Consider the following 57,671-nt stretch of genomic DNA (forward strand, 5'->3'; position numbering starts at 1 on the left):
AGTACAGCTCGATGTCGCGCACCATCACCATGTGCTCGTGCGCCTCGGCGAAGACCCCCGCGCCCACCACGTCCGCCACCTGCAGCCCGTAGCCGTGCGTGAGGAACGCCATTGCCCGCGCCACCCGCTGCGGCGTGCGCTGCAGCCCCGCGCGCGCCGGATCCTCCCCCAGCAGCTCGAGCTGGCGCCGCACCAGCGGCGCATAGCCGGCGATCCCCGGCCCCTCTCCGTCGTCTGCGGGATCGGGGAACGGCGCGGCACCGATGGCGAGCGATGAGTCGATGTCGTTCAACGTGGTTGCCCCCGCAGGACGCCCGTTGCGCGTGATGGGAGATTGGGAGAAGATGCGCCGGTGCGGCGCCGTCGGACAGTCTGGTACACCGCGACTCGCAACGCCCTCCGGTTTCACGTCACCCGTCCTCCCTTCGATGCTCGTCGCCGCCCTCACGGGGAACATTGCCAGTGGAAAGTCGACCGTCGCCGCCGAACTCGTTCGACTCGGCGCCTGGCTCGTCGACGCCGATCGCCTGGCGCGGGATGTCGTCGCGCCCGGGACGCCGGGCCTGGCGGCGATCGTCGAGCGATGGGGGGACACCACGCTCACCGCCGACGGCGCGCTGGACCGCGCCTCGCTGCGACGGATCGTCTTTGCCGACGAGGCGGAACGCACAGCGCTGAATGCAATCGTTCATCCGCGCGTCGAGGCGCTGCGGCGTGAGCGCGTGGCGGAGGCGCAGGCGGCCGGCGCGGACGTGGTCGTGTGCGACATTCCGCTCCTCTTCGAGACCGGGCGTTACCAGGACGGGACTTTCGACGCGATCATCCTCGTCATGGCGCCACACCACGTGCGCCTCGCGCGACTGCTCGATCGACGCGGACTCGCGCGCGACGAGGCCGAGCGCATCATGGCCGCGCAGTGGCCAGAGGAGGCGAAGCGCGCGCACGCCGACATCGTGATCGACAACGGTGGGTCGCTCGACGCGCTGCGCGCACAGGTGGAGACGTGCTGGCACGCACTGGTCGCGCGCGCGGCGGCGAAGTCGGCGTGAACGCGGTCGCGTACTTTTCTTGACAACGACTTTCGGCGCCCGGTAGACTTCGCGCGCACCCCTTCCCCACCTGCACCCTCCGGGCTCACGTGTCAAATATCCCGAGCGATCTCCTCTATACGTCGGATCACGAGTACCTCAAGGCGACCGGCGACGCCAACGTCTACGCCGTTGGCATCACCCACTACGCGCAGGACCAGCTCGGCGACATCGTCTTCGTCGAACTCCCGCGCGTGGGCTCGAGCTACGGCGCCCACGACACCTTTGGCACCATCGAGGCGGTCAAGGCGGTCTCCGAACTCTTCTCGCCGGTGTCGGGCGAGGTGACCGAGGTGAACAGCGCCCTCGACGGCGACCCGGGCGCCATCAATCGCGATCCGTACGGCGACGGCTGGATGATCAAGATCAAGCTCTCCGATCCGTCGCAGGCCAAGTCGCTCCTCGACGCCGCCGCCTACGCCAAGCACATCGGGGAGTAGCGCGAACCGCGTGGTAGAAGGAGCAGACGAGCGAAGGGCGGCGACCCGCGAGGGTTCGCCGCCCTTCCCTTTGTGCGCCTCGCGCGCCGCCTAACGTCGCAAGTCGATTCTACTCCCCAGCCTTCGCCGGGGCAGGCCTATCGTCCCCAGCCGTCGCTGGGGCAGGCCTCTCGTCCTCTCGTCTTCTCGTCCCCAGCCTTCGCTGGGGCAGGCTTCTCGTCTTCTCGTCCTCAGACGTAGTCCTCCATCGGTGGGCACGCGCACACGATATGTCGATCGCCGTACGCGTTGTCCACACGGCTTACCGCCGGCCAGAACTTGCGCTCGCGCGTCCATGGCGCCGGGAAGGCCGCCCGCTCGCGCGAGTAGCCGCGGTTCCACGCATCGCTGATCACCACGTCCTGCGTGTGCGGCGCGTGCTTGAGCGGATTGTCGGCGCGATCGAGGATCCCCTTCTCGACCTCGGCGATCTCCTCGCGAATCGCGATCATCGCGTCGCAGAAGCGATCAAGCTCGCTCTTCGACTCCGACTCCGTGGGCTCGATCATCATCGTCCCGGCCACGGGGAACGACATCGTGGGCGCATGGAAGCCGTAGTCCATCAGCCGCTTGGCAATGTCCTCGACCTCGATCCCGCTTGCCCCCTTCACCACGCGGGTGTCGATGATGCACTCGTGCGCCACGCGCCCGTTCTGCCCCTTGTAGAGCACCGGGTACGCCTCCTCGAGGCGGTGTGCCATGTAGTTGGCGCTGAGGATCGCGATCTTGGTCGAGAGCGCGAGCCCCTCGCCGCCCATCATCTTGATGTAGACCCAGGAGATGGGGAGGATGGACGCCGAGCCCCACGGCGCCGCCGAGACCGCGCCTAACGAGGTGCGCCCCGCCTGCGGAACCACCGGGTGCCCCGGAAGGTGCGGCGCGAGGTGCGCGGCCACGCCGATGGGACCCATCCCCGGGCCACCGCCACCGTGCGGGATGCAAAACGTCTTGTGCAGGTTGAGGTGGCAGACGTCGGCGCCGATGTCGCCGGGGCGCGCCACGCCGACCATCGCGTTCATGTTGGCGCCGTCCATGTAGACCTGACCGCCGTGCGCATGCACGATCTCGCACACGGTCTTGATCCCCGCCTCGAAGACGCCGTGCGTCGACGGATAGGTGACCATGAGCGCCGCCAGCTTCGCCGCGTGTTCCTGCGCCTTGGCGCGCAGGTCGTCGAGGTCGATGTCGCCGTTGGGCGTGCTCTTCACCACCACGACGCGCATCCCCGCCATGGCCGCGCTGGCCGGGTTGGTCCCATGCGCCGACTGCGGGATGAGGCACACGTCGCGATGCGCGTCACCGCGCGACTCGTGATACGAGCGGATGGTGAGCAACCCGGCATATTCGCCCTGCGACCCGGCGTTCGGCTGCAACGACACCGCCGCGAAGCCGGTGATCTCCGCCAGGTCGGCCTCGAGCGTGGAGAAGAGCGCGTCGTAGCCGGTGCGCTGGTTGGCCGGCGCGAACGGGTGCAGGCGCCCGAACTCGCTCCACGTGATCGGGAGCATCTCCGCGGTCGCGTTCAGCTTCATGGTGCACGAGCCCAGCGCGATCATGGAGTGGCACAGCGAGAGGTCGCGCGACTCCAGCTTTCGGATGTAGCGCAGCATCTCGTGCTCGGCGTGGTAGCGCGAGAAGATGGGATGCGTGAGAAACGGCGAGGTCCGCGCGAAGCGCTCGTCGTAGCGCGGGTCCACCTCGGCGTCGAGCGCATCGACCGTCGGCGGGACGCGCCCACCCGCCAGGACGGCGAGGAGTTCCTGCACGTCGGCGGCCCCCACCGTCTCGTCGAGGGCGATGGTGATCGACGACGCGCCCTCCTTCCGCACGTTGATCCCGCGTTCGACTGCCGCCGCCACGACGGCGTCGGCGGTCATCCCCGACAGCTGCACGGTGACGGTGTCGAAGAAGCGCTCATGGGCCAGCGTGTGCCCCAGCCGCTCCGCGCCTAACGCCAGCGTCGCGGCGTGGCGATGCACGCGACGGGCAATGCGGGTCAGCCCATCGGGGCCGTGCCACACCGCGTACATCCCGGCAATGACGGCCAGCAGCACCTGCGCCGTGCAGATGTTGCTCGTGGCCTTCTCGCGACGGATGTGCTGCTCGCGCGTGCCGAGCGCCATGCGCAGCGCCGGCTTCCCCTGGGCGTCGCGCGAGACGCCGATGATGCGCCCGGGCATGAGGCGCTTGAAGTCGTCGCGCGTGCTGAAGAAGGCGGCGTGTGGCCCGCCGAAGCCCATCGGCACGCCAAGGCGCTGCGAGTTGCCCACGCAGACGTCGGCGCCCCACTCGCCGGGCGGCGTGAGCAGCGTCAGCGCGAGCAGGTCGCTCGCCGCGATGAGGAGCGCATCGGCCGCATGGGCACGATCGGCAACGGCGCGGTAGTCCTCCACCGAACCCGTCGTCGTCGGGTACTGCACCAAAACGGCAAAGACCTCCGGGCCAAACTGCGCCGTGCGGGCGTCGCCCGTCACCACCTGCCAGTCGCGCACCTTGGCGCGCGTGCGCACGATGTCGATGGTCTGCGGGTGGCACCCCTCGTCCACGAAGACGGCCGTCTTGGCGCCCGAGTTCTTGGCCGCGTGCGCCAGCGCCACCGCCTCCGCCGCCGCCGTCCCCTCATCCAGCAGCGAAGCGTTGGAGATGGGGAGGCCGGTGAGGTCGATGACCATGGTCTGGTAGTTCAGCAACGCCTCGAGCCGCCCCTGCGCGATCTCCGCCTGGTACGGCGTGTAGGCGGTGTACCATCCCGGATTCTCCAGGATGTTGCGCAGGATCACCGGCGGGACCAGCGTGTCGTGGTAGCCGAGCCCGAGGTACGAGCGATAGACGCGATTCTGCTGCGCCATGCCGCGCAGTTCGGCCAGCACATCGTGTTCGGTGCGCGCGGGCCCGATGTCGAGCGAGCGGCGAAGACGAATCTGCTCGGGAACGGTGGCGTCGATGAAGGCGTCGAGCGAGTCGTAGCCCACGGCGTCGAGCATCGCGTCGATATCGTGTGCCGAGGGCCCGATGTGGCGCCGAATGAAGGAGTCCGCGTCGAAGGAAAACGTCGGCTTGCTGGTCGTGGTCATGAACACCCCAGGGGCGAGGTCAGGGGCCCGCGCTGCGTTGCGGCGCACCGCACAGTGGCGGTCGCGTCGCCGTGCGATGGGAACGTCGGGCGTGCGCGCGGGAAAGCTAGTCGCCATGCGGACGAGGGCGAATAGCCTGTAGATTCGTCGCCATGATCGCCCTCCCCGAAGGCTCGCGCTGGACGCTCCTCCTCTCGCCGCCGCTGGAAGGCGTGGAGAACATGGCGCTGGATGAAGCGCTGATGGCGCACGCCCGCACCACCGGCCACGGCACCGTGCGCGTCTATAGCTGGGCCTCGCCGACTCTATCGCTCGGGCGAAACCAGCGCGCGATCGATGCCTTTCCCGCGGTGCGGGCGAGTGCCCGCGGAATCGCGGTGGTGCGGCGCGCCACCGGCGGGCGCGCCCTCCTGCACCACCGCGAAATCACCTACTCGGTCACCGCCCCCGCGCCGGCGCACGACTCGCTCACCCGCTCGTACCGCGCCATCAACGCGGTCCTGCTGGAAGCGCTGCGCACGCTCGGCGTGCAGGCGCAGGTCGCGCACGGCGCGTCGCGGCTCCCACCGCCGGGGAGTGCCCCCTGCTTCGAGATGCCGGCGGCGGGCGAACTGACCGTCGGGGGGCGCAAGCTCGTCGGGAGTGCGCAGTATCGCGAGCAAGGCGCGATGCTCCAGCACGGCTCCATCCTCGTCGACGACGACCAACCGCTGGTGACCGAGTTGGCCGCGCTCCCCGTCCCCGCCACCAGCCCCGCCGCCACGTTGCGGGAAGCGCTGGGACGCGCCCCCACCCCCGAGGAGTTTGCAGCCGCGCTGTTCGGCGCCGTGCGAGCGGCGTGGGGACCCGAGGCGCGGCAAACAGACGTGGCGCCGGTTGCCGCAGCCGACTTGCTCGCGGCGCGCGCGCGCTACGCGAGCGATGTCTGGACCTGGCGTCGCTGAGTGCACCGGTCTACCCTGGCACGGCGTCCGAATGGTGCTCGCTCGTCAGGCAGCGAGGTCGTAGACTAGGGCGCGCATGGTCACCTTCCTCTGCCGCCGGCTGCTGCAAGGCGTCGCGATCCTCTTCGTGGTCGCGACGGTGACCTTTGCGCTCATCCACGCCGCGCCGGGTGAGCCGTTCGCCGCCACCATGGAAGACTCGCGCGTCACGCCGGAAATGCGCGCCGAGTTGCGGCGGCAATACGGGCTCGACCAGCCCATCGCCACGCAGTACGCCCGTTTCGTCGCGCAGGTCGTGCGCGCCGACCTCGGTCGCTCGATCACGCAGCGTCGCCCGGTCCGGACCATCCTCGGCGAGGCAATTCCGCGCACGCTCCTCCTCATGACGGTGGCGCTCATCGCCGCCTTCGCGTTAGGCGTGGTGACCGGCGCCGTGCAGGCCGCTCGCGCCGGTTCGCGCCTGGACCGCGTCGCCGGGCGCGTCAGCGTCGCGTTCTCTGCACTCCCCGAGTTCTGGCTCGCGCTCGCCCTCCTCTTCCTGTTTGGCTGGCGGTTGCGATGGCTCCCCATCTCGGGGATGGTGGACGCGACGCTGCACGAGTACCTGTCGCCGGCGGGAAAGCTGCGCGACATCGCCGCGCACCTCGCCCTCCCCGCCGCATCCATCGCGCTCATCTTCGCCGCTGTCGTTGCGCGCTACCAGCGCCAGGCGATGGTCGACATCCTCCCCGACGACTTCGTGCGGACGGCGCGCGCCAAGGGAGTGCGCGAGCGCTCGATCGTCCTGCGCCACGCGTTGCGCAACGCCCTCCTCCCCACCATCACGCTGATGGGGCTCGCCCTCCCAGCGCTGGTGGGCGGGTCGGTCTTCGTCGAGAACATCTTCTCCTGGCCGGGGATGGGACGCGTGATCGTCGAGGCGCTCGGCGCGCGCGACTATCCGGTCGTCCTTGGTGCCACGCTGGTCGGGAGCCTCTTCGTGGTCCTCGGCGCCATCCTCGCCGATCTCCTCTCGGCGGCGGTCGATCCGCGGCTGCGCCGTGGCTGATACCCCGGTCGTCGCGACGATCGCGATTCCCGCCACGCCGGACACCGGCGCGTCGGACTGGTCGACGCCGTTCCGCCGCGCGTTGCAGCTGCTGTGGGGCGACCGCTCCGCGCGCGCGGCGCTCTGCTTCCTCGGCGCCCTGGCGGCCGCTGCGCTCCTGGCGCCGTGGATCGTCCCCTACGATCCCGCGCGCGTCCTCGACGCCATCGCCCTGCGCTCTGTCCCCCCGTCGGCCGCACACTGGTTCGGCACCGACGAGACGAGCCGCGACGTCTTTTCGCGCATGCTGTACGGGGCGCGCATCTCGCTGGCGGTCGCGGCGCTCTCCGCGCTCCTGGCATCGGTCGTCGGGCTGCTGTACGGCGGCATCGCGGGATTCGTGGGCGGTCGCATCGACGGAGCAATGATGCGCTTCGTGGACGCGATGCTGGCGATACCGCGCATCCTCTTCGTGATGACGATCCTCTCGCTCTGGGGGGAGATCGAGCCGCCGGCGCTCGTCCTCGTCCTCGGCGCGACGGGGTGGTTCGCGGTGGCGCGCCTGGCGAGAGCCGAGGCGGCGGCGCTCCGCCATCGCGATTTCGTGGTCGCCGTGCAGGCGCTGGGGGCCGCGCCTGGGCGCGTATTCGTTAGGCACATCCTCCCGCACACCCTGGGACCCGTGCTGGTGGCCGCCACCATCGCCGTAGGGCAGGTGGTCGTGCTCGAGGCCGGGCTCTCCTACCTGGGCTACGGCGTCCGCGCCCCCACGCCCACGTGGGGCAACATCATCAGCGACGGGAGATCGACCATCGCCACGACGTGGTGGTTGACCCTGTTCCCCGGGCTGGCGCTCGTCCTGACGGCGCTGGCGGTGAATACCGTTGCAGACCGCTTGCGCGCTGCGCTCAACCCGCGCCAGCTTCCCGCGCGATGACCCAGGCCAGCACCCCGCTCCTCCGCGTGGAGAACCTGCGCACCTTCTTCCATACACCCGCCGGCATTGCCCGGGCGGTGGATGGAGTCTCGTTCGCCATCGACAAGGGGGAGACGGTCAGCGTAGTTGGCGAGTCGGGGTGCGGCAAGTCGGTCACCGCGCTCTCGCTGTTGCGGCTCATCCAGGCACCGGGACGCATCGAGGCCGGAAGCCACATCTGGTTCGAGGGGCGCGACCTGCTCACGCTCGACGCCGAGGCGATCCGTCAGGTGCGCGGCAACCGCATCGCGATGGTCTTCCAGGAGCCGATGACGGCGCTCAACCCCGTCTTCACCGTCGGCGACCAGATCGCGGAGGTCGCGCGCGTCCACGCGGGCGCCTCGCGCAAGGCATCGTGGGAGCGCGCCGTCGAGATGCTGTCGCTCGTTGGGATTCCGTCGCCGCGCGAACGCGCCGGCAACTACCCGCACCAGATGTCGGGCGGGATGCGGCAACGCGTCCTCATCGCGATGGCGTTGGTCATGAACCCGGCGCTCCTCATTGCCGACGAGCCGACGACCGCGCTCGACGTCACCATCCAGGCGCAGATCCTCGAGCTGCTGGCCAGGGTGCAGCAGGAGTTCGGGACGGCGATCCTCCTCATCACGCACGACCTGGGCGTGGTGGCCGAGTCGGCGCAGCGCGTGGTGGTGATGTACGGCGGACAGGTCGTGGAGGAAGCGCCGGTGCGAACGCTCTTTGCCAACCCGGCGCACCCGTACACGCGTGGACTCATGCAGGCGATGCCGCGCGTGGGGATGCAGCGCGATCGCCTGGTGACGATTCCCGGTAGCGTCCCGCCACCCACGGCCTGGCCCTCGGGCTGTCGCTTCCGCGATCGCTGCGCGCACGCGTGGGACAAGTGCGAGCGCGAGGCGCCGGCGATGCTCCCCGCAGGTGAGGGGCACGCGGCCCGCTGTCATCTCGTGTCGGAGCGGTTGCTTGCAGCCGCGCACGCGCCGTTCCCGCCCGCGAGGCCGTTGTGAGCGCCGCCGCGACCAACGGGGCGGGCGCTTCCCCGCTCCTCGAGGTGCGCGACCTGCGCACGCACTTCGCGCAGAAGACTGGCCTGTTCGGGGGTTCCGGCGGCGTGGTGCGCGCGGTGGACGGCGTCTCGTTCGATGTCTTCCCCGGTGAGACGTTAGGCATCGTGGGCGAGTCGGGTTGCGGCAAGACGACGTTGGGGCGCACCATCCTCCGCCTGGTCGACCCCACCAGCGGGTCGGTGCGCTTTGACGGAACCGACCTGCTCGCGCTCAAGGGCGCGGCGCTGCGCGCGATGCGCCGCCACATCCAGATCATCTTCCAGGATCCCTTCTCCTCGCTCAACCCGCGCCTCACCATCGGCGCAACCATCCGCGAAGGGATCACGGTGCACCGCCTGGCCGAGGGCGCCGAGGCCGACAAGCGCGTGCGCCAACTGCTGGAAGAGGTGGGGCTCCGCGCCGAGTACGCCACGCGCTATCCGCACGAGTTCTCCGGCGGGCAGCGGCAACGCGTGGGCATCGCACGTGCCCTCGCCGTGCAACCCAAGCTCATCGTCTGCGACGAGCCGGTCTCCGCGCTCGACGTGTCGGTGCAGGCGCAAGTCATCAACCTGCTGCAGGACCTGCAGCGCGATCGCGGGCTCACCTACGTCTTCATTGCGCACGACCTGTCGGTGGTGGAACACATGGCCACGCGCGTCGCCGTGATGTACCTGGGGCGCATCGTGGAGTTGGCGTCGGCCGACACGCTGTATCGCGTACCGGTCATGCCGTACACGCAGGCGCTGCTCTCCGCGGTCCCTGTCCCCGACCCGACACGCGCCCGCCAGCGCATCGTCCTCACCGGCGACGTCCCCTCCCCCGCGGCCCCTCCGTCGGGGTGCGTCTTTCATCCGCGCTGCCATCACCCGGCGCGCGACGCGGCCTGCGAGCGCCTCGTCCCCCCGCTCGAAGCGAAGGGGACTGAGCACGTGGCGGCGTGCATCAAGCAGCTACCCACCGCGGTGGAGTGGAGTGCGCAACTGCAGGCCGGCGGCACGCAGCCCCCGCAGCGCTATCTCCCCCTTGCCGCCATCGGCACGCGATTCGACTCCTGACCGCCCTTCCTCACACGCCCTCCCATGGCCACCGCCCCCGCGTCTCCCGCCTCGTCCGCACCTAACGCCGCCGACGAGGCCGCCCGACGCCCGTACACGAGCGACACGAGCTTCTTCGGGCATCCGCGCGGGCTCGCCACGCTCTTCGCCACCGAGATGTGGGAGCGCTTCTCGTACTACGGGATCCGCCCGCTGCTCGTCCTCTTCATGACCGCCGCCCTCGTCGACGGCGGTTTCGGCTTCGAGCGCGCTCAGGCCTCGTCGATCGTCGGGATCTACGCCGCCAGCGTCTATCTCGCGTCGCTCCCCGGCGGATGGGTGGCCGACCGATGGCTCGGGCTGCAACGCTCGATTTGGTACGGCGGGCTCTTCATCGCGGCGGGACACCTCAGCATCGCCCTCTCGGCGGTCTTCGCGCAGAGCGCCTTCTTCCTCGGGCTCGTCCTCATCGTCGTCGGGACGGGGCTCCTCAAGCCCAACATCTCGGCGCTCGTTGGCGACCTCTATCCCGAGGGCGGTGCGCGGCGCGACGCCGGCTTCTCGATCTTCTACATGGGGATCAACACCGGCGCCTTCATCGCCCCGCTCATCACCGGTTACCTGGGCGAACGCGTGGGCTGGCACCTCGGCTTTGGCGCCGCCGGTATCGGGATGCTCGCCGGCGTCATCACCTATCGCGCTCGCATCGCCAGCACCCTTGGCCCGTTAGGCGTCCTCCCGTCGGGGGGCCCGGCGGAACAGCAGCGCGTGAAGCGCTGGGCCATCGGGCTCCTCGCCGCCGTCTTCGCGATCGTCCTCCTCACCATGGCGGGGGTGATCCACATCGACCCCGTGGCCGTCGCCGAGAAGATGAGCATCGTCATGGCGACCATGGGGCTCGGCTACTTCGCCTATCTCTTCCTCCTCGCCGGGCTCACCGGCGACGAGAAGAAGCGGATGGCCGTCATCCTCGTCCTCTGCCTCGCGTCGGTTGTCTTCTGGGCCGCGTTCGAGCAGGCGCCCACCTCGCTCAACCTCTTCGCGCGCGACTTCACCGACCGCAACTTCTTCGGTTGGGAAGTGCCGACGCTCTGGATGCAGGCCACCAACTCGCTGTTCGTGATCTCCCTCGCCCCGGTCTTCGGCGCGCTCTGGGTCTGGCTCGCCAAGCGCGGGATGGAGATCTCGCCCATCGCCAAGTTCGCGGTGTCGCTCGCCATCACCGCCCTCGGCTTCCTCGTGATGGTCAAGGCGTCGGACGTCGTGATCGACTCCAACGGCGCCGTGAAGGTGTCGATGTGGTGGCTCACGGTGAGCTACCTGTTCCAGACCTTTGGGGAACTCTCGCTTTCGCCGGTTGGTCTCTCGTCGATGACCAAGCTCGCCCCGCGCAAGTTCGTGGGTCAGATGATGGGGCTCTGGTTCCTCGCGACGGCCATGGGGAACCTGATCGCGGGGCTCGTCGGCGGCGAAGTCGACCCCGAAAAGCTCCAGCAGATGCCCGTGCTCTTCCAGCGCACCGCCCTCTCGCTCCTCATCGCCTCTCTCGTGATGGCCGCACTCATCGTCCCCATCCGGAAGATGCTCGCCCGGAAGAGCGACGCCTAGGCTGTTAGGACGAGAAGACGAGAAGACGAGAAGACGAGAGGGCGCACTCGTCTTCTCGTCCTCTCGTCCTCTCGTCTTCCGCCCCTCTATGGCCAGTTGAAGATCGACTGCGGCAACACGCGCTCGCGAATGCGTCGCACGTCGCCGGTCGTGGTGTGAAAGGCACGCGTCCGATCCTCGCTCGACAGGCGCATCCCCCAGCGTGAGCCATCGCGCCGGTCGAGCGGGAAGGCGACGTCGAGGCGCCACATCCGTTGCGACCGTGGCGGGACGGCGGCCATGAGCGAGAAGCCAGCCGACTGACGGAAGCCGCTGTTGAGGCCTAACGGGACGTCGCCCGCCCACACGCGTCCCGCGTCGGTGAAGATCCCGACGCCAGCGTCGGCGGTGCCGCGAAAGCTCCCGATGCGCCAGCGCTCCTCCAGCCGCCCGACGATGCGACGGGCGCCGCCCAGCTCGACGTCGTCGTAGCCGCGCAGCCCGCCGCGGCGCGCCCCCAGGTCGAGCTGGTACGGGATGCGCGCGCTCCATCCCCCGCCCCACGTCATGTCCGCCGACACGAGGTGACGCGGATGCGGTTTGAGGTACCACGCCACGCGCCCGCTGGTGAGGACGTCGTCCCACCCGTTCGTGTCGCGCGAGCGCCGCCCCTCCACGTCGCCCTGCACCGCCGCATACGAACGCTGCCCACCGACGCCGAAGTAGATGTTGGCGCCGACGTACTTCTCATTGCGCGCAATGCCGCGTGAGGCGGGGAGCGAATGGCCGATGGTGAGGCCGAGCTGCGTCCCCACGCGAAGGTCCTGCGGCCCGCTCAGCGCATCGAAGCCGGTCACGCGCACGAAGCGCACGCGGCGAAGTCCGAGCAGTGTGTTGATGCGCGCGCTGCGCGCCGTGCGATAGCGCCCGAAGAGTGACGACGTGGTGTCGGCCCTGACCCCCGAGTCGGTGACCAGCACCGGCGCGTGCGCCGGATCCGACGACTCGTACGACAGTTGCGCCCCAACGAGGCCCAGCAGCCCGGTGCTCCCGATGCGCAGCATGGCGCCGGCGTCGGCAAAGCGGCGTTGCACCTGCAGCGAGCTCGCCATCCCCTGGGGGCGAAGGAAGCGCGCGTACTCGTCGACCTCGCCACCGCTCACGCGCCACGCCGAGCGTTGCACGTCGGTGAGGAAGGGATAGCTGACCTCGGCCTGCCAGTCGCTCCCCAGCTCGCGCCGCGCAGCCGACAGCTGCAACTGGTAGGGATTCCCCCACAGCTGGTAGTTGTGGTAGCGCCCCGCAAAGCGGTCGCGATAGTAGAAGCCGTCGCGCCACGACGCCGCGGCATGCACGGCGTTCCCCAGCAGGTTCTGGTTGCCGAGGGTGAGCCCCGTGACATACGGCGCATCGTTCTCGAGCCCGATCGACCCCAGCAGCGAGGGCTCGTCGACCGTGACCACCTCCACCCGCACGCGGTCCATCCCGTCCTGGTACGCGGTGACACTCGCATCGGCAATGAACGGCATCGCACGCAGGATGCGCTCGCTTTCCGAGCGCAGCAGCGGGCTGCACCGCTCCCCCTGCTTGAGGAGGACAAAATTGCGGATGACGCTCGGGGCGGTCGTCACGTGCAACGCGGTGACCATGTGCCCGAGGAAGGGCGAGCGCGCAAACAGCCCGCCAAAGCCGGGGGCCTGCGCCACGATGACGACGTCGGTGATCGTCTGTCCGTCGCAGCGCACCTGCGTGCGCCCCGGGCCCTGCGCGACCAACGCTCCCGTGCAGAGCGTCGTCGCGACCATCGCGGCCGTGCAGCAGGCCGCCGGCGAGACCAACGCGCGGATGGTCGCCAGCGCTAGAGCCCCATGCGCTTCTTGAGCTCGGCCAGGCGCGCCTCTGCATCGGCGGCATTGTTCGCCCGGCGACGCTCGCGGTCGAGCGCTCCCAGTTCCTGCGCCAACCCCGCCCCGCGATCGTCGAGCCCGAGTTCCGCATCGCTCGGCGGCGCCGTTCCCGCCCCCCCCGCGCGCAACCCCGATCCCACACCCGCATTCGCCGCCTTGAACTGCGCCTTCATCTCCTCCACCTCGCGCTCCACCAGCACCAGCTCGCCTTCCTCCGCCTCGAGCTTCTTCTGCAGCAGCGCGACGCGCTCCATGTGCAGCGCTTCGTACTTGGCCGCGAGCGCGACCGTCTCCGCGTCGTTGATCCCCTCGGCCAGCGCCTTGCGACGGACCGCCGTCTCCAGCTCGCGCTGTTCTACCGTGAGGCGCTTTCGCGTCGCCTCCGCGCCCTGCCGCAGGTCGTCCACCGCCATGCGGGCCCGCACCAGCGAGTCGCGCATGCTCCCCAGCAGGTCGCGCCGGTCCTCCGGCGCCACGTTGCCGTTCAACAAATCATGGAATGCCTGCCGAATGTCCTCGAACACGACGCCTCGGGGGTGGAGAGTACGGCGGTTGCCGGAACGTTATCCCGTCGCGCCCGGCAAGGGCAACCGCGCACGGCATGACCCGAAGTTCCGCGACCCGTTCCGCCCCCGCAGGCGCCCTCCACTCCGCTGTCGGCGGGGCCAAGGACCGGGGCGGCGCGTTGCCTTCCCGCCCGTCCCATCGCCACCTTTCGGAGGCATGCCACTCCGAATACTCCACGTCGACAGCGGGCGCGAATGGCGCGGTGGCCAGCGACAGGTCCTGCTGCTGACGCGCGGCCAGCGCGACCAGGGACACGAGCCGCTGGTCGTCGCCGCGGCCGACGCCCCGTTGCTGCATCGCCTGCGTAGTGCGGGGCTCGCCGCCAGCGCGCTGCGCATGCGCGCCGACTGGGATCTCGTCGCCGCTCGCCGGCTGCATGCCCTCGTCGCGACATGGCGCCCCCACATCGTGCATGCGCACGACGCGCGCGCCCACGCCCTCGCGCTCGGGGCGCTCATCGGCAAGCGCGACATCCCGCTCGTCGTCACGCGACGCGTCGCCTTCACGCCCCGGGGGCGCCTCAAGTACGGCCCGCGCGTCGCCCGTTTCATCGCCATCTCGCACGCCGTGCGCGACGCACTGGTGCGCGGCGGCGTCCCCGTGGACCACATCGACGTGGTCTATTCGGGCGTCCCCACACCGCGCATCGAGGCACCGCGCGATTGGCGCGTCGAGCGCGGATGGGCCCCCGACACCATCCTCTGCGGCGTGGTCGGCGCGATGACCGCGGAAAAGGGGGTGCGCCTCCTTGCCGGGATCGGCGATCAACTCGCCCCCGCACTCCGCTCCCGCATTCGCCTCGTCCTCCTGGGGGGCAAGGCAACCGGGACCGAGTCGCTTGGCGGGATCGAGGCCTATCGCGCGGGCTTCGTGGATGAGGTGCATCGCGCCATGGCCGGGCTCGACCTCCTCTGGCACCCCTCCAGCGCCGAGGGGCTCGGCACCGCGGTGATCGATGCCATGGCGCTCGGCGTCCCGCCCATAGCCTTCTCCGTCGGCGGCCTCCCCGAGCTCATCGTCGACGGCACCACTGGGCTCCTCGTCCCGCCTGGCGATGTGGGAGCCTTTGCCCAGGCGGCGTCGCGCGCGCTGCAGGACACGGCGCTGCGCCGAGCCATGCACGTGGCCGGTCCTGAGCGCGCCCGCCAGTTCAGCGTCGAACGCATGGTTGCCGGCACTGGGGAGAGCTACGTGCGAGTGCTGTCCGGCACGGGGCACTGAGCGCGACGCCGCCAGCGCATGCGGACGTGCCTGCTGGCCCCTGCGTTGTTCGTGCGTCGTCTGTTGGGGTGCTGTGCGGATGCATGCGCTTTCGTCGTGAACGTGCCGGGCGAGCACGCCGTGGTGAATGCGCCGTGATGCATGCGCTCTCAGGCACGCGCGGTGATGAAAGCGCCGAGCTGAGCGCCCCGACGCGCGAACGCGACCTGCGACGCGGTGTACAATCGACGCTGTCCCCCGCCTAGCTTTCGGCGGACCTCTCACCACGCGCACCCGTGCTCTACATCTGCATCCCGGCCCACGACGAGGCCCAGACCATCGGCGTCCTGCTCTGGAAGATCCGCAAGGTCTTCCAGGAGTACTCGCGCGAGTACGAGATCCTGGTCTACAACGATGCCAGCACCGACGCGACGGCTGAGACGCTCGAGTCATATCGCAAGGTTCTCCCGCTCACCGTCCTTGGCAGCGAGCAGCGGGTGGGGTACGCGGGAGCGCTGACCGCGCTCTGTCGTGACGCGACGCAGCGCACCAGGTACGCTCGGCGCGACGCGGTCATCACGCTGCAGGGCGACTTCACCGACCAGCCGGAACACATCCCGGAGCTCATCAAGCGTTTCGAGGGTGGCGCCGATGTGGTGGTGGGCGAATCGTCCGATGCGACGCTCGGCCCCAAGGCGGTGCGTCGCCTGCGGCGCTTTGCGCCGTGGACGCTGCGCTGGTCGGTGAAGACCCCCGGGGTGAAGGACCCGTTCGGGTCGTTGCGGCTGTACCGCGTCTCCGTGCTGCGCGACGCCCTGCGCGCCGCCGGTGAGGCGCCGCTCATTGCGGCTGACGGATGGGCCGCGAATGTCGACCTCCTCCTCAACACCCTCCCGCACGCGCGCCGTGTCGAGACGGTGACGATGGAGCCGCGCTACGACCTGCGCCCGCGCGACACGCGCGTGAAGCCGCTGGCCGACGCCATGAAGCTGTATCGCTTTGGTCGCATCGCGCGCCGCCGCCCCGCACGCGCCAGCGCCGCCCGCGATGGGCGCGAATTGCGCGACGCGCGAGAGCCGCGCGACGCGCGTGAGCCGCGCGACGCGCGTGAGCCGCGCGACGCGCGTGAGTCCCGCGCGCACGCTGCTCCCACTCCCCCGACCACCTGATGTCGTGGGCCCTGGCGCGAGGCGTCCTCACGGTGGGCGCACTCCTCGCCCTTGCCCAATCGGGCGGGGTCGCGGCGCAGTCGTCGGGGACGCTCGACTCGGTGGCGCCTCCCGCGTCCCCCTACGCCCCGGTCCCCTTCGCTGTCGGTGAACGACTCGTCTACGACGTGAAGTTCGGCGCCATCAAGGTGGGACAGGGGAGCATGGAGGTGCTCGACACCGTCACGCTGCGCGGTCGTCCCGCCTGGCACACGCGCTTTCGCGTGCGCGGCGGCATCCCCTTCTATCGCGTCGACGACGTGCTGGAGAGCTGGATCGATCGCACCGCCTTCAGTTCGCTCCGCTTCGTGCAGGACTTCGACGAAGGGGGGCGCGAGCGCGAGCGTCGCTACGAGATCTTCCCCGAGCGCGCGATGTTCCAGGAGAACGACAAGCCGGAGGAACCCTCGGTGGGGAACCCGCTCGACGACGGCTCGTTCCTCTACTTCATCCGCACTATCCCGCTCGAGGTGGGGAAGACGTACGAGTTCCACCGCTACTTTCGCCCCGACCGCAACCCGGTGGTGGTGAAGGTCGTGGGGCGCGAGCGCATCTCGGTGCCCGCGGGGAGCTACGAGACGATCGTCATCCAACCGATCATCAAGTCGAAGGGGATCTTCTCCGAGAACGGGCAGGCGCGCATCTGGCTCTCCGACGACGCCAACCGCATCATGGTGCAGATGAAGTCGCGCACCAAGATCGGCTCCCTCAACCTGTACCTCCAATCGCACCGTCCGTCCCCCCTCCAGCCCCCGACCGCCCCGGCGAGCGCGCCTCGTTAGGCGACGCCCCGAGCGCGCCGGTCGCGGAAGCCGACCTCTCGCAGGTCCGCACCGTCCCGGTCGCCCGCCGCCCCAACAAGGTCAATTCGAGCGAGTTCTCGCGCCCGCCGGGCGATGACCGCTCGTTCCGCGCCTTCCTCGGCGCCCTCCCCGACATCCTCGTCGCTCGCGACTTCAAGCGCGTCGTGCACGCCCTCGTGCATGCGGCACGAGAGCGCCGCGCCGTGATCGTGATGCTCGGCGGTCACGTCGTGAAGACCGGGCTCACCCCCGTCCTGGTCGACCTCATGCGGCGCGGCGTCATCACGCATCTCGCCATGAACGGTTCGGCCGCCATCCACGACTACGAGATGGCGCGCTTCGGTGCCACCTCCGAGGACGTGGCCGCCGGGCTCCGCGACGGGACGTTCGGGATGGCCGAGGAGACCGGGCGCGCGCTGAATGAGGCCTTTGTCGAGGGACAGCGGGAGGGATGGGGGATGGGTGAGGCCGTCGCGCGCGCGTTGCACGCGACGGCCTCCCTCGCGCACCCGGAACTCTCGGTGCTCCACAACGCCCGCACCCTTGGCGTCACCGCCACGGTGCACGCCGCGTTAGGCGCGGAGATCATCCACCAGCACCCGGCGGCCAACGGCGCCGCCATCGGCGACACCAGCCACCGCGACTTTCGCCGGCTCGCCGCGGCCATCCCCGCGCTGCACGACGGCGGCGTCGTCCTCAACCTGGGGAGCGCGGTGATCATGCCCGAGGTCTTCCTCAAGGCGCTCACCGTCGCGCGCAACCTGCACGCGGGGCGCCCGACCGACTTCACGACGTGCGACCTCGACATGCACCGCCACTACCGCCCGCGGATGAACGTCGTCCAGCGCCCGGTGCTCGCCGGCGGTGAGGGCTTCGAGATCACCGGGCATCACGAGATCATGGTACCGCTCCTGGCATGGGCGGTGGCGGAGGAAATGCGGACGGGCGACGGGGGACGGGGGACGGGCGTGGCGGCGCGCTGACGCGCGCCGCCGGCTCAGCGCTCGCTTCCGGAATCGCGAACGGCGCCTCGCGGCGCCGTTCGCACTCCCGTCTCCCGTCTACCGTCTCCCGTCTGCCCTACTGCGTCGCCGTCGGCTTGGGACGCGTCGAGCGGTTTCCCAGCACCACCCCCGCCTCGTACATCAACGCGCCGATGCGCGCCATCTTTGGATAGTTGATCAGCGCCGCCTCGTCCGTCACCTGGTGGTACTGCGGGTGCAGCCCGGTGGTGAAGAAGACGATCGGGATCCCCTTGCGGGCGTAGTTGAAGTGGTCGCTGCGGTAGTAGATGCGCTCCGGGTGCGTCGTCGTGTCCCACTCGCGGTTGAAGGTGAAGGGGCGCGCCTGCGCCGCGTTCACCGAGTCGATCACCGCACCCAGCACCGAACTCTGCCCGTTCGGTGCCGCCCCGGGCCCAACGATGTACAGCGAGTCGTCGCCATTGCGCCCCACCATGTCGGCGTTGAGCTGGGCGACGATCGAGTCGAGCGGGACGGTGGGGTTGGTCGTGAAGACGTCGGAGCCGAACAGCCCTTTCTCCTCGCCCACGTGCCACACGAAGAGCACGGAACGCTTCGGCTTGGGCCCCTGCGCGAAGGCGCGCGCCACCGACAGCTGCAACATGCTGCCGGAACCATCGTCATCGGCGCCGTTGGCGATGGAGTCGCCGTTCACCGCTGGCTGGATCCCGATGTGATCATAGTGCGCGCCGTAGGCGACGTACGTGTTCCGCAAGGCCGGGTCGGTCCCGCGCACGATCCCTACGACGTTGTAGCCGTTGAACGGCTGCGTGGTCTGCTTCACCGACGCCACCAGGCGCGTCCCTGCCGGCACCGTCGACTGCTCTGCCGACGGCCAGGCGGCGGGCACGAGCGGCGAGCCGGAGGCCAGGCGCGCCACTGCGACCATGGGCAAGGGGCGCGCCGCCCCTGCCGGCGAGGCGCCGCGCGCCAGCTCCACCGGGCTCCCCGAGAACTGCCCCGCCGCCATCTGGAAGATCGAATCGGGAAGAAGCAGGACAATCGCCGCCGGGCCGCGACCAATGGCCGCTCCCAGCCGGCCAAAGAGCGCATCCGCGCCCTGCATCGATTTGCGCCTGGCGGAGTCGACCCCCGCTGGCACGGCCCCCGCAATCACTACCACCTTTCCCTTCACGTCGAGCCCCTTGTAGTCGTCACGCCCCAACCCGGCATCGATGATCCCGTAGGACGCAAAGACGACATCCGCATCCACCGACAGCTTGGGGAGCGGGGCGCCCGGGCCAAGGGACGTCAGGAGCAGGAAGTCGTTGCCCAGGCGCAGCGCGCGCCGGCCACCCGGCGTGACGACGACGATCGAGTCGGCGGCCAGGGTCGACCTGCGCATCGGAACGCGCTGGAAGTAGCCGCTGTCGCCCGCCGGCTCCACGCCCAGCGCCGTCAGGCGCCGCGCAATCCATGCCGCGGCCCGATCGGCATCCGGCGTCCCCGTCTCGCGCCCGCGAAACGAGTCCGCCGAGAAGGCGAAGAGGTCCGCGCGCAATTCGTTCACGTTAGGTTCGAGGCTCGCCGGCGCCGGCGCCGCCACCACCCTGGGCGACGGCGAACACCCCGCCAGCAGCAATCCACCCATCACCGCCACCACCCCAACCGCGCCCCGCCCCGTACGCATCCGTCCCATCCGTCGCATCCTACGCATTCGCCCTCGATCGTTGATGGTGTCCGTCCCCCGCCGCACCGCCCCTCCCACGCCCCCCCGTGCCCCTCCCGCCCCCCCTCCCCCCCCGACAGCGCAACGGGCCGATCCCCAGGACCGGCCCGCAGTTTCTCGGGAATACCCCCACCCCAACCCTCCACCCCCACCTTCGCTGGGGCAGGCTTCTCGTCCCCAGCCTTCGCTGGGGCAGGCTTCTCGTCTTCCCGTCCTCTCGTCTTCTCCCCCTAAACCGACGCCGCCCCCGACCACCGCTCCCGCAGCCGGCGCGCCGTGTCGGGCGAGACCACGCGAATGACGAGGTAGATGATTCCGCCGAAGATGGCGATCTTCACCGCCAGCGCGAGCAGGCCAAGCAGAAGCCCGAAGAACACGCCGAATACGCCAAAGAACAGCTTGAGCAGGAACAGCCCGCCAATGGCGAACAGCCCGATCATGAGAATGGTGCGAAGCATGGTTCCGGACTCCAATTCTAGGACTGCACACTGTACGCGACCGCCGCGGTCACGGTTTCACGGCGCGTGGACCCACTCCTCCATCACAACGGAGCTCCGACGTCGCTCCAATCTCGCGAGCCTCGCCGCATGACGTCCAGTGATTTCCTCGACGTCGTCGTGATTGGCGACGGCCTCGTGGGGCTCGCCAGCGCCCGGGCCTGTGCGGCTCGCGGGCTCTCCACCGCCCTCGTGGGAAAGCGCCGCCCAGGCCTGGGCTCGGCCGCCGCCGCCGGTTTCCTCGCCCCCACGATCGAACCCGCTCGCGGCGCCGCGCTCGCCTTCACCCTCGCCGCCCGCGAGCACTACGCCGGCTACCTGAACGAATTGCAGCAGCTCACGGGACACTTCGTCCCCTTCGCCCTCGACGGCATCCTGCGCCTCCCGGCCACGGAGCGCGATGCCGAAGCCTGGGCCGGCGCCGCCGATCCCTTCTCGACCTGGCTATCGCCCAGCGAGGTGTCGGTGCTCGAACCCGCGCTGCACGCCCCGCTCGGCGCCCGCTTTCACGACGGCGACGGGATGGTCGACAACCAGCGCCTCCTCCACTCGCTCGGCGAGGCGGTCGCGTTAGGCGGGGTGCAGCTCGTTGTCGGCGACGCCCGCCGCATCGAAGTCATCGGCGATCTCGTCGCCATCGAGGTCGCCGGAGGGCCGCGCCTCCGCACGCGCCGCGTCGTCATCGCCAACGGCCCGTGGGCGCCCCTCCTCGACGGAACGCCGCGCGCGATCCCCGTTCGCCCCCTTCGCGGCCAGATGATGGCGCTTGCCGGAACGCCGGTGTCACGCCCTGTATTCGGCGCAGGCGGTTACGTCGTCCCGCGCGCCGCCGACCGACAGGTCTTCGTGGGAAGCACCTCCGAGGCGGTCGGCTACGAGCTTGGGACGACCGATGCCGCGCTGACGGGCTTCCGCGAGTCGGCCGGACGACTCGTCCCCGCCCTGGCCCGCGCCGACGAGGTCCGCATCTGGTCCGGGCTGCGCCCCATGACACTGGATGGGCTCCCCATCGTAGGCCCCGACCCCGACCATTCGTGCGTCATCTACGCCTGCGGACACTCCCGCAACGGGATCCTGCTGGCACCGCTCACCGGTGAGGTGGTGGCGGCCCTGGCCTCGGGCTCTCCCGTCGACTTTGACCTCACCCCGTTCTCCATCGCACGCTTTCCCGCGGGAACGGGCACAATCGCATAACCGCTCAGCGTGCGAATAACGGTTATGGCATCTTTGCCGCCTCGTCGCACGACGGGTAGATTGCCGCACCGATTTGGAGAGCGGCGGCCCCCTCGTTCCGGGGTCCTCCCTGCTCACACCGCTCCATCCAGCCGCGAATGTCGGATACGCTGCACCAGATCATGGGTCGCCACCGCGCGGAACCGCTCCCCGAGCGGAAACCGTCGTGGCTCAAGGTGAAGGCTCCCGGCGGCGAGAACTACGTCCGCCTCAAGGGGCTCATGAAGGAGCTCAACCTCCACACCGTGTGCGAGGAAGCGCACTGCCCCAACGTCGGCGAATGCTGGCAGCACGGGACAGCCACCTTCATGATCCTGGGCGACGTCTGCACCCGTAACTGCGGATACTGCGCGGTTGCCCACGGTCGCCCCCCGAAGTACGACCTCGACGAACCGAACCGCGTGGGCGCCGCGATTGCCGAGATGCGCCTGCAGCACGCCGTCATCACGTCGGTCGACCGCGACGACCTTCCCGACTACGGCGCCTACATCTTTGCCGAGACCATCCGGCAAATCCACCAGCGCCTTCCGGGGTGCTCGGTGGAGGTACTGGTCCCCGACTTCCAGGGGAATGAGGACTCGATCCGCGCCGTCCTCGACGCGGGGCCGGACATCTACAATCACAACACGGAGACCGTCCCGCGCCTGTACAAGCGCGCCCGCCCCGGCGGCCGCTACGAGCGCGTGATGAACATCTTCCGCTACGCCAAGCAGGTTGCCCCGCACATCCCCACCAAGACGGGAATGATGGTGGGCCTTGGCGAGACGATGGAGGAACTGGTCGTCGTGATGCGCGACCTGCGGGCGGTCGACGTCGACATTCTCACGCTCGGCCAGTACCTCCGCCCTTCTGACGGACACCTCCCGCTCGACCGATACTACTCGCCGGAGGAGTTCCGGGAGCTGCGCACCATCGGCATGGAACTCGGCTTCCGGCACGTCGAGGCCGCCCCGCTCGTGCGTTCCAGCTACCACGCCTGGGAGCAGGTACAAGCCGCGGCTGCGGCGGGGAAATGAGAACATGAAAATCGGGGTCAGAGTCACCGAACCAAATTCTCGGGGACTCTGACCCCAAATCGCTCAGAACGCGGGTACGTCGTCCACCGGGACGCGGTTGCCGCTAGGGCTTCCGCGAGCATCCCAGCAGCTCACATCCGAGCGCGCCAGAGCGTGCGCCACGGTGACCGGGTGCCAGCCTCGGCATCCGACTCCTTGACCATGGCGAAGAAGAAAACCGAGACCAAGACCGCCGACGCCTCCGTCGGCCAGACCGACGCGCCAACGCGCGCCGCCCTGCTCCACTCCATGCTCCTGCAGCGCCGCTTCGAGGAGCGCTGCGCCGAGGCCTACGCGTTAGGCAAGATCGGCGGTTTCTGCCACCTCTACATCGGGCAGGAAGCGTGCGGCACCGGCGCCATCTCGGTGCTGCGCCCCGACGACTACGTCATCACGACCTACCGCGACCATGGGCAGGCGCTCGCCCGCGGCATCACCCCACGCGCCGTCATGGCCGAGCTGTTTGGCCGCAGCGACGGCTGCGCGCGCGGCAAGGGCGGCTCGATGCACCTCTTCGACCGCAACACGAACTTCCTGGGCGGTCACGGCATCGTGGGCGGTCACGTCCCCGTGGCAACCGGCGTCGGCTTCGCGATCAAGTATCGCGGCACCGACCAGGTCATCCTCTGCTTCATGGGCGAGTCGGTGGTGAACACCGGGGCCTTCCATGAGGCGCTGAACATGGCGGGGCTGTGGAAGCTCCCGGTGGTCTACATCATCGAGAACAACCGCTACGGGATGGGGACCGCGCTCGAGCGCGCCTCGGCCATCCACGACATCTACCAGCGCGGTGCCGCGTACGACATGCCGCGCGCGCAGGTCGATGGGCAGGATGTGCTCGCCGTCCGTGCCGCGGTCGCCGAGGCGGTGCACCGCGCCCGCACCGAGTCGCTCCCGACGCTCCTCGAGGTGCGCACGTACCGCTTCATGGGACACTCCATGTCCGACGCGGTGAGCGGGACGTACCGGTCCAAGCAGGAGCTGGAAGAGTACATGAAGCGCGACCCGATCCACGTGCTGCGCGCGCACATGGAAGCGTTAGGCGAGATGGACGACGCGGGGATGGAGACACTCGACGCCGAGGTGAAGGCGATTGTCCAGGACAGCTGGGACTTCGCCGACGCCAGCCCCGAGCCGGCGCTGGAGAGCCTGTGGGAGGACGTGCTGGTGGAGACGACGACATGAGCGGATTCGATCGCGCGCTCCCGCGCGCCGTGCCCTCCCCCGTCTTCTCGTCTTCCCGTCTTCACGTCCTCTAGAGGATTCATGCCGATCATCACATACCGCGACGCCTTGAACCAGGCGCTCCGCGAAGAGATGCAGCGCGACGATCGCGTCTTCCTCATGGGTGAGGAAGTGGCGGTCTACCAGGGCGCCTACAAGGTGTCCAAAGGATTGTTGCAGGAGTTCGGCGAGATGCGCGTCGTCGACACGCCCATCACCGAGCTGGGCTTCGCCGGCGTCGGCGTGGGCGCGGCGATGGCGGGGCTGCGCCCGGTCATCGAGTTCATGACCTGGAACTTCGCCCTCCTCGCCCTCGACCAGGTGGTGAACGCCGCCGCCAAGATGCTCTACATGTCGGGGGGCCAGTACCCGATGCCGATGGTCTTCCGCGGCCCCAACGGCGCCGCGTTGCAGCTGTCGGCGCAACACTCCCAGGCTTGGGAATCGTGGCTCGCCCACATCCCGGGACTCAAGGTCGTCACCCCGGGCACCCCCTACGACGCCAAGGGACTCCTCAAGGCCGCCATCCGCGACGACAACCCGGTGGTCGTCCTCGAAGGGGAAATGCTCTACAACACCAAGGGCGAAGTCCCCGAGGACGACTACATCGTCCCCATCGGGAAAGCCGAGGTGAAGCGCGAGGGCGACCACTGCACCGTCGTCACGCACGGCAAGTCGGTCCTCGTGGCGCTGCAGACCGCCGACGCCCTCGCCAAGGAAGGGATCCGCGTCGAGGTCGTCGACCTGCGCACCGTGCGCCCCATGGACGTGGAGACGATCGCCGCATCGGTCCGCAAGACCAACCGCGCCGTGGTCCTCGAGGAAGGGTGGGAAGTCTGCGGCGTCGGGGCCCAGGTGGTGGACTACATCCAGCGCCACTGCTTCGACGACCTGGACGCGCCAATCATCCGCGTGCACCAGGAAGACGTCCCCATGCCCTACGCAAAGAGCCTCGAGCGCGCGGCCAAGCCCGATGTCGCCAAGACGGCCGCCGCCATCAAGCAGGTGATGTATGTGGGGGCTTGAGTCGCACCCGCGCCGCCCCGTCTCTCCCCAGCCGTCGCTGGGCCAGGCTTCCCCGTCTCCCGTCTAGCTCATATGGCAACCAAGGTCTTCATGGAGGCGCTCTCCCCAACGATGGAGGAAGGGCGCCTGGTCAAGTGGCTCCGGAACGAAGGCGACGCCGTCAAGAACGGTGAGACGCTCGCCGAGGTCGAGACGGACAAGGCGATCATGGAACTCGTCGCCCGCGGCGACGGGATCCTGCGCAAGCGCCTCATCGCCGAAGGGGCCACCACGCCCGTCGGCGCGCTGATCGGCATCATTGCAGCTGCCGACGAGAACATCGACGCCCTGCTCGGCGGCGCCCCCGCCGCGCCGGCGAGCACCGCCGCCGTTCCGGCGGCGCCCCCGGCAGCTGCACCGCCGGCCGCCGCGCCAGCCGCTCCGCCAGCCGCTCCGCCAGCTGCACCTTCCGCGGCAGCGTCGCCATCGCCGGCCCCGGCTCCGGCAGCGCCCAGCGCCGCCACTCCCATCCCCGCCGACGACGCCCGCCAGCGCTCCTCCCCCCTCGCCCGCCGCCTCGCCGCCGACCGCGGCATCGCGTTAGGCGCGGTCCACGGCTCCGGCCCCGGCGGCCGCATCATCAAGCGCGACGTCGAGGCCGCGGCAACCGGCACGGCAACCGGCGCGCCCAGTGGCGCGTCGGCGGCGCCGTCCGCCGCTGCCGCCCCCCGCTCCCCGTCGCTCGTCCCGACCGGCGACGCGTTCCGCGACGTCGCGTTGACGCAGATCCGCAAGACGATCGCCCGCCGACTCGCCGAGTCCATCGGCCCGGTGCCGACGTTCTACCTCACCGCCGAGTTCGACATGGAACGCGTCGCCGAGATGCGCGGCGCGATGGCGGAGCTGGGCGATGGCTACAAGGTCTCCTTCAACGACATCGTCCTCAAGGCGGTCGCCACGGCGCTGGCACAACATCCGGAATGCAACGCCCACTGGCTCGGCGACTCCATCCGCTACTGGAATCGCGTCCACATCGGGATGGCCGTCGCCATCGACGACGGACTCATCACCCCGGTGATCTTCGACGCCCACACCAAGGGGCTGGCGCAGATCGCCGCCGAGTCGCGCGACCTCGCCAAGCGCGCCCGCGAACGAAAGCTCAAGCCCGATGAATACAGCGGCTCGACCTTCTCCGTCTCCAACCTCGGGATGTTCGGGATCGACCAGTTCACCGCGATCATCAATCCCCCCGAAGCGGGGATCGTCGCCATCGGCGGGATCGAGTCGAAGCCGGTGGTCGTGGGCGGCGAGATCCAGGTGCGCCGACGCATGCGCGTGACGATGAGCTGCGACCACCGCGTCATCGACGGTGCCTCCGGCGCCAAGTTCCTCCAGACGCTGCGGCGCCTGATCGAGAACCCGCTCCTTCTGGTGTACTGATCCGGAGTGTTCCCCCGTGATCGGTGAGTCCGGCGCGCGCTTCGCCCCGCACATGCGCCGCCACCCGCCGGCGCATGTGCGGCCATGCCTAACTGTGAGCTGGCTCACATTCGTCAGCGGTATAATGGATGAGCACGTTGCACGACGGCACGCGCATGCGTCCTTGAGGGAGACGTTTCCCCCAAGGACGCATGCGCTTTTCGACCGCCCATCCCGTGGCGCCCCCGACGTGCGGAACGCCCTCCGCCGCGCCAACGGCGCCCGTGAGTCCCGACGCACTCCGCCACACCGCACACGTCGCCCGGCGCACGCGCCTGGCTCGTTCGCTTGCAGCTGCCGCCCTCACGCTCGGCGCCCTCGCGGCGACGGCGTGCGGGACGAGTGAAGGGGGAAACGCCACCGGATCGAACGGCCCCGACACGCCGAAGACCGGCGCGCTCACCGTCACCGTCGCCGGCGTTCCCGCCGGCTCGAGCGCGGCCATTCAGCTCACCGGCAGCGCGGGCTACGCGCGCACCATCAGCGCCACCGAGACCGTGAGCGCCCTCGCCCCCGGCGCCTATGAGCTGTCCGCCAGCGACGTCACGGCTGGTGCCGACCGTTACGGCGCCACCCCGCGCACGCAAGGCGTGACGATCACTGCCGGCGCGAGCGCCTCGGCCACCGTGGGATACGGAATCCTCACCGGGTCGTTGGCGATCACCGCCAGCGGACTCCCCACGGGGAGCACGACGAATGTGCAGGTGACGGGGCCCGACAGCTTCGCGCGAACTGTCACGGCCGGGACGACGCTGGGTGGCCTCGCCCCCGGCGCGTATCGCGTCACCGCCGCGTCGGTCACCGTCGAGAGCCACACCTACACGCCGCAAGCAGCCACGCTGGATGTTGCCGTGGCAGCGTCCACGACGCCGGTCCCCGTCGCGGTCGCGTACCAGATCGCCTCGGGGGCGCTGATCGTCGGGGTAACCGGGCTCCCCGGCGGCGCCACCGCGCAGGCCGTGGTCACCGGCCCAGGCGGCTTCCAGAAGACCGTCGCCTCCGGCGAGCTCCTCTCGAATCTCGTTCCGGGACCGTATCTCATCACCGCCGCGCCCGTGACGGTGGGTATCGACGGCTATCGCGTGTCCGCCCCGGTCTCGGTGGCGATCGTCGCCTCCACGACCCCCGTGAGCGTTCCCGTCGCCTACGCGCTCGCCACCGGCCGACTGGCCCTCGCGGTTGGCGGGCTCCCTGCCGGCGCTGCGGCAGCGGTCACCGTCACCGGCCCGGGCGGCTTTTCCACGGGCATCACGGCCACCGACACGCTCGTCGCCCTTGCACCTGGCGACTACACCATCGCCGCCACGCCGGTGGCCACCGCCACGCTCACCTACGGCCCCACGCCGGCCACGCAGGTCATCGCCGTCACCGCGGGGACCACGCCGGTTGCCGGATCGGTCGACTACGCCGTCACGACGGGGAGCCTGCTCGTTACCATCACCGGGTTGCCGCAAGCCCTGGCCGCGAGCGTCACCGTCACCGGACCCGCCAACTACTCGCAGCAGGTCGCCAACACCTCGACGCTCAGCAACCTCGCCCCCGGCACCTACACACTCACGGCAGCCAACGCCACCACCGGGTCGCACACCTACGCGCCGTCGCCTGCCTCTCGCAGCGTCACCGTCGTGGCTGGGCCGTCACCTGCAACAGCGGTCTTTGCCTACGCGCTCTCCACCGGGGGGATCCAGTTCGCCGTCAACGGCCTGGCGGGCAATGTCCCGGCCGACATCACGATCACCGGGCCGGGCGGCTACTCGCGGAACGTCACCGCGTCGCAGTTGCTCCTCGGCCTCACCGCGGGGATGTACACCATCACCGCGCGCAATGTCGCCAGCGGCGCCAACGCCTGGGCCCCCAACCCGGCATCACAGAACGTCGCGGTCCCGGCGTCCACCTTCACCGTCGATGCGGCGGTCACCTACGTGACCGCGATCGGGGCGCTCACCGTCACGGTGAACGGCCTCCCGGGCGGCGTGAACGCCGCCGTCACCGTCACGGGCGCCGGCGGCTACTCGCGCGCCGTGACGGCCACCACGACGATCACCGGCCTCGCCCAGGGGATCTACACCGTCAAGGCGAGCAGCGTGAGCAACGCCGGCACCACCTACACGCCCACTCCCGCCACGGGGAACGTTTCCGTCGGCGGCGGCGTGACGTCGACGGCAACGGTGTCGTACTCCGCATCGGCCCCGCCGCCACCGTCGTCGCTCAACCTGGTCATCGATGGGATGCACGTGCAGCAAGTCGTGCAGACCTACGGCGGCACGGTGCCACTCGTCGCCGGGCGCGACGGACTGCTGCGCGTCTTCGTGAAGGCCAACATGGCCAACACCGCCACACCCACGGTGCGCGTCCGCCTCTACAGCGGCGCAACGCTCGCCAGCACCGTGAGTATTCCCGCGCCGGGCACTTCCGTTCCGCAGACCATCACCGAGGGGACGCTGGCCTCGTCGTGGAACACCACGATCCCCGCCGCCCTCATGCAGAACGGGCTCAAGATCCTGGCCGACGTCGACCCGACCAACACCGTCACCGAGTCGTCCGACAGCGACAACAGCTATCCCGTCTCGGGAACCGCCGGCTCGATGGACGTGCGCAATGTCAGCACGCTCAGCGTGCGCCTGGTCCCCGTGCTGCAGAGCGCCAACGGCTTGCAGGGGAATGTCACGGCGGGCAATGCGACCCAGTTCACCGCCGACATCCTCAAGCTGTACCCGCTCACCCAGGTCGACGCCGAGGTGCGCGCACCCTACACAACGGCAGCGCCCGCGCTCCAGAGCGGCGATAACAACGGGGCCTGGCTCCAGATCCTGAGCGAGGTGAATGCACTCCGCACGGCCGACGCGAGTTCGCGCTACTACTACGGCGTCGTGAAGACGAGCTACGGGAGCGGCATCGCCGGCCTCGGCTACGTGCCTGGACGTGCGGCGATCGGGTGGGACCACCTGCCGTCAGGCGCAAACGTGATGGCGCACGAAGTGGGGCACAACCTCGGGCGCTTCCACGCGCCAGGGTGCGGCGCGGGAGGGCCGGATCCCTCATATCCCAAGGCGACCGGGAGGCTCGAAGGCTACGGCTACAACATCGCCACCAATGCGCTCAAGGACACGGCCGTCACCTACGATCTGATGAGCTACTGCAGTCCGGTATGGATCAGCGCCTACACATACTCGGCGATACTCTCCTATCGCGCCGCAAACCCATTCGTCGCCGCCGCGTCGGCAGTCGCGGGCTCGTACTCGCAGCGCGGGCTCCTGGTCTGGGGACGCATCCAGAACGGGCAGGTGATCCTCGAACCGACGTACGAGGTCGATGCGCCACCCTCGCTCCCGACCAAGGGCGGACGCAATCGCCTGCAGGGCTTCGGGCCGCTGGGCCAGCCCCTCTTCGACTTCACCTTTGATGGCGATCAGGTCGCCGATCACCCCGCGGGGAGCGCCGAACACTTCGCCTTCATCGTCCCGATGGGGATGATGGGGGGAACGTCGCCGACACGCGTGCGCGCCAGCGCCGGCGCACGGCAGGCCGAGTATCTCTCGATCGCGTCCACCCCCGCGTCGGCGGCGGCGCCCGTGGTGCAACGCCTCAACTCGCGAGCCGTCCGCCTGCGGTGGAACGGCGCCGAGGCGAGAGGCGTGCTGGTGCGCCACCCGCGCACCGGGGAGATCCTCGCCTTCGCGCGCGGCGGCGACGCCGTGGTGTACACGGCGGAAGGGTCGCTCGACCTCACGCTTTCCGATGGGGTGCGCAGCGCCCGTCAGCGCGTGACTGTCGGGGCGCCCGGGGCGACGCCGCAACGCTAGGCGGCGCCCTGCGCAGCCCCGCGGCAATGGCGTAGATTAGGGGTCGTCTCGCGCGCGGTTGCCGGAACGCCGGTGCGCGCCCTCACGCCAACACCGACTCGTCATGGCCTCGTACGACGTCATCTTCCTCGGCGGCGGCCCCGCCGGATATGTCGGCGCCATCCGCTGCGCCCAACTCGGACTCTCCACCGCCGTCGTCGAGCGCGAAGGGCTCGGCGGTACCTGCGTGCTCTGGGGATGCATCCCGGCCAAGGCGCTGCTGGAGAGCGCATCGCTCGCCAACAAGGTGCGGCATGCCGACGACTTCGGGGTGAAGATCGGCGGGGAGATCGGGTTCGACTACAACGTGGCGATGAAGCGTTCGCGCGGCGTGTCGAACCAGAACTCGAAGGGGGTCGAGTTCCTCTTCAAGAAGAACAAGGTCACCTGGATCAAGGGGACGGGAAAGATCGTGAAGGCGAGCGCCGGCGCCGCCGCCACGCTCAGCGTGAAGGGTGCCGACGGCAAGGAAGAGAAGCACGACGCGAAGAAGGCGCTGGTCGTCGCGACCGGCTCGCGCGTGCGCGGCCTTCCGCAGATCGGGCTCGAACTCAACAAGTCGACCGTCATCTCCTCCGACGAGGCACTGACGCTGGAGCGCGCGCCGAAGTCGATCGCCATCGTCGGCGCCGGCGCCATTGGCTGCGAGTTTGCCGACGTCTTCAACGCCTTCGGCAGCGACGTGCACCTCCTCGAGGCGCTCCCCGCGATCCTCCCCCTCGAGGACGCCGACTGCAGCGCCGAGCTGCAGCGCGCCTTCAAGAAGCGGAAGATCAACGTCACCACCGGCGCGAAGATCTCCAACGTGAAGGTCGGAAAGTCGAGCGTGTCGTTGTCGGTCGAGGCTAGCGGTGCAAAGCAGGACCTCACCGTCGACCAGGTGCTGGTTGCCGCCGGGCGCGCACCGAATGTGGAGGACATCGGGCTCAAGGAACTCGGTGTGCAGCTGACGGATCGCGGCTTCATCAAGGTCGACACCACGACCTACCAGACGTCGGTGAAGGGGATCTACGCCATCGGCGACGTGATCGGCGCCCCGATGCTCGCCCACAAGGGATCGCGCGAGGGGCACATCCTGGCCGAGCTCCTCGCCGGGCAGCACGCGCACGCGCTCAATTACGGCAACATCCCCAACGCCACCTACTGCCATCCGGAAGTCGCCTCCATCGGACTCACGGAGCAGCAGTGCAAGGACAAGAAGCTCGAGTACAAGGTCGGCAAGTTCCCCTTCTCTGCGAACGGGCGCGCGCGCACGTCCGGCGAGACCGAGGGCTTCGTGAAGATCATCCGCGACGCCAAGTACGGGGAGATCCTCGGCGCGCACATCGTCGGCGCGCATGCCACGGAGATGATCCACGAGCTGGCTGTGGCCCGGGAGAACGAGTTCACCGTCGAGGAGATCGACCTGGCCATCCACGCCCACCCAACGCTGTCGGAGGCGGTGGCCGAGGCCGCGCTCGATTCGTTAGGCAAGATGATACATGCGTAGTGGGACGGGCGACGGGAACGCTCGCCTCAGCGAAAGCAGGGGGGAGACGGGAGAGGGGCGCGCGGAGCGCGCCCCTCTTTCGTTTCCGGAAGCGACGGGCACCACCGCCACCCCCACCCCCACCCCCGCCCCGCCCCCCCGCGAGCCGCAACGCGGCGAGCACTCCCGTCTCCCGTCTCCCGTCCCCCGTCCGCTTTTCCTCGTCGACGCCGGCCACCTGCCCTACGGTCAGGCGCTCGAGCTGCAGCGCGCCGTTGCCCGCGCACGCATCAGCGGCGCGCTGACCAACGACGTCCTCCTCTTCGTGGAGCACCCGAGCGTCATCACGCTCGGGCGCTCGTCGAAGGATGGCCACCTCGTGGCCTCGGATGCGCTGCTGGCCGCGCGCGGTGTGGAGCGATTCGAGGTGGACCGCGGCGGCGACGTCACCTACCACGGACCGGGACAGCTCGTCGGTTATCCCATCCTCGACCTCAAGGAGCACCGGCAGGACCTGCATTGGTACCTGCGGCAGCTCGAGGAGGCGCTCATCGTGGCGCTGCGCACCTTTGGGATCGAGGGGGCGCGGAGCACCGGCTACACCGGCGTATGGGTGGGCGACCGGAAGATCGCGTCGATCGGCGTACACGCACGCGACTGGGTCACCTGGCACGGCTTTGCCCTCAACGTCACCACCGACCTGTCGTACTTCGACCTCATCGTCCCCTGCGGGATCCCCAACGTGGTCATGACCTCGGTGGAGCGCGAACAGGCTGCCGGCACGGGAGCGGTTGGCCCGGCGCCAGGCGCAGCGCCAGGCGCGCTGCTGCCGCGCGTTGCGGACGCTGTCGCCACCAGCATGGGGACGGTCTTCTCGCGCGCGGTCATCCGCCACCCGCTCGAGTCGCTTCTGGGGTCGCTGCAAGCGCTGGAACGCTCCGCGTGAGCGGTGAGGCCCGCGGTGCGCCGTACCCTGTGGAATAGCTGAGGAATGAACTTCGGCGAGGGGTGGGGTATGTGGTTCAGCTCGTGTAGATTTCGCGACCGGCCCAGGCAGCACGCCGATCATAGACCCGCCGCACTCCCTCGACCATCCATGCGCGTTCACCCATCGCGCCGCGTCGCCACCTTCGCGACTGCCGCGCTCCTCGCCCTCCTTGCCTCCGCCTGCACCGATAGCCGCGTGCGGGAGCTTACCCTCGGCATCAGCAAGGACTCCGTCTTCAAGATCATCGGACAGGGAGCCCCCGCTGGCGACTCGCTCCCCAACGTCTACAAGCGCGTCCAGTACTTCGTGGACAGCAAGTTCTTCGACATCTTCCTCTTCGACCCGCAGAACCGAAAGGTCTGGGAGGAGCCAAACGTCCTCGACAAGGAGCTGACGCCAATCGTCGTCATCCAGGACAAGCTCGAGGGAACGGGCTGGGGGTACGCGGATGAACTCGCGGGGAAGTACAAGTTCCAGATCCGCTCCACGAAGGCGGCGACCAAGTAGTCGGTAGTGCGCGGCGCGACCGGCTCCCGGTCGCGCTCGTGGCACCACCAGTCACGCACCACCAGTCACGCACCACCAGTCACGCGCCTCCAACAGCGCGACACCTACCACCCGCCAGCCGCCACGCCCCCCGACTACGGCGTGTAGCCGAGCCGTAGCCAGCGAAGCTCCCACGGCTCTCCCTCGGTGGGGCGATGCACCAGGAGCGAATCGCCGGCGAACAGGAGCACATGCGTGCGCCCGGGAAGGGCGAATCGATGCGACGGACGGCCGCCGTGCTCCGCCACGATGTAGTTCACGCTGTCCTGCGTTGGCGTCGCGTATCCCGCCAGCAGCAAACGCCCCTTCGGCTCGATGACTATCCCCCCGAGCACGGGATGACGCTTCCCCGTGCGCGCCTGCATCGAGTCGAGGTCACCCGGCTTGAGCGATCCAGCCGGTGACAGGCGCGAGATCTCGTCGCGACGATTGGTGATGTCCTGCTCGCTCACCGCCACGCCGGCTCGGTCGCTGGTCAGCGTCCACTCCACCTTGCCATCGAACGTGCGCCGCTGCACGAGGAAGGAGTCGGCCGGTGTCCAGACGATGCTGTGGTCCGCATCGATCGCGTAGCGCGGCATGGCCGGGAAGAGCGGCGTCGCATCCAGGGCATCACGCCCCTTCAGGCGAAGCCAGGGGAGCGGGAGGTCCAGCACCTTTGTCCCCCCAAGCTCCGTCTGGGAACGAAGGATCCGAACCCTGAGATGCGCCACGCCACTGTCGCCGTCGGCGCCAATGGACTGCAGCACCGGCGTCGAGCCGGCAAAGCCTGGCGCGGCGTTCTCTTCCGGGCGGGGGATGTTGTCCTCGCGGTCGAACGTCTGGTCTTCGTTGTAGCGCACCAGCTTCGTGCGCTGCATGTCGACAACGGCGATGCGCCCCTCGAGCATGCCGACGGCGGTGGCGTAGACGTACTGCCCAACCCTGTCGCCAAAGCTCCCCACCACCCTCCCCGTGGGGCTCTCCTTGTCCAGCAGCAAGACCGGATGCCCGGGCTCCCACACCACCACTCGGCTGGGCGTGAGCCAGTTGGCGACGGCGCTGCGCAGCGGGCAGGAATCATTCCCCATCGCCGTGCAGACCACCGGCCCTTCGGAGACGTGCGCCAGCGGTAGCGCGCCAAGCACGGAGTCGCTGACGAAGCGCGCAGGTCCATCGTTGCCCCCACCAGACTCGCGGCAAGCCGCCAGCCACAGGGCGGCAGAAACGGAAAGAAGTGCGTGCGCCGCGGCGCGACGCGCGCGTGCGCGCGGGCGGGCGGAGGCTATGGATGCGAGCCTGTGGTTCATGGAGACCTCGTGGTACGAAGGACGGCGCGACGAACGCGCGATGACCTGCACGCGCCGGCGCGGTCGGAATGCTGATGCATCGGTCGGCTAGGGTCAAGCGCTGCCGGTGACTCGTTAGGGCGCGCGATGGACCGACCGGTGGGAAAACCAAACGGCCCCGCTTTCGCGGGGCCGTTGGTGTTCCTGTTCAACCAATCCCGTCAGCTCTTGCGAGCTTACGGCATCACCTGCACCTGCGTGACGATCGCATCGCCATTCGACAGAACGCCGACCGCGATGAAGGTATCGCCCGTGGCGGCAGCCGTCTGGATGGCCGTCGTGTTCCAGGCGTTGACGAACGAGGCGTTCGGCAGCGCGTAGATCCACGAGCGGTACGTGCCCTGGTCGCTGCCGATAGCCGAGCTGCTGCTGCCGACATAGTTCCACCAGGTGCCGCCCGCGTCGAGACGGTAGAAGTCAACGCGCGTGAACGGCGGGTTCGGTGCATTGGTCGGCGAGGCAACCTGCGCGCGAAGCGGGGTTGTCGAGCCGAACCAATCGGTCGTCGCCAGCGACGGGATCAGGCGGAAATGGTTCACCGCGATCGTCGGGTTGGCAACGTTCCAAGCCTGGACGCCCGCGCCATTCTGGACGTTCAGCGCCGGGATCGGGATGACCGGCGAGGTCGACGGAGCCGGGAAGCCGACGCCGTTGCCCTTGGTGCTACCGACGTTCCACGACCAGACGGTCGCCGAAGTCGGCTTGGCCGTGCCAGCCGCGTAGGCCTGGACGTTGACCGCCGGGAAGACCGACGCATCCGTCGACTCGATGCCGCGAGCGTACACGGCGCCGTGCGTCGGCGAGATGGTCACAGCCAGCGGCGACGAGATGACGTCGTCGAAGGCGGTGCCAACGGACCCACGCGCATAGCGGAGGGCCGTAACCGTCGGAACGGCCGGGTAGGTCAGTTCGAGCGACTGGGCGATGACTTCGGCCGAGTCGGCGTGCGTCGCATTGAAGACGAACGTCGAGCCGGTGAGCGTCGCCGGGACGCCGAGGCCCGTCGAGAACGGCGAGGCAGCGTTCACAAGCGTGCGGCGGAAGATCGTCGACGAAGTGTTACCGGCGGCGTCCATGACCCACGTCTTGTAGCCGTAGTAGCCTTCCGGCTGCGGAACGTCGACGCGCTGACCAGCCTTCCAACCGTCGACACGGACACCCGCGACCGCCAGCGTGATGCGCGTGAAGCCGCACTGCGGGTCGGTGACGAAGGTGGCGCCAGGCGTGGAGCCTGCCGAAGCGACCGAGCAGAGACCGGTCGGGTTCAGGTGACCAGCGGTCGAGAGGTGGTGCGACTGCGCCGCGACGTTGTTGACCGCGTCGTAGTCACCGGCGTTGTAGAAGCCGGCGCGATCGTCGAGGTACTCAGCGCGGAACTCGTTGGTGCCGGCAACCGGCTTCACCGTGTAGACGGTGTCGACCGGATCCGTCGCCGTGCCGCCGTAAGCGACCGGGAGACCGGCGCCCACGATGCCCCAGCGGATGTTCGGGTTGGTGTAGTCCGTGCCGAACGTCTGCGTGGCCGACGAGACGCCACGGTTGTCGAGGCGATCCGACTCCGAGCCCTTCACGGTCCACGGAGCGGTGCCACCGAGGCCAGGCGTGCCGCCGATGAAGTTCGTCGGGCAGGCAACGGCCCCGTTGATGTCGGCGCCCGTGCCGGTCGCCATCGCGACGTCAGTCGCGGTCACGCCCGAGCAGTTCACCGAGGTGTACGAGGTCGCACGGTCGCGGGTGGCGCGGAGGCCAACGCCGTTATCGGCCGAGGCGAAGTTGATGAAGCTGAACGCACCGTTCACCCAGCCCGTCACCGCCGGCAGCGTACGCGTGATCGACGGCGTGTTGACCGACGGCGCGCGGTAGTCGAGGCGGAGCGAGTCCGGCGTCGCGTTGAAGACCACCGTGTTGGCGATCAGCGGCGTCGTGGCGAACGTGTTGTTCGTGTTGTCCTGCGCGGAGGCGACCACGACGTTGTCGCGGGTGCCGCCGTTGTTCTCGTACGAGGTGCAGGCTTCCTGCGCGCCGTTGGCCGTGTAGCCGAACGAGCGCGTGCGGCCCTGCTGCGTGCGACCACCGTTCGACGCCGCGAGGACGCCGGTCGTGTCGAGCGAGCAGCCGCCCAGGGTCCAGATCGCGTTCGAGACGCTACGGCCCGGGGTGTAGATGACCGGGTACACCGTGGCCGACGCGTTGGCGGTCGGGCCACCCCAGTACGTGATGTTCGCAGCCGAAACCGCGTTCACCGACGGCTTCGTGATGTCGGCCGACCACCCGTCGACGTTGTTCAGGACGATCGCGACCGGCGAGGCGCAGGTCGGGTCCGACGGGTTGTTCGTGCAGTTGGCCGCCGTCGAGCCCGTGGCACCCTTCGGGTACACCTGGGCCGACACCGTGCTCGGGCCATTGAGGAGGTCAACCGTCACCGACGGAGCGGCGGCGTCCTTCACGAAGTTCGCGGTGTTGACCGAGAGCGTGAGGATGCCGGCGGCCGGGATGGCGCCACCGAAGTTCTGCTTCGCAACACGACGGAGGCCGTCGGGCTGGTTCATGCGAACGACGACCGAGTCAATCGGCAGGCCGCTCGGCTGGAAGTTCAGGTTGATTTCGATCTGGCCGTTCACGTTGTTGACCGGCACCGGGGTGTTCGTGGCGCCGTACGTGATCGAGTTGATCGAGACCTGCGGGGTGAGGACGTTGACCGCGACCGTCGCCTGGAGCGAGTTGGTCGACAGGCCGGCGCCCGAGCCCGTGGCGGTGATCGTCACGACGCAAGCACCCGAAGCGACGGCGGTGATCGTCGTCGCGCCCGAGGTGGCGTTGGTCGAGGCGGTGGCGATGCCGGGGCAGCCCGAGGCGGCCGTGGCAGCGTTGTTCGAGTAGGCAACCGTGGCGCCCGACGCCGTCGTCACCGTCGTGGTGACCGTCTGCGCGGAGCCCGGGCCGAGGGTGATGACCGTCGGGGTGACCGTCAGCGTGTTGAGGGCCGCCGGCTGCGCCGAGACCGTCACGGCAAGCGCGCCCGACTTCGTCGCGTCAGCCGTCGAGGTCGCGGTGATGACCGCCGTACCCACGGCAACCGCCGTGATCTTGCCCGTGGCGTCGACCGTCGCAATGGCTTCGGCGCTCGACTTCCACGTCACCGTCGAGGCGGCGCCCGCGTCACGGTTGACCGTGGCGACAGCCGTCGCGGACTCACCAACCTTCAGCGCGAGCGCGGTCGGCTGGACCGTCACGCTCGTCACCTGCGGGGCGCGAACCGTCACGGCCGCGGCACCACGCTTGGTGTTGTCAGCCGTCGACGTCGCAACGATCGTCGTCGTGCCAGCCGCAACGCCCGTCACTTCGCCCGCCGCACTGACCGTCGCAATCGTCGACGAGTTCGTCGACCACGTGACCGTCGTCGCCGGCGCGCCGGTGCCCTGGCTGACCGTGACCGAAGCCGACAGGATGACCTTCTCGCCAACGGCGATGGTCACCTGGGCCGGCGTCACGTTCACGCCCGTCACAATCGCCGGCAGCGGCTCCTGCGGCGGCGTGACCGATACGTCGTCTCCGCAAGCGGCGAGTCCGAGGACCGCGCCGACCGCAAATAACGACCGAGTGAATTTCTGCATTCCTTTTCCCCCTTCTGCAGAGTGAGTTGTGTCCTGCTCGGACTGGTCCTGCTACTGCCTTCCTGCACTTACCGCCTTGCTCTCGTCTGGCGGGACACCCGCTCGACGCACAAGCGTCGACCGAAGGCGCAATGCGGCCTCCGTCTCAATGACTGGAGACCCCACGTTGCTTCGGCCGGTCACTTCTTGATGTCAGATCCGAAAAACCCGCGTCCGGATACCCCCGGGACGCAGCCAACCAAGCTACCGGCACCAGAATACCGGGTCAAGGCAAAGTGTTGTCGCTGAACGACACACCTAGCCCGCCCCGATTCTCCTGTCACCGGCAGCTCAGCTTTCCCTCGGTTATCCAACATCGCGCCGCTGGTGCCCCCCGTCGCCCCGCTTCCGGGTGCAGGGACTCCAACGAGCAAAGACCAGCACCACAGGGCATCCAACACTCTCGCACCCCGCGATACCGCCCTCCTCCAGCAAAACGCGGCGCGAATCTACACGCTCTCGCCACCATATCGCCAGAGGAAATCCGGACAACCGCACGACGGGTAATGACGGACACCCCGACCCCACCGTCACAGCCACGCCCCACTTCGTCATGCTCCCCTCCCCCACCATCTTGTCCCCATGTCCGACCCGCGCCTCTACTCCCGCTCCTCCGAGGTCCCCGCCCCCGCGCGTAACCTCGCCGCCGAGCTCAACCCGGAGCAGGGAGCAGCCGCAACGTTCGGCACCGGACCCCTCCTCATCATCGCCGGCGCCGGCACCGGAAAGACCCGCACCCTCGTCTACCGCGTCGCCCATCTTATAGATCAGGGCACGCCACCCGAACGCATCCTCCTCCTCACCTTCACCCGGCGCGCCGCCCAGGAGATGCTCCAGCGCGCCGAACGGCTCGTGGGAAGCGCCTCGCGCCACGTGGCCGGTGGCACCTTCCACGGCACCGGCCATCGCCTGCTCCGCCGCTTTGGTGCCGCCGCCGGCATCCCCGCCGACTTCACCATCATGGACCAGGGGGACGCCGAAGACCTCATGCAGCTGTCGCGCGCCCAACTGGGCTTCGGCGAGAAGAAAAAGCGCTTTCCCAAGAAGGAGACGCTGCACTACCTCTACTCGCGTCACGTCAACACGGAGATCGCGCTCGACCACCTGCTGCGCGACGAGTATCCCCCGTTTGTCGACTATCGCGAGGACATCGCACGCATCTTCGCCGACTACACCGAGCGAAAGGCGGCGCGCAACCTGGTCGACTACGACGACCTCCTCCTCTTCTGGCAGGCGATGCTGGAGAGCGCACCAGCGCTCGCCGATCGCATCGCCGGGCTCTACGACCACATCCTCGTCGACGAATACCAGGACACCAACCTCCTGCAGGCGCGCGTCCTCAAGGGGATGTGCCGCGCGCACCGCAACATCACCGTCGTCGGCGACGACGCGCAGAGCATCTATTCGTTCCGCGGTGCCTCCTTCCGCAACATCCTCGACTTCCCGCGCGAGTTTCCCGGGACGACGATGATCACCCTCGAACAGAACTACCGTTCGACGCAACCGATCCTCGACGTCACCAACACGCTCATTGCGCGTGCCGAGGAGCGCTTCACGAAGAACCTGTGGACGAAGCGCGAAGGCGGGGAGCGCCCGTGGCTCGTGTCGGTGCAGGACGAGGCGCAGCAGACGCGCTTCGTGGTGGAGCGCGTCCTCGAGCTGCACGAGGAAGGGATCGCGTTGCGCGAGATGTCGGTGCTGTTCCGCGCCGGCTACATGTCGGCCGACCTCGAGATCGAGCTCACCAACCGCAAGATCCCGTTCGAGAAGTGGGGAGGACTCAAGTTCCTCGAGGCGGCACACGTGAAGGACGTGCTCGCCTTCCTGCGCATCCTGGAGAACCCGCGCGACGAGGTGAGCTGGTACCGCCTCCTGTTGCTCCTGCCGGGAATCGGCGACGCGACGGCGCGGCAGGCGATTGCCTCGATGGCGGCGCACGCGTGGGACCCGCGCGCCTTCCAGCGGTGGTCGCCGCCGCCGCGCGCGCGCGCGGCGCACGTCACGTTAGGCGTCCTGCTGGAACAACTCGCCGGCCACGACGCCGAGGGACAGGTGGGGCACGACCTGGCGCGCGTGCGCCTGGTGTACGACGACATCCTGCGCGAGCGCTACGACCGCGTGGAGCCACGGCTGGCCGATCTCGACCAGCTGCAAGTGATTGCGGGTGGCTATCCCTCGCGCGGCGCCTTCCTCGCCGCGCTGGCGCTCGAGCCGCCGCAGGCCACGCAGGACCTGGCGGGTGGGACGACCGACGAGGACGACGCGCTCATCCTCAGCACGGTGCACAGCGCGAAGGGAAAGGAATGGGACGCGGTCTTCCTCATCTGGGCGGTGGACGGCTTCTTCCCCATGGCGCGGTCGATGAACGACGCGGACGAGCTGGAAGAAGAGCGCCGCCTGATGTACGTCGCCCTGACGCGGGCGCGGAACCACCTGGCCGTCACCTACCCGCTCAACTCCTACGGCTCGCGCCGCGGCGCCGACTACTCGATCGACCAGATGTCGCGCTTCCTCGATCGCGGCGTGCGCGAGCAGATGGAGAAGGTGGTGCCGCGCTGGGACGATGCGCCGCCGCCTGATGCGCCGCCGGCGCCGGGAACGATCGATGTGCGGGCGTTGATGCGGGCGAGGTTCAAGTAGGGGTTCGGGGGGGCGAGCGGGCGGGAGGGCGGGAGGGCGGGAGGGCGGGAGCGAGCGTATCGGCGGCTGCTGCGTGCGTTTAGGGTAAGGGCGCGTGCTCGGCGAGCCAGGACCGGAGCTGCTCGAAGGGGTCTCCCTTCCCGCCGCGCGTCAGCTGCCTGACGAGTGCCACGGTCTCCTTCACCGAACCGCCGGCACGTGCGTGGACGGCGTCGAAGAGCCAGAGGTCGGCGGCGTAGACGCGGCGGGCGAGGAGGGAGGCGTTGTCGAGCGGGAGGCGCGCGAGCCGCGACGTGTCGATGGTCGTCAGCCGGGGGGCAAGGTCGCGGGTCAGGACGCGGCGCATTCGCGCGAAGACGGAGTCGCGCGCGGCAACCCTGGCGGTGGAGTCGCCTGCATGCGCGGTGTAGGCGGAATCGACGGCGGCGAGCGTGGCGCCCCAGAACGAGCCCAGCAGCTTCTCGTCGCGCCACTCGGCCTCGAGGCGGCGTACCGCCGCCCCCTGCCCACGCGCACGGAAGAACTCCATCGCCCCGCGTGCCCCCACGAACGATGCGAACGACTCGTTGAAGGTGACCTTGCCCTTCACGAACAGCGTGTTGTGCGTGAGTTCGTGGATCACGGTGTTGGCCAGGTCGAGCGTGTCCAGGCGCAACGTGGTCGAGAGGAGCGGATCGTTGAACCAGCCTAACGTGGAGAAGGCCGAGGCGGGGCGCAGCCAGGTGTCGAACCCGCGCCGGCGCATGGACTCGGCGGTGCGCTCGGCTTCGGCGAAGTCGAAGAACCCCTTGTACGGGAAGCGCCCCACCACCGGGAACCACCAGGTGTAGGGGGCCAGCGTGTCGCGGCGCGCCGCCGACAGGACGAGGACGAGGGTGTCGCGTTCCAGCGCCGAGTACGTCGTGAACGACTCGCCGCCGGCGAGGGCGAGCGAGCGCTGGGCGAAGGCCCGCGCATCCACCACCAGCTGCAACCGGCGTTGCAGCTCACGGGAGGCCGGGCTCGCGGGGACCGCGGTACCTACTGCCGCCCCCCCTTCGCCCCCCCCCGCCGCCGCGGCACCCTCGGCAAGGATCGCGGCAATCGGCCGGCGCCGGGCGAGGATCTTCCCCTCCTCCCACGCCGCGCGCGCCACGTAGCGACCAAGCGGCGTCGCCACGACGAGCAGGACCGCCAGCGCCAGCACGCCCCCCGCGATGCGCCTGACGAGTCGCCACCAACGGCGCCCGGACGTGACCGCGGCGCCCCGCGCTCCCGGCGAACTCACGACCACGTGGCAAACGCGGGCCAGGGCGCGCGGGCGCCCGACTCGAGGCTGCGCGGCTGGTCAGTCATGAGAGCGCCAGGGTGGCGAGGCGAGGCGGGATAACACGCATAAGCAGAATGCTGTCAAGGAGATAGCCGGTTCCCGGCGCCGTCGCCCCGGTTTGGCGCCGGCCGTCGTGACCACTAAGTTACGTCGCAATGTCCTTCGTCCATCTGCACTGCCATTCCGAATTCTCGCTCCTCGACGGTGCCAACCGCATCGAGGACCTGATCAAGCGTGCGCAGGAGTTCGAACAGCCGGCGCTGGCCATCACCGATCACGGCAACCTGCACGCCGCCTGGGAGTTCCAGGAGAAGGCGAAGAAGGCCAAGGTCAAGCCGATCATCGGGATGGAGGCGTACGTGGCGCCGGGCGATCGCCGCCTCAAGGCGCGTCCGGCCCCGGGCCTGAAGCCGTACTACCACCTCGTCCTGCTGGCCCGCGACATCGTAGGCTACCGGAACCTGGTGAAGCTCTCCTCGCTGGCCTACACCGAGGGATTCTACACGCGCCCGCGCATGGACCGGGAGCTGCTGGCCCGGTACAGCGAGGGGATCATCGTCTCCTCGGCGTGCATGGCGGGGGAAATCGCCGTCCACCTCGAGAAGAACGACTGGGCGGGCGCCCGCGCCGCGGCCGCCTGGTACGCCGAGACGTTCAAGGACCGCTACTACCTCGAGGTCCAGGCGCACGACTCCGGCGGACAGGCGACGCTCAACGAGCAGGTGTTGCAGCTGGCGAAGGAGGTCGGGCTTCCGGTCATCGCCACCAACGACGCGCACTTCCTCAAGGCCAGCGACCACGACGCGCACGACATCCTGCTCTGCATCGGCCTCGGGAAGGACCGGGACGACAAGGACCGGATGAAGTACGACGAGGGGCTCTACTTCAAGAGCGCCCCGGAGATGGCGCAGCGCTTCCCCGACCACCCGGAAGTGCTCACGAACACGCTGGCCATCGCCGAGCAGTGTGACGTGGTCTTCTCGAAGAAGTACCACGTGCCGTCGTTCCCGCTCCCCGCCACGGTACGGAGCGAGGACGACCTGCTCGTGCAGCTGGCGACCGAGGGGGCACGGGCGCGCTACGGCGAGGCGCTTCCCGCGCACGTGCAGGAACGGCTCGACTACGAACTTGGCGTCATCACCAAGACGGGGTACTCGGGCTACTTCCTCATCACCTACGACTTCATCAAGGCGGCGCGCGATCGCGGGATCCCGGTGGGGCCGGGGCGCGGCTCGGCGGCCGGCTCGATTGTCGCCTACGCGCTCCGCATCACCGACGTCTGTCCCCTCAGGTACGACCTCCTGTTCGAGCGCTTCCTGAACCCGGAGCGCGTCTCGATGCCCGATATCGACGTCGACTTCTGCTTCGAGCGTCGCGGCGAGGTGATCGAGTACGTGCGCGAGAAGTACGGCAAGGACGCGGTAGGGCAGATCGTGACGTTTGGGACGATGAAGTCACGCGCCGCGGTGAAGGACGTGGGGCGCGTGCTGGGCTTCACGCCGGCCGAGACCGACGCGCTGGCCAAGCTCATCCCCAACCAGCCCAACTTCTCGCTCACCGTCGGCGAGGCGATCGAGAAGGTCCCCGAGGTGCGGAAGTTCTACGAGACCGACGAGCGCTACACGACGTTGCTGGACTACGCCGTTGCTCTCGAAGGTTTGTCTCGCCACACCGGGGTGCACGCGGCCGGCGTGGTGATCGCACCCGGCCCGCTGGACGACTACGTCCCCATCTGCACGCAGAGTTCGAAGGGAGCGGGCGCGGGGAGCGAGGAGACGGTCATCGTCACGCAGTACGACATGACGTGCCTCGAGAAGGCGGGGATGCTCAAGATGGACTTCCTCGGCCTGACGACACTGACCGTCATTCACGATGCGCTGCAAAACATCGCGGCGCGCGGGAAGGCCGTCCCCAACCTCGACGAGATCCCCGACAACGACCCCGAGACGTACCGAATGCTGCGCATGGGGCGCACGGTCGGGGTGTTCCAGTTCGAGTCGCCGCTGGCCACCGACATGCTGCGCAGCATGCGGTGCGACCGCTTCGACGACCTCGTCGCCTCCAACGCGCTGATGCGCCCCGGCCCGCTCGACGCGGGGATGCACAAGGTCTACCAGCGGCGCAAGCGCGGCGAGGAACCGGTCGTCTACGCACTCCCCGAGCTGGAGCCGATCCTCGAACCCACCTACGGCGTCATCACCTACCAGGAACAGGTGATGCGCATCGCGCAGGTGCTGGCCGGCATCTCGCTGGCCGAAGCCGACGTGCTGCGCAAGGCGGTGGGGAAGAAGGACGCGGAGCTGATCAAGATCGAGCTCGGCAAGTTCGTCGAGAAGTCGCTCGAGCGCGGGTACGACAAGCGCACCATCGAGGACCTCGCCGCACAGATCGAGACGTTCGGGCGCTACGGCTTCAACAAGTCGCACTCCGTTGCCTACTCGGTGGTCTCGTATCACACCGCCTGGCTCAAGTGCCACTTCCCCGCCGAGTTCATGGCGGCGGTGCTGTCGTCGTCGATTGGCGACACCGACAGCGTGGTGAAGTTCATCAACGAGGCGCGCGAGCTGGGGATCGAGGTGCTGGCTCCCGATGTCAACGAGTCGGGGTACAAGTTCACCGTCGTTGGCGACAAGCGCATCCGCTTTGGCCTGGGGGCGATCCGCAACGTGGGGAAGACGGCGATCGACTCGATCCTCGGCGCGCGCACGGATGGCCCCTTTGCGTCGATCTTCGACCTGTGCGAGCGCATCGACCTGCGGATGTGCAACAAGCGCGTCTTCGAGGCGCTCATCCACTCGGGGGCGCTCGATTCGTTAGGCGGCCACCGCGGGCAGTACCTCGCCATCCTCGATGCCGCGCTGCAGGAGGCGTCGCTCAAGCAGGCGGAGAAGGCAACCGGGCAGGGGTCGCTGTTCGGGGAGCTGTTGGGAGCGACGGGGGACGGGGGACGGGAGACGGGGGGGCACCAGCTCACGTTGCCCAACGTGGCGCCACTGTCCGAGTCGGAGCGACTCACCCAGGAGAAGGGGATCCTCGGCTTCTATATCTCCGGGCATCCGCTGGAGCCATACCGGGCCGAATGCGAACTGTTCACCTCGGCCAGCGTTTCGCAGCTTGGGGTGTGGCAGGAAGGGGGCATGACGCTGGGCGTGGTCGTGACCGCGGTGAAGCGGCAAGTTTCCAAGAAGTCGGGAGCCGAGTTCGCCCGGTTGACAGTGGAGGATTTTTCGGGATCTTCGGAGCTTCTGGTATTTCCGGAAGCCTGGGCCGCACTGTCGGATCGCGTGAAGACCGACATCCCTCTGTTGGTGAAAGGGGGGTATTCCAAGCGGGATCAGGGGGCCGACAACCCGACGTTCATCGTGGAGTCGGTCCAACGCTTCGAGGAGTTGCGCGTGGCGGGGCAGGTCGGGGTGGAACTGGATCTGGGGGATGGGAGACGGGAGACGGGGGACGGGAGTTCATTGTCGCCGGATCTCATGAAGGACGTCCGAATCGTGGCTGAATCCCATCCAGGCTCGGCACCGCTCGAAGTTCGATACACAGACGCCAGGGGAACGCCGTCGCGACTGCGATCGCGCTCCATCAGGATTGCCGCCAACAGTGCGGCACTCGGCGAACTGCGCGCCTTGCTTGGCCAGGACCGCGTGCGCCTCGTGCGCGTCGGAGGGCAATAAATGGCTGGCACACCGACCATGGAGTTCGAGCGCCCCATCTTCGAACTCGAGAAACAGATCGACGAACTGAAGCGGATGGCGGGCGACCAGCAGCTGAGCGTGGACGCCGACCTCAAGCCGCTGGAGCGCAAGCTCACCGACCTCCGGCAGGAGGTGTATCGCAACCTTTCCCCGCTGCAGCGGTTGCAGGTGGCGCGCTCGAGCAAGCGCCCGTTCACGCTCGACTACGTGCGGCTCTGCTTCACGGATTTTGTCGAGCTGCACGGCGACCGTGCCTTTCGCGAGGATGCGGCGATCGTGGGCGGGTGGGCCCGGCTCGACGGCGAGACCGTCATGATCATCGGGCATCAGCGCGGACGCGACACCAAGGAGAACCTGAAGCGCAACTTCGGGATGCCGCACCCCGAGGGGTATCGCAAGGCGCTGCGCCTCATGAAGCTCGCCGAGAAGTTCCACGTCCCGGTCTTCACCTTCATCGACACCCCGGGAGCGTGGGCCGGCCTTGGCGCCGAGGAGCGCGGACAGGCCGAGGCGATTGCACGCAACCTGTTCGAGATGAGCAACCTCGAGGTGCCGATCATCGCCACGGTGATTGGCGAGGGGGGCTCGGGCGGTGCGCTCGCGTTAGGCGTCGCCGACCGCGTCCTGATGCTGGAGAACGCCGTCTACTCGGTGATCACCGTCGAGGGGTGCGCGGCGATCCTCTGGAAGGACGGCAAGTCGCCGGTGATGCGTGAGAAGGCGGCGGGCGCGCTCAAGATCACCGCCCAGGACCTCCTGGAACTCGGCGTCATCGACGAAATCGTCCCCGAGCCGCTGGGCGGCGCGCACGCCAACCACGAGGTGGCGGCCGCGGCGCTGCAGGAATCGCTGATCAAGCATTACGAGGAGCTGCGCCGATTCAAGCCGGAGAAGCTGGTTCGCAAGCGGCGGGAGAAGTTCCTGAAGATGGGGAAGTTCTCTGAGTAGAAGACGAGAGGACGAGTAGCCTGCCCCAGCGAAGGCTGGGGACGGGAAGACGAGAGGGGCGTTCGCCTGTTATAGTTCAACTTATGTCCCGCCCTCTCGCCTTCTCGTCCTCTCGTCTTCTCGTCTTCTCGAGCCATGCCGTTGCTCGTTGAAGTCGCCTTCAAGGGAAACCGAAAGGAGTTCTTCCACTGGAACGGTGACGAACCGCTACCAGTGAAGGCGGCCGTCATTGTCGAGGCCGATCGCGGGGAAGACCTGGGCTTCATCTATGCCACGGGCGACGCGGCGGAGAAGCGCGTGGTCGCGGTGGCGCACAAGCCGACCGAGGAGGAGCCGGTTTCGCGCGAGGTGCGCCGCCTTGCCACCCCGGACGAGCTCAAGCGGGTGAGCGAGCTTCGCGAGCAGGACGAGGTCGCGCGGCGCAAGGCCATCGAGCGGGTCAAGGCCAACAGCCTGGTCATGAAGTTGACGGACGCCGAGTGGCGGTGGGACCGTCGCAAGCTCACGATCTACTTCACCGCCGACAAACGCGTCGACTTCCGCAACCTGGTGCGCGAACTGGCGGCGATGTTCCGCACGCGCATCGAGCTGAAGCAGATCGGGGTGCGCGACGAGGCCAAGCGGCTGGGCGGGATCGGGCGGTGCGGGCGTGAGTACTGTTCGGCGTCGTGGCTTCCGGAGCTGCGTCCCGTCAACCTCGGCGTGGCCAAGGACCAGCGGCTCTCGCTCAACCCGACGCAGATTTCCGGCGCATGCGGGAGGCTCATGTGCTGCCTGCGCTACGAGCACGACTTCTACGTGCAGCAGCGCAAGCGGTTTCCCAAAGAGGGAAAGATCATCGAGACCTCGAAGGGCGAGGAGAAGGTGATCTCGAACGACATCTTCCGGGAGCGGGTGACGCTGCGTGCACCTGACGGCGAGCTGCGGATCGTGCCGCTGGCCGAGCTGCGGCGCGAGTGGAAGAACCCGCCGGCGGGGACGCAGGGGCTGGACGAGGAGGCGACGCCCTTCCCGTACGATTCCGTCCCCGAGGAAGTGCTGCGGCTGCAGGACACGAGCGAGATGCCGGCGTGGCGCCCGGGGGCCGATCGTGCGCCGCCGCGCGGTCTCCCCGTCTTCCCGGGCGAGGGGGCGGCGGGAGACACGTCGCGTCCGGAGGCGGGCAGTTCTCGTCAGGAGCGAGGTGATCGCCCACGGCGCGAGCGTGGCGAGCGTGGCGAGCGTGGCGAGCGTGGCGAGCGAACGGCGAGGGGAGAGCCGCAGGCGCGAGCGAACCGCGAGGCGCGAACGCCGAATCCGCGCGTGGTTCCGCCGCCGGAGTCGGGGAGCGACGAGGGAGCGGAGGGCGACGCGCCGGACGACGAGGCGACTCCGCCAGATGCAACGCCCGGTGACCAGCCCGACGCGCGCGGTGGCGACGATCGCCGCATGCGGCGCCGGCGCGGGCGGCGCGGCGGGCGGCGCTCACGCGGCGGCGGGCGCGACACCACTTCGGATCCAGGACCAGGAGAAGGCGCGTGAGCCGATTCTACATCACGACGGCCATCGACTACGCCAACGGCGACCCGCACCTGGGGCACGCCTTCGAGAAGATCGGCACCGACGTCATTGCCCGGTACATGCGCCTGGCGGGAAGGGACGTCCACTTCCTCACGGGGATGGACGAGCACGGACAGAAGGTGGCGCAGACCGCCGCCGACCGTGGCGTCACCCCGCAGGCGTTCGTTGACGGGATCGCCGCGCGCTTCCAGGCCATGTGGGCGCGCCTCGCCATCTCGTACGACCAGTTCATCCGCACCACCGACCCGGCGCACAAGGCCGGCGTGCGCGCGCTCATCGAGCGCATCCGCGAGGTCTCCCCCGACGACTACTACGAGAAATCGTACGAAGGGTGGTACTGCGTGGGGTGCGAGCTGTTCAAGCGCGAGGCCGAGATCGTGGACGGGAAGTGCATCGTGCACCCCACCCGTGAGCTGCAATGGACGCAGGAGCGGAACTGGTTCTTCCGCCTGTCGCGGTACGAGGAGTTCCTGAAGGGGCTGTTCGCCGAGCGTCCGGACTTCCTGCAGCCCGAGTCGCGGCGCAACGAGATCCTCTCGCTCATCGACCAGGGGCTGGAGGACATCTCGATCACGCGATCGCGCCTGTCGTGGGCCATCCCCTTCCCCATCCCCACCTCCGACGGCGTCCCGCAGGGGACCTGGGTCTGGTTCGACGCCCTCCCCAACTACCTCACCGCGACGGGCTACCCGGGTGCGGGGTGGACGGAGCGCTGGCCCGCCGACTACCACGTGATCGGAAAAGACATCACCCGCCTGCACGCGGTGGTTTGGCCGGCGATGTTGCAGGCGGCGGGACTCCCGCTGCCGCGCCACGTATGGGCACACGGCTTCGTGAACCTGGGAGGCGAGCGCTTTTCCAAGTCGGCCGGCGTCAAGCTCGAACTCGCCGAGGCGATCGATCGCTTTGGCCCAGACGCCTTCCGCTACTTCCTCATGCGCGAGGTCCCGTTCGACGCCGACGGCAACTTCTCGTGGGAACGGTTCGAGGAGCGCTACAACGCCGATCTCGCCAACGCCTGGGGAAACCTCGCCTCGCGCACGATCTCGATGATCGAGAAGTACTGCGACGGCGTGGTCCCGAGCGCCCCGCCCACCACACTGGACGAGGGAGACGCCGCCGACATCGCCAACTACCACGCCGCGATGGACGGGTCCAACGGATTCCTCCTGCACGACGGCCTCAAGGCGGTCTGGCAGTCGGTGGCGCGCGGCAACGAGTTCGTCGACCGGCAGGCGCCGTGGAAGCTGGCCAAGGACCCCGCGCAACGAGCCGAGCTGGAGGCGACGATGGGCGCGCTGGCGCGGCATCTGGCGCGCCACTGCGTCCTCCTGCACCCGTTCATGCCCGGCAAGACGTTGGAGCTGTGGCGGGCCCTTGGCGCCCCGGGAACGCCCGACGAACAGCGCCTGGCCGCCCTCCCCGCGATGGACGCCACCGGCTGGAAGGTGACCAAGCCCGCCCCGCTCTTCCCCAAGGAAGCGCCCGCCAGGTAGCGCTCGTCAGGAGCTGTCGCAGGGCACGGCTCGCTTGGCGGTGCGCGGCGAATTGTCGCGTCCGCCAAGCGCGATCCGTTGGCGATGTAGGTCATGCCCGGCGCGTGACCGCCACACTTGCCCGCTCCCCCGAGGCGCTGTAACTCACGATCACCGCGTGAAGCGAGGGGGCCGCCCCCCTCTGGGAACCAGCGCTCGCTGGCGTCCCCGCTTCGCTTCCCCCATCCGCCCACCAATGCGTCGCTGGACCATCCTCTTCATCCCGCACGATACCGAAGAACCGCGGAGCTTCGCGGTCTCGGATCGTGCGCTGCGATGGATGGCAGGGGGAGCGGCGGCGCTGATCCTCACCGGGGCGGTGGGGCTTGGCGCCATTGCCTGGTGGGCGTCGAGCCAGCGGCTGCAACGCGCCGAGGCGCGGCTTGCCGCCGAAAGCGACGTGCTGGGCCGGACGGCGGCGGAGATGGACTCGCTGCGCGCCACCGTGAGCGCGCTCAATGGCGCGCTGGACACGATTCGTCATGCCGACGCACGCCTGAGCGCCGCGGCCGGCGTGGCGGTGCCCGACTCGGCGACATTGCAGACGCAGGCCGAGCTGCGCGGAAGCCGCGCCGCGGCCGACTCGCTCCTGCGCCGCGCCGCGTTTGTCGCGCAGCGCATCGGGGCCATGGCCGACTCGGCCAGCGCGCGCCGGCCTAACGAGGACCGCCGCCTCCCCCTCCCGTCGAGTTCCCCCCGCTCCTCCCCCCAATAAGGGCAAACGCGCCGCCCACCGCGGCGACGGCGGCCACCGACAATCCCGCGACCACCCACGACTTCCGGCGGTTGAGCGAACGTCGCTCGATCGACGAGACATAGGTCGCCGGCACGCGCACGTCCTCGCCGTTCCACGTGGTCGTGTACCCCACGCGGTTGATCACGCTGCTCACGCGCACGTGCACCACGGAGTCGCCCGGTGTCACCATCTGCCCGTCGAGCGCGGTCACCTGCGGCCCGATGAGTGCCGCCAGTTCCACCGAGCCGCGATCGGTCAGCGTCAGCCGCACCGGCCGCCCGACCGGGGCATTCGCCATCGTGATGGCGTGATACTCGTAGCACGCCAGCTGCAACACCATGGCCGACGCCAGGACCAGCCCGCGGATTCGCTGCATGAGATGAATAGGGGAGCGATGTGGAGTCCCGAAGCCAAACCCGGAAGGGGACGCCGCGCGAGCGACGCCCCCTTCGTGTCGGGCATGTGGCGTGGCGGCCGGTGATACCACCGCCACGCTCGTGATGTTGCCTGTGATGTTGCCTGTGATGTTGCCTGTGGTGTTGCCTGTGGTGTTGCCTTACTGCCTTACTGCCCCTTGCAGGCCGAGCCGTCGGTCGATGTCGTCGTGCGCGGGTCGTTGGTATTCCGCCGCGGCTGCTGCGACGGCGACGGGATGTTCGGGTTGGAGTTCCGCTCGCTGGCGCCGTAGAGGAAGCGCGCCGGGATCGTCGTCCCCGTGACGGGCGTCAGGTTCGGATAGCAGGTGCGCTTGTAGTCGTTCCACACCTCGACGTTCTGGAAGAGCGAGACGTACTTCTCCTCCATGATGGCGGTGAGCAGTGCGCTCCCGCTCACGCTGAGCGCGGGGAGACCCACGGTGGCGCGGAAGGCGTTCAGCGTCTGCAACGCCGCCGCGGTGGCGCCCGTCCTGTACTGCGCTTCGGCGCGAATGAGCTGGTTCTCGGCGAACGTCACGATCGGCTGCCGGAAGTCCGGCGCGCCGCGCACGTCGCTGAGCCAGGCAAAGGTGCCGTCGTCCTCCTCACCGGGATTGGCGCCGATGATCACGTCGCCAGCTGCAGGGCCCGCCGAGAAGTAGTCGGTAAGCCGCGGGTCGTTGCGCGACTTCATGAGGTTGACCAGGAGCGAACTCGCGCCGATGTCGGTGCCTCGCTGGATGCGGAACTGGAACCATTGGTTCTGCTCGCCGGTGGTTCCGCTCTGGTAGGTGGTGAAGTCGTTGGCTGCGGACGAGATGCCGCTGGCCGTCTCGGTGAGCGCCTTGGCATACGCGCTGTTGTCGCCCTCCGCGGTGTGCAGGTAGAGGCGCGCCTTGAGCGTGCGCGCCACCTGCAGCCACGGCGCCTTGGCTCCCCCGAACACCAGGTCGGCCGCGCCCGGGCCCGTGCCGCCGGCATTGAGGTTGGTGATGGCGTTGTCGAGGAGCGTCTGCAGCTTGGCGTAGACATCGCCCTGCTTGTCGAGCGACGGCGTGCTCGAGGTGCCTAACGCATCGGAGTAGGGAATGTCGCCCCACATGTCGGCCAGTTGCCCGACGATGAGCGCTTCCCATACCTGCGCGATCCCGAGGTACAGCTTGTCACCCTTGACCTGGTCCTGGACCTTGCGCAGGTCCACGAGGCCACCGCCGTTGTAGTAGCTGTCCCACTGGAAGTCGTTTTCGGTGATCGAGTACTTGTCGTAGCCGGCCCACTGGCGGCCCGTGCCGGCCATCTGCTGCGTGAACAGCGCGATGACGCGATTGTTGTCACCGGTCATGTTCGCGGTCGAGAAGCTCTGGAAGCCAACGAAGAGCTGGTCGGCGGCGGCCTGCGAGGGCACGTTCGGGTTCTGGTCGATGCCCGGACCCGAGAAGTAGGAGTCGCAGGCACCGAGCACGCCGAGTGTGCCGACGACCGTGAGCGCCGTGATTGTGCGTCTCATCATGTGGTCAGTCCTCGTGCGCATTAGCGGTTGAGCCCCACGCTGATCACCACGGAGCGATTCTGCGGGGAGTTGAAGTAGTCCTGGCCACGCCCGATGCCGAGCGAACCGAGGAGGTTGGTTTCCGGATCGATCCCCTTGTAGTCGGTCCAGAGCGCGAGGTTGCGCCCGGCGATGCGGAGGTCGGCCGAACTGAAGCCGGCGAGGCGGTGGATCCAGCCACCGGTCACGTTGTAGCTGACGCCGATTTCGCGGAGCTTGACGTAGCCGCCGTCCTCGACGCCCTGCCCGGTGGGGCCGTTGAAGTTGTTGCCGAGCCCGGCGCGCCACCAATTCTCGCCGACCGGAACCGCCTTGTTGGCCCCCGGTCCAACGATGCCTGGCGACTTCTCGATGTCCTTGCCGAACACCATGTCATTGCCGGTGCAGACCAGGTCGCCCGAGACCTGCTTGCAGTCCGCGCGCGGGGCGGTGTAGGCCGAGGTGCCAAAGCGCTGCAGCGCGAGGCGCGTGCCGTTCCAGTTCACCCCACCCTGCTTGATGTCGAGCAGGCCGTTCACGGTGACCTTCTTCCAGAACGTGAAGCTCGAGCGAAGGCCGAGCTGGTAGTCGGGGTTCGGGTTGCCCAACACGCGATTGGCGTCGTCCTGGACCGGGAAGCCGTCAGCCGCAACGTACAGCGACTTGTCCGGCGCCTTGGCCGTGCGGCAGAGCGCATTGATGTCCACGCCGCCCACGATGTTCTCGGCGTCGGCGATGTCGTAGCGGCAGCGCGCCCAGTCGGTGCCGTAGAAGGCGCCCACGGGCTGCCCCTTCACCACCGTCGACACGCCGAAGCCGCCGACGATCCCCACGTAGGTCGCCCCGTTGAGCTCCGTGACCTTGTTCTGGTTGCGGGCAAAGGAGGCGCCGAACTCACCGCTCACGTTCTTCATCTCGAAGGCGCGCCAGTTGAGCTGCACTTCCCATCCCTTGTTGGAGATCGCCCCGCCGTTCGACAGCGCCGAGCTGTAGCCGGTAGACGCCGGCGTGGGGAGCGAGAAGATGACGTCGGTGGTCTTGGCGTCGTAGTACGTGACCGTCCCGTCGATCTTCGAGTTCCAGATGCCGAAATCGAAGCCGGCCTCCAACTCCGCGGTGCGCTCCGGCTTGAGCGTCGGGGCGCCGCGCGTGGTCGACGAGGTGAGGCCGCCGATGCCGGCCTGCGTCGGGTTGGTCGAGCCGCCGCCGTAGGCAAACGACGCGGGTGATCCCGTGTAGCTGTCGAGGATCTGGTAGGCGAAGGGTTCGCGCCCCACGGTCCCATACGCGGTGCGCGCCTTGAGGTAGTTGATGAACCCGGAGCCACCGGAGTTCGCGCCGCCGACGAGATTCCAGGCGAGCGAGGCCTTCGGGTAGTAGTTGGTGCGGTCCTTCTTGGGGAAGGTCGACGACTGGTCGGCGCGGAGGGCGACCGTCAGGAAGACCTTGTTCCACAGGTCGGCCTGTCCCTGCACGAAGTAGCCGGCAATGCGTGTCTTGGACTCGAAGTTCTGCGGCTGCAGGTTGCTCGAGACCATGTTGTTGAGCGTGAAGAGCGACGGGTCGATGAACGTCGTTCCCTTCACCTGCACCTGGTTGATGTCGCGCGCATTGAGGTTCTGCCCGACCGTGAGCGACGTATTGAAGTTGGAGTTCCAGGCCTTCGTCGCCGTCGCGATCAGGTTGTGGTCGAGTTCGAGGTAGTTGTACGTCCCCTGCCAGAGCTGCCCGGTGAGCGCGTCACCCGACGACTGCGGGGGGAGTCCCTCGAGGCGCTCGTCCGAGTTGTAGTCGGCGCCTAACGTGTACTTGACCTGGAGCCACGGCAGCGGCTCGTAGTCGACCTGCATGTTGCCGAAGGCGCGCCCCACCTGCGACGTGTTCCGGTCCTCGTTCATTACCCAGAACGGGTTGTCGTACACGCGGTCGTCGGTGGCGTTGGCGGGGTCGGGGTATCGATACGAGCGGTGCAACCCGTCGACCTTGTACGGGAAGTTGTTGAAGTCGGGTGGCGTGCGGGCCAGGCCCAGGAGGAGTCCGTTGAGGTTGTTCCCCTTCTGCACCAGCGCCATGCGGACGTCGCTGTAGGCGAAGTTGCCGCCGATGCGCAGCTTCTCGGTGAGCGACTGCGACGCCTTCAGGCGCAACGTGGAGCGATCGTACCAGGAGTTGGGCGAGTTGATCGTCCCCTGCTGGTCGAGTCGGCCGGCGGAGAGGAAGAACTGGCGACGGTCATCGCCCCCCGAGATCGAGAGCGCATTGTCGAAGACGTGCCCGGTCCGGAAGGCCTCGCCCCAGTGATCGTAGACCGGCGTGGACGACGAGAGCTTCGGCCCCCAGGTGGACGAGGTGGGATAGCACCCCGCCTCCGCACACACCCCAAACGATGCGTCGCCGAACTGCCCACGCCCGTACTGCATCTGCAGCGGGAGGTCGCGGTTGACCTCGTCGAACGAGTAGTTGCTGCGGAGGCTGTAGCGGGTGGCGCCGGCACGACCGCTCTTGGTGGTGATGAGGATGACGCCGTTGGCCGCGCGTGCACCATAGATGGCGGCGGCCGCCGCCCCCTTCAGCACCTCGATCGACTCGATGTCGTTGGGGTTGATGTCGGAGGCGCGGTTCGAGTACGACGTCGAGGCGTCGGCGAACTCCGAGGTCGCGTTGGTCGAGTTGTCGATCGGCGAGCCGTCAACGACGAAGAGCGGCTGCCCATTCCCCTGGATCGTCTTGAGCCCGCGGATGATGATCGTCGAGCCGGCGCCCGGGTCGCCCGCCTGCGCGGTGATGTCGACCCCCGGCGCCTTGGCGGCCAGGGCGTTGACGATGTTGACCTCGTTCGAGCGCATCACCTCGCTCCCTTTCACCGAGTTCACCGTGTTGCCGAGCTTCTCGCTCGTGGTGGTCGTCCCGGCGCCCGTCACGACGACCTCGCCCAGGCGCAGCGGGTTGGATTCGAGGGTGAAGTCCTGCGAGATACTCCCCGCGCGTAGGGTGATCGTGGCCAGGGCCTGCTTGTAGCCGATGGCGCGGACGGCGATGGTGGCGGCCTGGTTGGTGACGCGCGCCGCGGGAACCGTGAGCGTATACCGGCCATCCGAGCCGGTCTGGGTCCCCACACCGAGCGCGCCGATGAAGACACTCGCGTTGGCAATCGGGTTCTGCGCCTCTCCTGTCACTCGCCCGGTGATCGTCGCGCCCTGCTGCGCGCTGGCAACGGTTGGAGTGATGGGGAGGAGTACTGCCAACGCCGCTGCAAACAGACGTTGCGTTTGAGACATGAGGGGGCCTCCTTCCTGGGAAAGCCGTCACGCGGACGGCAGCGAACCACACCGTTACTTTGCCTGCTGCGCGGCACTGACGCGCGCCTCCGACGCGCGCCTCCCGCGCGCCACGGAGAAGAGGGAGCGTTGACGCCACGACCAGGCACAGCGAGCCAGCTGCACGCGCGCCACGCCAGGGTCAGGGAAACAGAAGGCGCAACAGTACGCCTTACCGGGGTTAGGTGTCAACGAAACGTTGCCGGGACGCGTAGACGCATCTTCACTCGATCTTTGTACGCGCGCCAAACAGGAGAGGGGCGCCCCCACCGGGAGCGCCCCTCTCGTCTGTCCGCTCGTGTGCCTGGCGCGCCACGCCAGGCTCGTGCTTCGCTACTTGGTCAGGTCGATCCTGGGCGCCTCGCGCGCCGCCGAGTTCGTCACCTCGAAGTACTCCTTGGGCTTGGCCCCGATGACCTTCGCCGTCACCACCTGCGGGAAGGTCCTGATGTAGCGGTTGTATTGCTCCACCGCGCCGTTGAGGTCGGTGCGGGCGACGGCGATGCGGTTCTCCGTCCCGGTGAGTTCATCCTGCAGGCGAAGGAAGGCCTGGTCGGACTTGATCTGCGGATACGCCTCGACCTGGATCATCAGTCCCTTCATGGCGCCGGTGAGCTGCTCATTGGCCTCGGCCATCTGGCGCGGGTCGCCCTTCTGCACCGCGTCGACCAGCCCCGAGCGCGCGCGCGCCACCTGCGTGAAGACCTCCAGTTCCTGCTTGGCCTGCCCGCGCACCACCTCGACGAGGTTGGGGACGAGGTCGGCGCGGCGTTGCAGCTGGACCTCGATTTGCTGCTTGGCCGCGTTTGCCCGCTCGTCGTACGACTGGATCGTGTTGTAGCCACACGCCGTGAGGACGAGAGGAAGCACCGCAACGAGTCGTCGAGCGCGCATCATGGACTCCTTTTGTAATAGAAGACGAGAAGACAAGAAGACGAGAAGACGAGAGGCCTGCCCCAGCGAAGGCTGGGGACGAGAGGACGAGTGTGGTCAGGCGGGGTAGCCGCCGTCGGCACCGAGGGTCTGCGAGAACGCGTCGAGGTAGCCCACGAGCGACTCGGCGAAGGTGAGATACTGCTCCACCAGCGGCGCAACATCGCGCGGGGTGATGGGGTCATGGCCGCGGTTGTGGCGCACGATGCGCTTGAGGGCGCCCGCGTCGCGCCCGCTCTGCGCGGTGAAGCGGTCGCACACGGCCTCCGAGTCGGTGGGCGGCTCGGCCCCCGTGAGCCGCAACGCGGCGCGCAGCAGGACGAGCATCGCGCTCACGCTCACCTCGAGCAGCTCGAGCAGCGCCTTCTGGTCTCCCGAGGCCTCCATCACCGCATGACGCAGGCGCAACAGCTTGCTCATTGCCTCGTGCTCGAGCTGCAGCCGAAGGTCGGCACGCTCCACCGACACGCCCGTCAGCGGGAGCGTCCCCGCCAGCACCTTGTGGTGCGCCAGGATGTCGGCGTACTCGATGGGGAAGATGTCGGCGCTGCCCAACCACTCGGCGCGCGTCATCGTCAAGGGCGGCGGATTCCCCGCCTCACGCCAGGCACGGGCCGTCGCCCCCTCACGACGCAGCGTCTCCATCGTGATGCGCTGCACCACGACGAGCACGTTGAGGTCGGAGCGCCGGCCGATCGACTCGCCGCGTGCCGCCGAACCGTACAGCGCCACGCCGACGAGATCGTCGCCATAGGCGCCTTGCAACTGTGACACCAGGGTCTCGAGAGTCATCTTTGCTATGTTGGTCCGCCTCACCAGCTCCCGCTGGAGCCGCCACCACTGAAACCGCCGCCTCCACCAAACCCGCCAAAGCCGCCGCCACCGCCGCCACCGCCCCAACTTCCGCCCCCAAACCCGCCGCCCCCCCAATGCGAGTGCCGGCGCCCACGCGACCCGGACAGCGCGTCGGCCACCAGCAGCGCCTGCAGGCACCCACCGCGCCCCCCGCCAGATGCACGCGCCATCGCGCTGAACACGATCAGCAGCACCACCAGTACCACCAGCAAGGCCAGCGGCGAGATCGAGTCGCCGCTCCCCCCCACCCGCTGCACCGTCTGCG

General features: G+C 68.8%; 43 protein-coding genes (1 of these 43 running past the window's edge). 27 read left to right on the plus strand and 16 right to left on the minus strand.

Annotated features, from left to right (window positions below):
- Window positions 1–457, minus strand: a 457-nt coding sequence (locus tag IT359_07475) for a GTP cyclohydrolase I (GenBank protein MCC6928814.1), incomplete at its 3' end; no start/stop codon positions are given.
- On the opposite strand from IT359_07475, the gene IT359_07480 reads away from it, so the two are divergent.
- Together IT359_07480 and gcvH are read left to right on the plus strand one after the other, a co-directional pair.
- Entirely contained in the window at window positions 429–1,049 is a 621-nt protein-coding gene (locus IT359_07480; GenBank protein ID MCC6928815.1) for a dephospho-CoA kinase, read from the plus strand. The genes IT359_07475 and IT359_07480 overlap by 29 nt on opposite strands.
- A gap of 89 nt (window positions 1,050–1,138) precedes the next feature.
- On the plus strand, window positions 1,139–1,528 hold the full coding sequence (gene gcvH / locus IT359_07485; protein ID MCC6928816.1) for a glycine cleavage system protein GcvH: 390 nt from the start codon (window positions 1,139–1,141) through the stop codon (window positions 1,526–1,528).
- Window positions 1,529–1,758: 230 nt separating this feature from the next.
- On the opposite strand, the gene gcvP is transcribed toward gcvH, so the two are convergent.
- Window positions 1,759–4,641 carry an aminomethyl-transferring glycine dehydrogenase gene (gcvP, locus tag IT359_07490; GenBank protein ID MCC6928817.1) on the minus strand — a complete coding sequence of 961 codons (2,883 nt, stop codon included), beginning with the start codon at window positions 4,639–4,641 and terminating at the stop codon, window positions 1,759–1,761.
- A 152-nt stretch (window positions 4,642–4,793) separates the two neighbouring features.
- Between gcvP and IT359_07495 the strand changes: the two genes are divergently transcribed.
- From IT359_07495 to IT359_07520, 6 genes are all read left to right on the plus strand, one after another.
- Entirely contained in the window at window positions 4,794–5,585 is a 792-nt protein-coding gene (locus tag IT359_07495) for a lipoate--protein ligase family protein (protein MCC6928818.1), read from the plus strand.
- 76 nt (window positions 5,586–5,661) lie between these two features.
- The gene (locus IT359_07500; protein MCC6928819.1) at window positions 5,662–6,633 is read left to right on the plus strand and encodes an ABC transporter permease; all 972 of its coding nucleotides are present in this window, start codon (window positions 5,662–5,664) and stop codon (window positions 6,631–6,633) included.
- Entirely contained in the window at window positions 6,626–7,549 is a 924-nt protein-coding gene (locus IT359_07505; protein ID MCC6928820.1) for an ABC transporter permease, read from the plus strand. The genes IT359_07500 and IT359_07505 overlap by 8 nt, the downstream gene beginning before the upstream one ends.
- The gene (locus IT359_07510) at window positions 7,546–8,574 is read left to right on the plus strand and encodes an ABC transporter ATP-binding protein (GenBank protein ID MCC6928821.1); all 1,029 of its coding nucleotides are present in this window, start codon (window positions 7,546–7,548) and stop codon (window positions 8,572–8,574) included. Before IT359_07505 ends, IT359_07510 begins: the two co-directional genes overlap by 4 nt.
- On the plus strand, window positions 8,571–9,671 hold the full coding sequence (locus IT359_07515; GenBank protein MCC6928822.1) for an ATP-binding cassette domain-containing protein: 1,101 nt from the start codon (window positions 8,571–8,573) through the stop codon (window positions 9,669–9,671). Before IT359_07510 ends, IT359_07515 begins: the two co-directional genes overlap by 4 nt.
- Before the next feature lie 24 nt (window positions 9,672–9,695).
- A complete protein-coding gene (locus IT359_07520; GenBank protein ID MCC6928823.1) occupies window positions 9,696–11,258 on the plus strand; it encodes a peptide MFS transporter in 1,563 nt (520 codons plus the stop codon).
- Between the two features lie 86 nt (window positions 11,259–11,344).
- Here the strand turns inward: IT359_07520 and IT359_07525 are convergent, their stop codons facing one another.
- Entirely contained in the window at window positions 11,345–13,042 is a 1,698-nt protein-coding gene (locus IT359_07525) for a hypothetical protein (protein MCC6928824.1), read from the minus strand.
- 53 nt (window positions 13,043–13,095) lie between these two features.
- Window positions 13,096–13,668 (minus strand): hypothetical protein, encoded by a 573-nt coding sequence (locus IT359_07530; GenBank protein ID MCC6928825.1) that lies wholly within the window; start codon window positions 13,666–13,668, stop codon window positions 13,096–13,098.
- A 199-nt stretch (window positions 13,669–13,867) separates the two neighbouring features.
- On the opposite strand from IT359_07530, the gene IT359_07535 reads away from it, so the two are divergent.
- From IT359_07535 to IT359_07545, 3 genes are all read left to right on the plus strand, one after another.
- Window positions 13,868–14,932, plus strand: coding sequence for a glycosyltransferase family 4 protein (locus IT359_07535; protein MCC6928826.1), 1,065 nt, complete (start codon window positions 13,868–13,870; stop codon window positions 14,930–14,932).
- A 275-nt stretch (window positions 14,933–15,207) separates the two neighbouring features.
- A complete protein-coding gene (locus IT359_07540) occupies window positions 15,208–16,080 on the plus strand; it encodes a glycosyltransferase family 2 protein (GenBank protein MCC6928827.1) in 873 nt (290 codons plus the stop codon).
- Entirely contained in the window at window positions 16,080–16,901 is an 822-nt protein-coding gene (locus IT359_07545) for a DUF3108 domain-containing protein (protein ID MCC6928828.1), read from the plus strand. Before IT359_07540 ends, IT359_07545 begins: the two co-directional genes overlap by 1 nt.
- Here IT359_07545 and IT359_07550 read toward each other — a convergent pair.
- A complete protein-coding gene (locus IT359_07550) occupies window positions 16,898–17,149 on the minus strand; it encodes a hypothetical protein (GenBank protein MCC6928829.1) in 252 nt (83 codons plus the stop codon). The genes IT359_07545 and IT359_07550 overlap by 4 nt on opposite strands.
- On the opposite strand from IT359_07550, the gene IT359_07555 reads away from it, so the two are divergent.
- Window positions 17,126–17,905 (plus strand): hypothetical protein, encoded by a 780-nt coding sequence (locus IT359_07555; GenBank protein MCC6928830.1) that lies wholly within the window; start codon window positions 17,126–17,128, stop codon window positions 17,903–17,905. The genes IT359_07550 and IT359_07555 overlap by 24 nt on opposite strands.
- Before the next feature lie 97 nt (window positions 17,906–18,002).
- On the opposite strand, the gene IT359_07560 is transcribed toward IT359_07555, so the two are convergent.
- On the minus strand, window positions 18,003–19,583 hold the full coding sequence (locus IT359_07560; GenBank protein ID MCC6928831.1) for a M28 family peptidase: 1,581 nt from the start codon (window positions 19,581–19,583) through the stop codon (window positions 18,003–18,005).
- A 260-nt stretch (window positions 19,584–19,843) separates the two neighbouring features.
- On the minus strand, window positions 19,844–20,071 hold the full coding sequence (locus IT359_07565; GenBank protein ID MCC6928832.1) for a hypothetical protein: 228 nt from the start codon (window positions 20,069–20,071) through the stop codon (window positions 19,844–19,846).
- A 129-nt stretch (window positions 20,072–20,200) separates the two neighbouring features.
- On the opposite strand from IT359_07565, the gene IT359_07570 reads away from it, so the two are divergent.
- The 9 genes from IT359_07570 to IT359_07610 all read left to right on the plus strand — a co-directional run bounded on the left by IT359_07570 (window position 20,201) and on the right by IT359_07610 (window position 32,911).
- Complete coding sequence (locus IT359_07570) at window positions 20,201–21,304, plus strand: FAD-dependent oxidoreductase (GenBank protein ID MCC6928833.1); 1,104 nt, start codon at window positions 20,201–20,203, stop codon at window positions 21,302–21,304.
- Between the two features lie 137 nt (window positions 21,305–21,441).
- The gene (gene lipA, locus IT359_07575; GenBank protein MCC6928834.1) at window positions 21,442–22,359 is read left to right on the plus strand and encodes a lipoyl synthase; all 918 of its coding nucleotides are present in this window, start codon (window positions 21,442–21,444) and stop codon (window positions 22,357–22,359) included.
- Between the two features lie 201 nt (window positions 22,360–22,560).
- The gene (gene pdhA, locus IT359_07580) at window positions 22,561–23,583 is read left to right on the plus strand and encodes a pyruvate dehydrogenase (acetyl-transferring) E1 component subunit alpha (GenBank protein ID MCC6928835.1); all 1,023 of its coding nucleotides are present in this window, start codon (window positions 22,561–22,563) and stop codon (window positions 23,581–23,583) included.
- An 81-nt stretch (window positions 23,584–23,664) separates the two neighbouring features.
- Entirely contained in the window at window positions 23,665–24,648 is a 984-nt protein-coding gene (locus tag IT359_07585; GenBank protein MCC6928836.1) for a pyruvate dehydrogenase complex E1 component subunit beta, read from the plus strand.
- 72 nt (window positions 24,649–24,720) lie between these two features.
- Window positions 24,721–26,067: a 2-oxo acid dehydrogenase subunit E2 gene (locus IT359_07590; protein ID MCC6928837.1), complete on the plus strand. Its 1,347-nt coding sequence runs from the start codon at window positions 24,721–24,723 to the stop codon at window positions 26,065–26,067.
- Between the two features lie 263 nt (window positions 26,068–26,330).
- Window positions 26,331–29,909: a hypothetical protein gene (locus IT359_07595; protein MCC6928838.1), complete on the plus strand. Its 3,579-nt coding sequence runs from the start codon at window positions 26,331–26,333 to the stop codon at window positions 29,907–29,909.
- A gap of 103 nt (window positions 29,910–30,012) precedes the next feature.
- On the plus strand, window positions 30,013–31,437 hold the full coding sequence (gene lpdA / locus IT359_07600; GenBank protein MCC6928839.1) for a dihydrolipoyl dehydrogenase: 1,425 nt from the start codon (window positions 30,013–30,015) through the stop codon (window positions 31,435–31,437).
- A complete protein-coding gene (lipB, locus tag IT359_07605; GenBank protein MCC6928840.1) occupies window positions 31,430–32,362 on the plus strand; it encodes a lipoyl(octanoyl) transferase LipB in 933 nt (310 codons plus the stop codon). The genes lpdA and lipB overlap by 8 nt, the downstream gene beginning before the upstream one ends.
- Window positions 32,363–32,512: 150 nt before the next feature.
- On the plus strand, window positions 32,513–32,911 hold the full coding sequence (locus tag IT359_07610; GenBank protein ID MCC6928841.1) for a hypothetical protein: 399 nt from the start codon (window positions 32,513–32,515) through the stop codon (window positions 32,909–32,911).
- Window positions 32,912–33,045: 134 nt separating this feature from the next.
- Here IT359_07610 and IT359_07615 read toward each other — a convergent pair whose 3' ends face one another.
- Together IT359_07615 and IT359_07620 are read right to left on the minus strand one after the other, a co-directional pair.
- Window positions 33,046–34,077, minus strand: a complete 1,032-nt coding sequence (locus IT359_07615) for a hypothetical protein (protein MCC6928842.1) — start codon at window positions 34,075–34,077, stop codon at window positions 33,046–33,048.
- A gap of 377 nt (window positions 34,078–34,454) precedes the next feature.
- Window positions 34,455–37,892, minus strand: coding sequence for an Ig domain-containing protein (locus IT359_07620; GenBank protein MCC6928843.1), 3,438 nt, complete (start codon window positions 37,890–37,892; stop codon window positions 34,455–34,457).
- 621 nt (window positions 37,893–38,513) lie between these two features.
- On the opposite strand from IT359_07620, the gene IT359_07625 reads away from it, so the two are divergent.
- Window positions 38,514–40,571 carry an ATP-dependent helicase gene (locus tag IT359_07625; GenBank protein ID MCC6928844.1) on the plus strand — a complete coding sequence of 686 codons (2,058 nt, stop codon included), beginning with the start codon at window positions 38,514–38,516 and terminating at the stop codon, window positions 40,569–40,571.
- Between the two features lie 79 nt (window positions 40,572–40,650).
- Here the strand turns inward: IT359_07625 and IT359_07630 are convergent, their stop codons facing one another.
- The gene (locus IT359_07630) at window positions 40,651–41,838 is read right to left on the minus strand and encodes an aminopeptidase (protein ID MCC6928845.1); all 1,188 of its coding nucleotides are present in this window, start codon (window positions 41,836–41,838) and stop codon (window positions 40,651–40,653) included.
- A 197-nt stretch (window positions 41,839–42,035) separates the two neighbouring features.
- Between IT359_07630 and dnaE the strand changes: the two genes are divergently transcribed.
- The 5 genes from dnaE to IT359_07655 all read left to right on the plus strand — a co-directional run bounded on the left by dnaE (window position 42,036) and on the right by IT359_07655 (window position 50,336).
- Window positions 42,036–45,557, plus strand: a complete 3,522-nt coding sequence (gene dnaE / locus IT359_07635) for a DNA polymerase III subunit alpha (GenBank protein ID MCC6928846.1) — start codon at window positions 42,036–42,038, stop codon at window positions 45,555–45,557.
- A complete protein-coding gene (locus IT359_07640) occupies window positions 45,558–46,526 on the plus strand; it encodes an acetyl-CoA carboxylase carboxyltransferase subunit alpha (GenBank protein MCC6928847.1) in 969 nt (322 codons plus the stop codon).
- A gap of 135 nt (window positions 46,527–46,661) precedes the next feature.
- Entirely contained in the window at window positions 46,662–48,047 is a 1,386-nt protein-coding gene (locus IT359_07645; protein ID MCC6928848.1) for a hypothetical protein, read from the plus strand.
- On the plus strand, window positions 48,044–49,582 hold the full coding sequence (locus IT359_07650; GenBank protein MCC6928849.1) for a methionine--tRNA ligase: 1,539 nt from the start codon (window positions 48,044–48,046) through the stop codon (window positions 49,580–49,582). Before IT359_07645 ends, IT359_07650 begins: the two co-directional genes overlap by 4 nt.
- Window positions 49,583–49,817: 235 nt before the next feature.
- The gene (locus tag IT359_07655; GenBank protein MCC6928850.1) at window positions 49,818–50,336 is read left to right on the plus strand and encodes a hypothetical protein; all 519 of its coding nucleotides are present in this window, start codon (window positions 49,818–49,820) and stop codon (window positions 50,334–50,336) included.
- On the opposite strand, the gene IT359_07660 is transcribed toward IT359_07655, so the two are convergent.
- The 6 genes from IT359_07660 to IT359_07685 form a co-directional block, all read right to left on the minus strand.
- Window positions 50,278–50,733: a hypothetical protein gene (locus tag IT359_07660; protein ID MCC6928851.1), complete on the minus strand. Its 456-nt coding sequence runs from the start codon at window positions 50,731–50,733 to the stop codon at window positions 50,278–50,280. The two genes, IT359_07655 and IT359_07660, sit on opposite strands and share 59 nt — an antisense overlap.
- Before the next feature lie 188 nt (window positions 50,734–50,921).
- Window positions 50,922–52,283 (minus strand): SusD/RagB family nutrient-binding outer membrane lipoprotein, encoded by a 1,362-nt coding sequence (locus tag IT359_07665; GenBank protein MCC6928852.1) that lies wholly within the window; start codon window positions 52,281–52,283, stop codon window positions 50,922–50,924.
- 20 nt (window positions 52,284–52,303) lie between these two features.
- Window positions 52,304–55,579 (minus strand): SusC/RagA family TonB-linked outer membrane protein, encoded by a 3,276-nt coding sequence (locus IT359_07670; protein MCC6928853.1) that lies wholly within the window; start codon window positions 55,577–55,579, stop codon window positions 52,304–52,306.
- Between the two features lie 372 nt (window positions 55,580–55,951).
- Complete coding sequence (locus IT359_07675) at window positions 55,952–56,515, minus strand: LemA family protein (GenBank protein MCC6928854.1); 564 nt, start codon at window positions 56,513–56,515, stop codon at window positions 55,952–55,954.
- 93 nt (window positions 56,516–56,608) lie between these two features.
- Window positions 56,609–57,343: a nucleotidyltransferase domain-containing protein gene (locus IT359_07680; GenBank protein MCC6928855.1), complete on the minus strand. Its 735-nt coding sequence runs from the start codon at window positions 57,341–57,343 to the stop codon at window positions 56,609–56,611.
- 20 nt (window positions 57,344–57,363) lie between these two features.
- A protein-coding gene (locus IT359_07685) for a TPM domain-containing protein (protein MCC6928856.1) crosses the window boundary here: on the minus strand, window positions 57,364–57,671 show its final stretch. The gene runs 553 nt beyond the window's last position; only the last 308 of its 861 coding nucleotides appear in the window; its start codon lies beyond the right edge, outside the window; it ends in the stop codon at window positions 57,364–57,366.

It is taken from the genome of Gemmatimonadaceae bacterium (genome assembly GCA_020852815.1).
Taxonomy (GTDB): Bacteria; Gemmatimonadota; Gemmatimonadetes; order Gemmatimonadales; family Gemmatimonadaceae; genus SCN-70-22.

Bases quoted from the DNA above. Each gene is read 5' to 3' on its own strand.
- lpdA (MCC6928839.1), top strand. From the start codon at position 30,013: ATGGCCTCGTACGACGTCATCTTCCTCGGCGGCGGCCCCGCCGGATAT.
- IT359_07495 (MCC6928818.1), top strand. From the start codon at position 4,794: ATGATCGCCCTCCCCGAAGGCTCGCGCTGGACGCTCCTCCTCTCGCCG.
- IT359_07625 (MCC6928844.1), top strand. From the start codon at position 38,514: ATGTCCGACCCGCGCCTCTACTCCCGCTCCTCCGAGGTCCCCGCCCCC.
- IT359_07675 (MCC6928854.1), bottom strand. From the start codon at position 56,515: ATGATGCGCGCTCGACGACTCGTTGCGGTGCTTCCTCTCGTCCTCACG.
- IT359_07585 (MCC6928836.1), top strand. From the start codon at position 23,665: ATGCCGATCATCACATACCGCGACGCCTTGAACCAGGCGCTCCGCGAA.
- IT359_07480 (MCC6928815.1), top strand. From the start codon at position 429: ATGCTCGTCGCCGCCCTCACGGGGAACATTGCCAGTGGAAAGTCGACC.
- lipA (MCC6928834.1), top strand. From the start codon at position 21,442: ATGTCGGATACGCTGCACCAGATCATGGGTCGCCACCGCGCGGAACCG.
- IT359_07500 (MCC6928819.1), top strand. From the start codon at position 5,662: ATGGTCACCTTCCTCTGCCGCCGGCTGCTGCAAGGCGTCGCGATCCTC.
- IT359_07590 (MCC6928837.1), top strand. From the start codon at position 24,721: ATGGCAACCAAGGTCTTCATGGAGGCGCTCTCCCCAACGATGGAGGAA.
- IT359_07520 (MCC6928823.1), top strand. From the start codon at position 9,696: ATGGCCACCGCCCCCGCGTCTCCCGCCTCGTCCGCACCTAACGCCGCC.
- IT359_07670 (MCC6928853.1), bottom strand. From the start codon at position 55,579: ATGTCTCAAACGCAACGTCTGTTTGCAGCGGCGTTGGCAGTACTCCTC.
- IT359_07640 (MCC6928847.1), top strand. From the start codon at position 45,558: ATGGCTGGCACACCGACCATGGAGTTCGAGCGCCCCATCTTCGAACTC.
- IT359_07620 (MCC6928843.1), bottom strand. From the start codon at position 37,892: ATGCAGAAATTCACTCGGTCGTTATTTGCGGTCGGCGCGGTCCTCGGA.
- lipB (MCC6928840.1), top strand. From the start codon at position 31,430: ATGCGTAGTGGGACGGGCGACGGGAACGCTCGCCTCAGCGAAAGCAGG.
- IT359_07660 (MCC6928851.1), bottom strand. From the start codon at position 50,733: ATGCAGCGAATCCGCGGGCTGGTCCTGGCGTCGGCCATGGTGTTGCAG.
- IT359_07570 (MCC6928833.1), top strand. From the start codon at position 20,201: ATGACGTCCAGTGATTTCCTCGACGTCGTCGTGATTGGCGACGGCCTC.
- IT359_07545 (MCC6928828.1), top strand. From the start codon at position 16,080: ATGTCGTGGGCCCTGGCGCGAGGCGTCCTCACGGTGGGCGCACTCCTC.
- IT359_07655 (MCC6928850.1), top strand. From the start codon at position 49,818: ATGCGTCGCTGGACCATCCTCTTCATCCCGCACGATACCGAAGAACCG.
- pdhA (MCC6928835.1), top strand. From the start codon at position 22,561: ATGGCGAAGAAGAAAACCGAGACCAAGACCGCCGACGCCTCCGTCGGC.
- IT359_07560 (MCC6928831.1), bottom strand. From the start codon at position 19,583: ATGGGACGGATGCGTACGGGGCGGGGCGCGGTTGGGGTGGTGGCGGTG.
- IT359_07645 (MCC6928848.1), top strand. From the start codon at position 46,662: ATGCCGTTGCTCGTTGAAGTCGCCTTCAAGGGAAACCGAAAGGAGTTC.
- gcvP (MCC6928817.1), bottom strand. From the start codon at position 4,641: ATGACCACGACCAGCAAGCCGACGTTTTCCTTCGACGCGGACTCCTTC.
- IT359_07610 (MCC6928841.1), top strand. From the start codon at position 32,513: ATGCGCGTTCACCCATCGCGCCGCGTCGCCACCTTCGCGACTGCCGCG.
- IT359_07665 (MCC6928852.1), bottom strand. From the start codon at position 52,283: ATGATGAGACGCACAATCACGGCGCTCACGGTCGTCGGCACACTCGGC.
- IT359_07525 (MCC6928824.1), bottom strand. From the start codon at position 13,042: ATGGTCGCGACGACGCTCTGCACGGGAGCGTTGGTCGCGCAGGGCCCG.
- IT359_07510 (MCC6928821.1), top strand. From the start codon at position 7,546: ATGACCCAGGCCAGCACCCCGCTCCTCCGCGTGGAGAACCTGCGCACC.
- dnaE (MCC6928846.1), top strand. From the start codon at position 42,036: ATGTCCTTCGTCCATCTGCACTGCCATTCCGAATTCTCGCTCCTCGAC.
- IT359_07535 (MCC6928826.1), top strand. From the start codon at position 13,868: ATGCCACTCCGAATACTCCACGTCGACAGCGGGCGCGAATGGCGCGGT.
- IT359_07565 (MCC6928832.1), bottom strand. From the start codon at position 20,071: ATGCTTCGCACCATTCTCATGATCGGGCTGTTCGCCATTGGCGGGCTG.
- IT359_07680 (MCC6928855.1), bottom strand. From the start codon at position 57,343: ATGACTCTCGAGACCCTGGTGTCACAGTTGCAAGGCGCCTATGGCGAC.